53 protein-coding genes and 12 pseudogenes (1 of these 65 cut by a window edge) are annotated in these 56,432 nt (G+C 60.3%); 49 read left to right on the top strand and 16 right to left on the bottom strand.

Translation table 11 applies throughout. From position 1 onward, the window contains the following. The 5 genes from ACFQT0_RS04110 to ACFQT0_RS04085 form a co-directional block, all read right to left on the bottom strand. Positions 1 to 30 carry the beginning of a dipeptidase gene (locus ACFQT0_RS04110; RefSeq protein WP_380200603.1) on the bottom strand. The gene continues 1,410 nt to the left of window position 1, outside the view, so only the first 30 of its 1,440 coding nucleotides appear in the window; its start codon is at positions 28 to 30; its stop codon lies off the left edge, out of view. 29 nt (positions 31 to 59) lie between these two features. After that, on the bottom strand, positions 60 to 1,217 hold the full coding sequence (locus ACFQT0_RS31520; protein ID WP_449272038.1) for a M28 family peptidase: 1,158 nt from the start codon (positions 1,215 to 1,217) through the stop codon (positions 60 to 62). A gap of 117 nt (positions 1,218 to 1,334) precedes the next feature. Further along, positions 1,335 to 1,817, bottom strand: coding sequence for a PA domain-containing protein (locus tag ACFQT0_RS04095; RefSeq protein ID WP_380200601.1), 483 nt, complete (start codon positions 1,815 to 1,817; stop codon positions 1,335 to 1,337). 51 nt (positions 1,818 to 1,868) lie between these two features. Further along, complete coding sequence (locus ACFQT0_RS04090) at positions 1,869 to 2,357, bottom strand: hypothetical protein (RefSeq protein ID WP_380200599.1); 489 nt, start codon at positions 2,355 to 2,357, stop codon at positions 1,869 to 1,871. A 295-nt stretch (positions 2,358 to 2,652) separates the two neighbouring features. After that, positions 2,653 to 3,033: a dodecin family protein gene (locus ACFQT0_RS04085; RefSeq protein ID WP_071885820.1), complete on the bottom strand. Its 381-nt coding sequence runs from the start codon at positions 3,031 to 3,033 to the stop codon at positions 2,653 to 2,655. Between the two features lie 213 nt (positions 3,034 to 3,246). Between ACFQT0_RS04085 and fumC the strand changes: the two are divergent. The 7 genes and pseudogenes from fumC (at position 3,247) to ACFQT0_RS04050 (ending at position 7,696) form a co-directional block, all read left to right on the top strand. Beyond that, positions 3,247 to 4,642 (top strand): annotated as a pseudogene (fumC, locus tag ACFQT0_RS04080) (class II fumarate hydratase). A 194-nt stretch (positions 4,643 to 4,836) separates the two neighbouring features. Next, positions 4,837 to 5,166 (top strand): annotated as a pseudogene (locus tag ACFQT0_RS04075) (GNAT family N-acetyltransferase); the annotation flags it as partial. A 64-nt stretch (positions 5,167 to 5,230) separates the two neighbouring features. Continuing rightward, positions 5,231 to 5,431, top strand: a complete 201-nt coding sequence (locus ACFQT0_RS04070) for a GNAT family N-acetyltransferase (RefSeq protein ID WP_380206149.1) — start codon at positions 5,231 to 5,233, stop codon at positions 5,429 to 5,431. Continuing rightward, complete coding sequence (locus ACFQT0_RS04065) at positions 5,424 to 5,831, top strand: diacylglycerol kinase family protein (RefSeq protein WP_380205904.1); 408 nt, start codon at positions 5,424 to 5,426, stop codon at positions 5,829 to 5,831. Before ACFQT0_RS04070 ends, ACFQT0_RS04065 begins: the two co-directional genes overlap by 8 nt. A 95-nt stretch (positions 5,832 to 5,926) precedes the next feature. Continuing rightward, positions 5,927 to 6,385 (top strand): DUF6970 domain-containing protein, encoded by a 459-nt coding sequence (locus ACFQT0_RS04060; protein ID WP_380200596.1) that lies wholly within the window; start codon positions 5,927 to 5,929, stop codon positions 6,383 to 6,385. Positions 6,386 to 6,490: 105 nt separating this feature from the next. Beyond that, complete coding sequence (locus tag ACFQT0_RS04055; RefSeq protein ID WP_380200594.1) at positions 6,491 to 6,988, top strand: DinB family protein; 498 nt, start codon at positions 6,491 to 6,493, stop codon at positions 6,986 to 6,988. Positions 6,989 to 7,075: 87 nt separating this feature from the next. After that, positions 7,076 to 7,696: a thioredoxin family protein gene (locus tag ACFQT0_RS04050; RefSeq protein ID WP_380200592.1), complete on the top strand. Its 621-nt coding sequence runs from the start codon at positions 7,076 to 7,078 to the stop codon at positions 7,694 to 7,696. Positions 7,697 to 7,900: 204 nt separating this feature from the next. Here ACFQT0_RS04050 and ACFQT0_RS04045 read toward each other — a convergent pair whose 3' ends face one another. The 4 genes from ACFQT0_RS04045 to ACFQT0_RS04030 form a co-directional block, all read right to left on the bottom strand. Next, positions 7,901 to 8,620 carry a DUF4382 domain-containing protein gene (locus ACFQT0_RS04045; protein ID WP_380200590.1) on the bottom strand — a complete coding sequence of 240 codons (720 nt, stop codon included), beginning with the start codon at positions 8,618 to 8,620 and terminating at the stop codon, positions 7,901 to 7,903. Positions 8,621 to 8,739: 119 nt separating this feature from the next. Continuing rightward, positions 8,740 to 9,837 carry an AsmA-like C-terminal region-containing protein gene (locus ACFQT0_RS04040; protein WP_380200588.1) on the bottom strand — a complete coding sequence of 366 codons (1,098 nt, stop codon included), beginning with the start codon at positions 9,835 to 9,837 and terminating at the stop codon, positions 8,740 to 8,742. Then, complete coding sequence (locus tag ACFQT0_RS04035) at positions 9,780 to 11,138, bottom strand: hypothetical protein (RefSeq protein ID WP_380200586.1); 1,359 nt, start codon at positions 11,136 to 11,138, stop codon at positions 9,780 to 9,782. The genes ACFQT0_RS04040 and ACFQT0_RS04035 overlap by 58 nt, the downstream gene beginning before the upstream one ends. Positions 11,139 to 11,473: 335 nt before the next feature. Then, a complete protein-coding gene (locus ACFQT0_RS04030; RefSeq protein ID WP_380200584.1) occupies positions 11,474 to 11,806 on the bottom strand; it encodes a hypothetical protein in 333 nt (110 codons plus the stop codon). Between the two features lie 418 nt (positions 11,807 to 12,224). On the opposite strand from ACFQT0_RS04030, the gene ACFQT0_RS04025 reads away from it, so the two are divergent. Together ACFQT0_RS04025 and ACFQT0_RS04020 are read left to right on the top strand one after the other, a co-directional pair. Next, the gene (locus tag ACFQT0_RS04025) at positions 12,225 to 13,235 is read left to right on the top strand and encodes a PorP/SprF family type IX secretion system membrane protein (RefSeq protein WP_380200582.1); all 1,011 of its coding nucleotides are present in this window, start codon (positions 12,225 to 12,227) and stop codon (positions 13,233 to 13,235) included. Between the two features lie 69 nt (positions 13,236 to 13,304). Next, positions 13,305 to 14,574: pseudogene (locus tag ACFQT0_RS04020) on the top strand (SUMF1/EgtB/PvdO family nonheme iron enzyme). A gap of 76 nt (positions 14,575 to 14,650) precedes the next feature. Here the strand turns inward: ACFQT0_RS04020 and ACFQT0_RS04015 are convergent. Next, positions 14,651 to 14,764, bottom strand: coding sequence for a phosphoribosyltransferase family protein (locus tag ACFQT0_RS04015; protein WP_380200580.1), 114 nt, complete (start codon positions 14,762 to 14,764; stop codon positions 14,651 to 14,653). After that, the gene (locus ACFQT0_RS04010) at positions 14,757 to 15,353 is read right to left on the bottom strand and encodes a ComF family protein (protein WP_380200578.1); all 597 of its coding nucleotides are present in this window, start codon (positions 15,351 to 15,353) and stop codon (positions 14,757 to 14,759) included. The genes ACFQT0_RS04015 and ACFQT0_RS04010 overlap by 8 nt, the downstream gene beginning before the upstream one ends. Before the next feature lie 182 nt (positions 15,354 to 15,535). On the opposite strand from ACFQT0_RS04010, the gene ACFQT0_RS04005 reads away from it, so the two are divergent. From ACFQT0_RS04005 to ACFQT0_RS03930, 16 genes and pseudogenes are all read left to right on the top strand, one after another. Then, positions 15,536 to 15,916, top strand: coding sequence for a carboxymuconolactone decarboxylase family protein (locus ACFQT0_RS04005; protein ID WP_380200576.1), 381 nt, complete (start codon positions 15,536 to 15,538; stop codon positions 15,914 to 15,916). Further along, positions 15,913 to 16,221: a hypothetical protein gene (locus ACFQT0_RS04000; protein WP_380200574.1), complete on the top strand. Its 309-nt coding sequence runs from the start codon at positions 15,913 to 15,915 to the stop codon at positions 16,219 to 16,221. The genes ACFQT0_RS04005 and ACFQT0_RS04000 overlap by 4 nt, the downstream gene beginning before the upstream one ends. 111 nt (positions 16,222 to 16,332) lie before the next feature. Continuing rightward, positions 16,333 to 17,100 (top strand): exodeoxyribonuclease III, encoded by a 768-nt coding sequence (locus ACFQT0_RS03995; RefSeq protein ID WP_380200572.1) that lies wholly within the window; start codon positions 16,333 to 16,335, stop codon positions 17,098 to 17,100. A 128-nt stretch (positions 17,101 to 17,228) separates the two neighbouring features. Further along, complete coding sequence (locus ACFQT0_RS03990; RefSeq protein WP_380200570.1) at positions 17,229 to 18,119, top strand: hypothetical protein; 891 nt, start codon at positions 17,229 to 17,231, stop codon at positions 18,117 to 18,119. A 113-nt stretch (positions 18,120 to 18,232) separates the two neighbouring features. Further along, positions 18,233 to 20,695, top strand: a complete 2,463-nt coding sequence (locus ACFQT0_RS03985) for a DUF4175 family protein (RefSeq protein WP_380200568.1) — start codon at positions 18,233 to 18,235, stop codon at positions 20,693 to 20,695. Between the two features lie 184 nt (positions 20,696 to 20,879). Beyond that, positions 20,880 to 21,326, top strand: coding sequence for an ATP-binding protein (locus ACFQT0_RS03980; RefSeq protein ID WP_380200566.1), 447 nt, complete (start codon positions 20,880 to 20,882; stop codon positions 21,324 to 21,326). A gap of 92 nt (positions 21,327 to 21,418) precedes the next feature. Next, the gene (locus ACFQT0_RS03975) at positions 21,419 to 21,694 is read left to right on the top strand and encodes a hypothetical protein (protein WP_380200564.1); all 276 of its coding nucleotides are present in this window, start codon (positions 21,419 to 21,421) and stop codon (positions 21,692 to 21,694) included. Continuing rightward, positions 21,598 to 21,828, top strand: a complete 231-nt coding sequence (gene ybeY / locus ACFQT0_RS03970) for an rRNA maturation RNase YbeY (protein ID WP_380205903.1) — start codon at positions 21,598 to 21,600, stop codon at positions 21,826 to 21,828. The genes ACFQT0_RS03975 and ybeY overlap by 97 nt, the downstream gene beginning before the upstream one ends. 110 nt (positions 21,829 to 21,938) lie before the next feature. After that, positions 21,939 to 22,736: an arginine-tRNA-protein transferase gene (locus ACFQT0_RS03965; protein WP_380200562.1), complete on the top strand. Its 798-nt coding sequence runs from the start codon at positions 21,939 to 21,941 to the stop codon at positions 22,734 to 22,736. A 165-nt stretch (positions 22,737 to 22,901) separates the two neighbouring features. Continuing rightward, positions 22,902 to 24,770: pseudogene (gene mnmG / locus ACFQT0_RS03960) on the top strand (tRNA uridine-5-carboxymethylaminomethyl(34) synthesis enzyme MnmG). Between the two features lie 193 nt (positions 24,771 to 24,963). After that, positions 24,964 to 25,902 carry a class I SAM-dependent methyltransferase gene (locus ACFQT0_RS03955; RefSeq protein WP_380200560.1) on the top strand — a complete coding sequence of 313 codons (939 nt, stop codon included), beginning with the start codon at positions 24,964 to 24,966 and terminating at the stop codon, positions 25,900 to 25,902. A gap of 206 nt (positions 25,903 to 26,108) precedes the next feature. After that, a complete protein-coding gene (locus ACFQT0_RS03950) occupies positions 26,109 to 27,614 on the top strand; it encodes an Ig-like domain-containing protein (RefSeq protein WP_380200558.1) in 1,506 nt (501 codons plus the stop codon). Further along, positions 27,604 to 27,744: a hypothetical protein gene (locus tag ACFQT0_RS03945; RefSeq protein ID WP_380200556.1), complete on the top strand. Its 141-nt coding sequence runs from the start codon at positions 27,604 to 27,606 to the stop codon at positions 27,742 to 27,744. The genes ACFQT0_RS03950 and ACFQT0_RS03945 overlap by 11 nt, the downstream gene beginning before the upstream one ends. A gap of 701 nt (positions 27,745 to 28,445) precedes the next feature. Next, positions 28,446 to 28,637: a hypothetical protein gene (locus ACFQT0_RS03940; protein WP_380200554.1), complete on the top strand. Its 192-nt coding sequence runs from the start codon at positions 28,446 to 28,448 to the stop codon at positions 28,635 to 28,637. Positions 28,638 to 28,705: 68 nt separating this feature from the next. Further along, positions 28,706 to 29,200, top strand: coding sequence for a DUF4385 domain-containing protein (locus ACFQT0_RS03935; RefSeq protein WP_380200552.1), 495 nt, complete (start codon positions 28,706 to 28,708; stop codon positions 29,198 to 29,200). Between the two features lie 150 nt (positions 29,201 to 29,350). Further along, on the top strand, positions 29,351 to 29,836 hold the full coding sequence (locus tag ACFQT0_RS03930; RefSeq protein WP_380200550.1) for a hypothetical protein: 486 nt from the start codon (positions 29,351 to 29,353) through the stop codon (positions 29,834 to 29,836). Between the two features lie 185 nt (positions 29,837 to 30,021). On the opposite strand, the pseudogene ACFQT0_RS03925 reads toward ACFQT0_RS03930, so the two are convergent. Beyond that, a pseudogene (locus ACFQT0_RS03925) lies at positions 30,022 to 31,426 on the bottom strand (inorganic phosphate transporter). A gap of 212 nt (positions 31,427 to 31,638) precedes the next feature. On the opposite strand from ACFQT0_RS03925, the pseudogene ACFQT0_RS03920 reads away from it, so the two are divergent. The 16 genes and pseudogenes from ACFQT0_RS03920 to ACFQT0_RS03845 all read left to right on the top strand — a co-directional run bounded on the left by ACFQT0_RS03920 (position 31,639) and on the right by ACFQT0_RS03845 (position 47,526). Continuing rightward, positions 31,639 to 33,104: pseudogene (locus tag ACFQT0_RS03920) on the top strand (glycine--tRNA ligase). Between the two features lie 176 nt (positions 33,105 to 33,280). Beyond that, on the top strand, positions 33,281 to 33,568 hold the full coding sequence (locus tag ACFQT0_RS03915; protein ID WP_380200549.1) for a hypothetical protein: 288 nt from the start codon (positions 33,281 to 33,283) through the stop codon (positions 33,566 to 33,568). After that, complete coding sequence (locus ACFQT0_RS03910) at positions 33,484 to 33,966, top strand: hypothetical protein (protein ID WP_380200547.1); 483 nt, start codon at positions 33,484 to 33,486, stop codon at positions 33,964 to 33,966. The genes ACFQT0_RS03915 and ACFQT0_RS03910 overlap by 85 nt, the downstream gene beginning before the upstream one ends. Continuing rightward, positions 33,957 to 34,574 (top strand): MMPL family transporter, encoded by a 618-nt coding sequence (locus tag ACFQT0_RS03905; RefSeq protein ID WP_380200545.1) that lies wholly within the window; start codon positions 33,957 to 33,959, stop codon positions 34,572 to 34,574. Before ACFQT0_RS03910 ends, ACFQT0_RS03905 begins: the two co-directional genes overlap by 10 nt. Continuing rightward, on the top strand, positions 34,471 to 35,724 hold the full coding sequence (locus tag ACFQT0_RS03900; protein ID WP_380200543.1) for an efflux RND transporter permease subunit: 1,254 nt from the start codon (positions 34,471 to 34,473) through the stop codon (positions 35,722 to 35,724). Before ACFQT0_RS03905 ends, ACFQT0_RS03900 begins: the two co-directional genes overlap by 104 nt. 157 nt (positions 35,725 to 35,881) lie before the next feature. Then, positions 35,882 to 39,279, top strand: a pseudogene (gene ileS, locus ACFQT0_RS03895) (isoleucine--tRNA ligase). 167 nt (positions 39,280 to 39,446) lie between these two features. Further along, a complete protein-coding gene (locus tag ACFQT0_RS03890; RefSeq protein WP_380200541.1) occupies positions 39,447 to 40,133 on the top strand; it encodes a lipoprotein signal peptidase in 687 nt (228 codons plus the stop codon). A 290-nt stretch (positions 40,134 to 40,423) separates the two neighbouring features. After that, entirely contained in the window at positions 40,424 to 40,621 is a 198-nt protein-coding gene (locus ACFQT0_RS03885; protein WP_380205902.1) for a GDCCVxC domain-containing (seleno)protein, read from the top strand. A gap of 30 nt (positions 40,622 to 40,651) precedes the next feature. Continuing rightward, positions 40,652 to 42,552, top strand: a pseudogene (locus ACFQT0_RS03880) (ABC transporter ATP-binding protein). 617 nt (positions 42,553 to 43,169) lie between these two features. Next, entirely contained in the window at positions 43,170 to 43,490 is a 321-nt protein-coding gene (locus tag ACFQT0_RS03875) for a hypothetical protein (protein ID WP_380200539.1), read from the top strand. Continuing rightward, positions 43,406 to 44,541, top strand: a pseudogene (locus ACFQT0_RS03870) (ribonuclease R family protein). The gene ACFQT0_RS03875 and the pseudogene ACFQT0_RS03870 overlap by 85 nt, the downstream one beginning before the upstream one ends. Next, a complete protein-coding gene (locus tag ACFQT0_RS03865) occupies positions 44,538 to 45,272 on the top strand; it encodes an RNB domain-containing ribonuclease (protein ID WP_380200537.1) in 735 nt (244 codons plus the stop codon). Before ACFQT0_RS03870 ends, ACFQT0_RS03865 begins: the two are co-directional and overlap by 4 nt. A 252-nt stretch (positions 45,273 to 45,524) precedes the next feature. After that, positions 45,525 to 46,497: pseudogene (locus ACFQT0_RS03860) on the top strand (polyprenyl synthetase family protein). 97 nt (positions 46,498 to 46,594) lie between these two features. Then, positions 46,595 to 47,155: a rhomboid family intramembrane serine protease gene (locus ACFQT0_RS03855; RefSeq protein ID WP_380200535.1), complete on the top strand. Its 561-nt coding sequence runs from the start codon at positions 46,595 to 46,597 to the stop codon at positions 47,153 to 47,155. Between the two features lie 102 nt (positions 47,156 to 47,257). Beyond that, complete coding sequence (locus tag ACFQT0_RS03850; RefSeq protein ID WP_380200533.1) at positions 47,258 to 47,380, top strand: hypothetical protein; 123 nt, start codon at positions 47,258 to 47,260, stop codon at positions 47,378 to 47,380. Continuing rightward, a complete protein-coding gene (locus ACFQT0_RS03845; protein WP_380200531.1) occupies positions 47,377 to 47,526 on the top strand; it encodes a PLDc N-terminal domain-containing protein in 150 nt (49 codons plus the stop codon). The genes ACFQT0_RS03850 and ACFQT0_RS03845 overlap by 4 nt, the downstream gene beginning before the upstream one ends. 114 nt (positions 47,527 to 47,640) lie before the next feature. Here the strand turns inward: ACFQT0_RS03845 and ACFQT0_RS03840 are convergent, their stop codons facing one another. After that, the gene (locus ACFQT0_RS03840) at positions 47,641 to 48,150 is read right to left on the bottom strand and encodes a hypothetical protein (RefSeq protein ID WP_380200529.1); all 510 of its coding nucleotides are present in this window, start codon (positions 48,148 to 48,150) and stop codon (positions 47,641 to 47,643) included. 292 nt (positions 48,151 to 48,442) lie between these two features. Between ACFQT0_RS03840 and ACFQT0_RS03835 the strand changes: the two genes are divergently transcribed. The 3 genes from ACFQT0_RS03835 (at position 48,443) to ACFQT0_RS03825 (ending at position 49,968) form a co-directional block, all read left to right on the top strand. Next, positions 48,443 to 49,135, top strand: a complete 693-nt coding sequence (locus tag ACFQT0_RS03835) for a glycerophosphodiester phosphodiesterase family protein (RefSeq protein ID WP_380200527.1) — start codon at positions 48,443 to 48,445, stop codon at positions 49,133 to 49,135. A gap of 88 nt (positions 49,136 to 49,223) precedes the next feature. Then, on the top strand, positions 49,224 to 49,319 hold the full coding sequence (locus tag ACFQT0_RS03830) for a hypothetical protein (protein ID WP_380200525.1): 96 nt from the start codon (positions 49,224 to 49,226) through the stop codon (positions 49,317 to 49,319). 262 nt (positions 49,320 to 49,581) lie between these two features. After that, a complete protein-coding gene (locus tag ACFQT0_RS03825; RefSeq protein WP_380200523.1) occupies positions 49,582 to 49,968 on the top strand; it encodes a helix-turn-helix domain-containing protein in 387 nt (128 codons plus the stop codon). 344 nt (positions 49,969 to 50,312) lie between these two features. On the opposite strand, the gene ACFQT0_RS03820 is transcribed toward ACFQT0_RS03825, so the two are convergent. From ACFQT0_RS03820 to recF, 3 genes are all read right to left on the bottom strand, one after another. Beyond that, positions 50,313 to 50,621, bottom strand: coding sequence for a DUF721 domain-containing protein (locus ACFQT0_RS03820; protein ID WP_380200521.1), 309 nt, complete (start codon positions 50,619 to 50,621; stop codon positions 50,313 to 50,315). 74 nt (positions 50,622 to 50,695) lie between these two features. Then, on the bottom strand, positions 50,696 to 50,830 hold the full coding sequence (locus ACFQT0_RS03815; protein ID WP_380200519.1) for a hypothetical protein: 135 nt from the start codon (positions 50,828 to 50,830) through the stop codon (positions 50,696 to 50,698). Further along, complete coding sequence (recF, locus tag ACFQT0_RS03810) at positions 50,824 to 51,726, bottom strand: DNA replication/repair protein RecF (protein WP_380205901.1); 903 nt, start codon at positions 51,724 to 51,726, stop codon at positions 50,824 to 50,826. The genes ACFQT0_RS03815 and recF overlap by 7 nt, the downstream gene beginning before the upstream one ends. A 348-nt stretch (positions 51,727 to 52,074) precedes the next feature. Between recF and pdhA the strand changes: the two genes are divergently transcribed. The 5 genes and pseudogenes from pdhA (at position 52,075) to ACFQT0_RS03785 (ending at position 56,315) form a co-directional block, all read left to right on the top strand. Further along, positions 52,075 to 53,037: a pyruvate dehydrogenase (acetyl-transferring) E1 component subunit alpha gene (gene pdhA / locus ACFQT0_RS03805; RefSeq protein ID WP_380205900.1), complete on the top strand. Its 963-nt coding sequence runs from the start codon at positions 52,075 to 52,077 to the stop codon at positions 53,035 to 53,037. Between the two features lie 120 nt (positions 53,038 to 53,157). Beyond that, positions 53,158 to 53,931, top strand: coding sequence for a tetratricopeptide repeat protein (locus ACFQT0_RS03800; RefSeq protein ID WP_380200517.1), 774 nt, complete (start codon positions 53,158 to 53,160; stop codon positions 53,929 to 53,931). A gap of 73 nt (positions 53,932 to 54,004) precedes the next feature. Continuing rightward, a pseudogene (gene ribH / locus ACFQT0_RS03795) lies at positions 54,005 to 54,482 on the top strand (6,7-dimethyl-8-ribityllumazine synthase). Between the two features lie 182 nt (positions 54,483 to 54,664). Then, positions 54,665 to 55,049, top strand: a pseudogene (locus ACFQT0_RS03790) (TraR/DksA family transcriptional regulator). Positions 55,050 to 55,241: 192 nt separating this feature from the next. After that, positions 55,242 to 56,315, top strand: coding sequence for a hypothetical protein (locus ACFQT0_RS03785; protein WP_380200515.1), 1,074 nt, complete (start codon positions 55,242 to 55,244; stop codon positions 56,313 to 56,315). The last annotated feature ends 117 nt before the right edge of the window (positions 56,316 to 56,432 follow it).

Here is a 56,432-nt window from a genome sequence, read left to right as displayed (position 1 = left end):
GGCCCAGCGGACAGAAGCAAGCGTTTTCATCGACAGGAAGGGAGGGTTGAAGAAGGCAGTTAGCTCAATTTCCAGTTAGCCCAACTTATTGAGCTGGAGCCGGCGATGCCACGGCTGCCGCCCGGCTTACTTGAGCTGAAAAACGCTCTACGGCGGCTGCCGTGCGCTTTATCTGCTCGTCGGCTTCGGCCCACTTGCGCTCCTCCACGGCTTCGCGGATGCCGGGCAGCGTTTTCACGCCGTAGCCGGTGTAGAAGCCGGGGGCGTAAATCTGATGCTTGTACCAGGGGCGGCGGGGAGGCCCTCGGCGCTGAGCAGCTGCTGCTCGGCGTGGTAGAGCAGCTGGTCGAGCTCTTTTTGCGGTCGTTGGAGAGGGCGGTGTTGGCTTTGCGGGCCTGGGCGTAGGCCTGGGCGCTTTGTTCCAGCTTCACCAAAGCATTCTCCAGCGGCGCGAAGTTCAGGTAGGGCACTGCCTCGTGGGCTTTGGGTGGGAGCAGGGTTTCGGTGGGGTCGGCCACGGCTTCGTAGCGCTTCTCGGCCAGGAGCTTGGTTTGCTTTTCGGTGTCGGCGCGCATGTTGTCGGCCAGCTGCTTCACCTCGGTGCCGTACTTGGCCACGGTGTTGGAGAAGTTCTGGAACTCGAAGGGCAGCACGTCGGCGTTGGCCAGGCGCAGGGCGGCGCGGCCCATGGTCTGGGCCAGCACGATGCCGTAGGCAAAATTGGGGTCTTTGAAGCGGGTGAAGTGGTCGAAGGAATCGTAGATGGAGTGGTACTCGCCGCCCTCGCCTTCGCCGCCAAAGCCCACGTTCATCGACGGGATGCCCAGGTGCTGGATGTAGGGCGAGTAGTCGGAGCCGGCGCCGAGCGCGGCAATGCGCAGGTCGGCGCGGTCGCGGGCATCTTTCTGGGCTTCGGGGCTGCCATTCACCAAATCGAAGGCCCGGCGGCGCTCGTTGATGGACATGTTTTTCTCGGGGTCGATGACGTCCCGGCCCACCTGGTTGAAGAACTTCTCGAGCGTGTGCGAGCCGGCCGCATACAGGAAGCCCCGCTCGCTGTTGTCGGTGTTCAGGTAGGCCACCACGTTCTTTTGCAGCTGCTTGGCGTTGGTTTCGGCCCATTCGGTGGAGCCCAGCAGGCCGGGTTCTTCGCCGTCCCAGGCGCAGTACATGAGGGTGCGCTTGGGGCGCCAGCCGGTTTTGTACAGCTCGCTCACGGCCTGGGCTTCGGCCAGGCTCGGCCACCATGCCGCTGAGCGGGTCGCTGGCGCCGTTCACCCAGGCGTCGTGGTGGTTGCCGCGCATCACCCACTGGTCGGGGTACTGGCTGCCTTTCAGCGTGGCGATGACGTTGTAGACCGGCTCGGTTTTCCAGTTGAAGGCCAGCTGCAAGTGCACCTTGGCCGGACCCGGGCCCAGGTGGTAGGGGATGGGCAGCGCGCCACGCCAGGCATCGGGCGCCATGGGCCCGGCCAGGGCGGCGAGCAGGGGCTGGGCGTCGCCGTAGGAAATGGGCAAGACCGGAATTTGCGTGAGCGTGGGGGCTTTTTGTAGTCGAGGCGCTTGGCTTTTTTGGTCGAGCCGTAGCCGGGCGTGAGCGGGTCGCCGGGGTAGGTGGGCATGTCGAGCACCGAGCCGCGCTGGGCGCCGGTTTCGGGCTTGAAGGCGCCTTTGGGGTACACGTCGCCCTGGCCGTAGCCGTCGTCTTTGGGGTCGGAATAAATCAGGCAGCCGATGGCACCTTTTTCGGCGGCCACCTTGGGCTTGATGCCGCGCCAGGAGCCGCCGTACTTGGCGATGACAATTTTGCCCTTCACGCTGATGCCGCGGCGCTCCAGGCTCGTCGTAATCCTTGGGTACGCCGTAGTTCACAAACACCAGGCTCGGCCGTCACGTCGCCGTCTTTCGAGAAGGCGTTGTAGATGGGCAGGCTGCTCGCTGGCCTGGCCCGAGGTGGCGTCTTCGGTCAGCGGCTTTTCGGTGAGACTGGCCGTGTACTTGGTGGGCGCCACCAGCTCCAGCACGCGCAGCTTGGGCGTGGGAAACAGCACGTACGACACATCAATGCGCGTGTCGTAGCCCCAGGACTTGAACAGCCCGGCCATGAACTCGGCGTTGTCCTTGTCGTAGGGCGAGCCCACGTGGTGGGGGTGGGCGGCGAGGCGCTTCATCCAGTCGCGCAGGTTGTCGGCCTTGAGCCTGGGCGTCGAACTTAGTTTCGAGTGGTACTCGGCTGCCGCGGTGCCGGCATCAAACCCCAGCAGCGGCTTGGGCTCGGCGGGGGCGGTTTGGGCCGGGGCCGGGGAGCTGGCGAGCAGCCCGCCGGCCAGCAAAAGAGCGTAGCGTTTCAGCATCATGTTCTTTGCAGATTAATGGGGCCGGGCCATTCCGCCCAAGCGCCCGTGAAGTCCGCGAAAGGTAGCGCTAATCAGGTAGTTCCGGCAAACACAAAGCCACGCCCAGGCCGGAAACCTCACCCCGGCCCCTCTCCCTAGGAGAGGGGAGCCACGGCATACTTTTTAGCTCAATTCTTTAAAACCAAAAGTCCCACTCAATCTTGAACTGGGACTTTTGGTTTTGTTAACGTCAGGCTCCCCTCTCTTAGGGAGAGGGGCCGGGGGTGAGGTTCCCCAGGCGCGCATACTGGTTACTCTAGCCGCTGTAGCCGCCGCCGCTGGCGGGCTCGGTAGCGCTGCCGCCGGGCTCCACTTCACGGGGTAGTTCGGGCTCGGTTTTCAGGTGGACGTGGCTGTAGTCGGGGGCGCCGTTGCCGGCCGGGATGGGGGCTTCTTCCAGGGTGCGGTCGATGTCGGTGAGGTCCAGCGGCTCGGTGGGCGAGCCGAAGCTGACCTTGGCCGTGATGCGGTACTCCACAATGCGGTTGTCGCGCACTTTGCAGCTCTGGTCTTTGATGTAAATGGAAGAAATATTGGGCACCGTTGAGCTGAGCTGCTCGACGGCACGCTGCAGTGCATCCTCGAAGCTTTTCTCGGAAGACGCCAGGATTTCAATGACTTGTTTGATGGAACTCATGAGGCTAAAAGGGTAGGGGAGTGAGGATGGACGCAGGGAATGCAGCCGCAGCGGGCTGCGCTTCCTGCACAGTTTTTCTACTGTACGCAGCAAGCCAGGTGGCAGCTATTTTGGTTAGGGTAAAAGCTGCCGTGCGGCGCGGTGTACTTTTGCGCACGGCTTCGGCTATATCAGCTCATCCCTACGCTTCTACATCAACTTATCATCCCCCGCATGGATTTCCGCACCGAAAAGGACACCATGGGCACCGTGCAGGTGCCTGCCACCGCGTACTGGGGCGCCCAAACGCAGCGCTCCATCGAGAATTTCCCCATCGCTCAGGACATCAACAAGATGCCCAAGGAAATTATCGCCGCCTTCGCGTACCTGAAAAAAGCCGCGGCCTTCACCAACCGCGACGCCGGCGTACTGCCCGCCGACAAGGCCGAGCTCATTGGCAAGGTGTGCGACGAAATCCTGGCCGGCCAGCTCCCCGATTCGTTCCCGCTGGTGGTGTGGCAAACGGGCTCCGGCACGCAGAGCAACATGAACGTGAACGAGGTGATAGCCTACCGCGGCCACGTGCTGCAAGGCGGCAAGCTGAGCGACGAAAAGAAGGCCCTGGCGCCCAACGATGACGTGAACAAGAGCCAGAGTTCGAACGACACGTTCCCGACGGCCATGCACATCGCGGCCTACAAGATTCTGACGGAGACGACCATCCCCGGCATCGAGAAGCTGCGCGACGCGCTGAAAAAGAAGTCGGAAGACTTCATGCCCATCGTCAAAATCGGCCGCACCCACTTCATGGACGCCACGCCGCTCACCCTGGGCCAGGAGTTTTCGGGCTACGTTTCGCAGCTCGACCACGGCCTGCGCGCCATCAAGAACACGCTGGCCCACCTGAGCGAGCCTGGCCCTGGGCGGCACGGCCGTGGGCACGGGCATCAACACTCCGCCGAACTACTCGGTGAACGTGGCCAAGCACATTGCCGACCTCACCGGCCTGCCCTTTGTCACGGCCGAAAACAAGTTTGAGGCCCTGGCTGCGCACGACGCCATCGTGGAAGCCCACGGCGCCCTCAAAACGGTGGCCGTGAGCCTGATGAAAATTGCCAACGACATCCGCATGCTCAGCTCGGGCCCGCGTGCCGGCATCGGCGAAATCGACATCCCGGACAACGAGCCCGGCTCGAGCATCATGCCCGGCAAGGTGAACCCCACGCAGTGCGAAGCCATGACCATGGTGGCCGCCCAGGTAATGGGCAACGACGTGGCTATCACGGTAGGTGGCTCGATGGGCCATTTTGAGCTGAACGTGTTCAAGCCGATGATGATTTACAACTTCCTGCACTCGGCCCGCCTCATCGGCGACGTGTGTGTGAGCTTCACCGACAAGTGCGCCGTGGGCATCGAGCCCATCAAGGCCAACATCAAAAAGCACGTTGACAGCAGCCTGATGCTCGTGACGGCCCTCAACCCGCACATCGGCTACTACAAAGCCGCCGAAATTGCCCAGACCGCTCACAAAAATGGCTCAACTTTGAAGGAAACCGCCCTGAAACTGGGCTACGTGACCGAAGCCGAGTTCGACGAGTGGCTGAAGCCGGAGGAAATGGTGGGGCTGTAATGGCCTGCCCTTCGGCATAGTAAAAACAGGACGTCATGCTGAGCGTAGCCAAAGCATCTCGCGTGCAGTAGTAAACCATTCGAATGAGTTACTACCACACGCGAGATGCCTCGGCTACGCTCGGCATGACGTTTTTATTGGCTTGATGGTCTGCAACAGGCGGCTTTTCTTTTTCCCAGCATCTTTGCGCACCAATGGACTTCTCAGCTCACGTCGTTCTCGAAAACAACCGCGTCCGCCTGCGGCCGCTGGAAATCGGCGATTTCGAAGCCCTCAAAGCCGTGGCCTTCGACCCCGAACTCTGGCGCTACACCCTCACCCGCGCCGACGACGCGGTGAGTTTGGCAGCCTACGTGCGTCAGGCCCTCGAAGCCCGACAGCAGGGCCTGCGCTACCCCTTTGCCATCATCGACCGGCAAACCGGAGCCGTGGCCGGCAGCACCAGCTACTACAACGTAAGTGAGGCCGACCAGCGCCTGAGCATCGGCTACACCTGGGTGGGGCGCAAGTTCCAGCGCACGGGCCTGAACCGGGGTGCCAAGCACCTGCTGCTCAGCCACGCGTTCGGGCAGGCTGGGCTGCGAGCGGGTGGAGCTGGAAACCGACTCGCGCAACAGCAAGTCGCGCGAGGCCATGCGCCGCATGGGCGCTACCGAGGAAGGCGTCCTGCGCCACCACCGCCTCACGCAGGGCGGAATCCGGCGCGACACGGTCATTTTCAGCATCATCAAGCCGGAATGGTCGGAGCTGCGCCAGTCGGTTTTTCAGGAGTTTGAAGCCCGTGGTTGAGCCAGCCCAACCTGCTTCCGACCGGCTGCGGCCGCCCGACGGGCTCTGGCGCCGGCGCGTGGCCAGCTTCGGGCATGCCTTCCGGGGCGTGTGGGCCGCGCTGCGCTCCGAGGTGCACCTGCAGTTCCACGCCCTGGCCACGGTGGTGGTCATTGGGCTGGGCTTTTACTACGCCCTCACGCGGCTGGAATGGGCGCTGGTGGCGCTGGCCATCGCGGGCGTGTGGGCCACCGAGCTGGTAAATACCGCCATTGAAGCACTTACGGATTTGGCCTCGCCGGCTTATCACCCGCTGGCGGGCAAGGCCAAGGACGTGGCCGCCGGGGCCGTGCTTATTGCGGCGCTGGGCGCTGTAATAGTGGGGGCACTGGTGTTCGGGCCGAAGATTTTTAAGGCCTAATGCCGAGCTTAACCTGAACAATTGCCTGCGCAGGGCGTACCCATAGCCGGCCCGCCGGCTGTCGACGGGCCTTTCCCTTCCTTAATCTGATACCCATGCGTCTGCTCTCTTTTGCTATCCCTCTGCTGCTCGCCACGGCCTGCGCCCCCAAGCAGGTGAGCGTGACCAACCCCACCACGCCGCCCACCACCGGGCAGGTGAGCGGCCCGGCCACCCCCGCGCCCACCAGCGCCAACACCGTGGACCCCGTGCTGGCCCGCGTGCCCGAGTCCGACACCACGGCCCGCCCGCAGTGGCTCAAGCAGCGCATTGCGGCCGTGCTGGCCGAGCGCAAGCGCAACCCCATCACGCGCATCCTGCGCTACGACTACGGCGGGCACACGGTGTACTACATCTCGGCGCCGTGCTGCGACCAGTATTCCAACGTCTTCGATACCAAAGGCAAGCTGATTTGCCAGCCCGACGGCGGCATTACGGGCAAAGGCGACGGCAAATGCCCCGATTTCGAGAAAAATAAAACCAACGAAAAACTAGTGTGGCAAGACCCCCGATAACAAAATGAAGAATGAGGAATGAAGAGTGAGGAATTATGCCAGGAGGCTCCCCTCAGCACTCTTTGTTAATTCCTCATTCTTCATTCCTCATTCTTCATTACCATTATGAATACTCTAGAAAAACTCGGCGCTTTCAACGTGTGGGCCAATGCCACCGTACTCCAGCGCCTCGATGAAATAGCAGCCACCGGCCAGGAGATTCCCGCCGTGGCCCTGCGCCTGTTCAGCCACGTGCTCAACGCCCAGGCCATCTGGATTTCGCGCATCACCGGCACCACGAGCCCCGTGAAAGTGTGGCAGGAGCACGACCTGGCCGGCTGCCACGCCCTGCACGAGCGCACCTCCGAGCCCCTGCACCAGTTGATGGTGCACGCCGACGAAACCGAGCTACAGCGCCTGATTTCCTACACCAACTCGCTCGGCGACAGCTACGAGAGCCTGGTGCACGACATCCTGACCCACGCCGTGGTGCACGCCAGCTACCACCGCGCCCAGGTAGCCACCCGCCTGCGCGACCACGGCCTGGAGCCCGTCAACTCCGACTTCATTACCTACTGCCGGGAGCTGTCGGCGGCCGCGCGGCAAGCCGCGCCCAGCTTGTAGGTCAGCTCAATTTTTCAGCTCCAGAAAACCCTTTCGGTCCCGGAAGGGTTTTTTAATGCCTTTTCTCATGGAGGCCTTTATCCTTTTATGTCTGAAATAACTTCTTCGGCGCCGGTGCTGGACGCCGACCGCCTGCACAGCGCCTATACCTACGCCAGCTACCGCCACCACCTCGACCAGCTGATGGCGCACCACCGCACCACCGGCCCCAACCACACCGAGCAGATTATCCAGTACGCCCGGCTCAACATCCAGCGCATGCAGCGCCTGGACAAAACCATCCAATTGCTGCCCGAGCTGCAGGCGGCACTCCAGCAGCTCACCCAGCCCTATAAGTGGCTGGTCATCACGGAAGGCTGGTGCGGCGACGCGGCCCACCTGCTGCCCGTGATTGAAGCCATTGCCCAGGCCAGCCACGGCAAGCTCAGCACGCGCTACGTGCTGCGCGACGAAAACCTCGACCTGATGGACCGCTACCTTACCAACGGCGGGCGCTCCATACCCAAGCTCGTGGTGCTGCACGCCGATACGCTTACCGAAGCTGCCACCTGGGGCCCGCGCCCAGCGCCCGCCCAGGAGCTCTTCACACGCCTCAAGCAGGAAGCCGTGCCTTACGAGGACTTCGTGACCCAGCTCCACGGCTGGTACGCCATAGACCGCACCGTGAGTACCCAGCGCGAATTGCTGGCGCTGCTTCAGAGTCTGTAGTACGCTTCGATTCCATTTTTAACCACGAAAAAGCCCCAACCTCTCGCAAGGTTGGGGCTTTTTTAGGAGTGGAAAGGTTCGCTGCTTAGTTGAGCGAAGTCGTGCCCAGGTCCGTTACGTTGTCGTTGGTTACCACTACGCCGGTACGGGTCACGGCGCGGTAAGCGGTTTGGCCGGTAGGGGCAGTGGTGCTGGGGAAAAACTCTACGCGGTAAGTGCCCGCGGCGAGGCCGTTGAGTGGTACGCGCCCGACGCATCGGCCGAGGTGCTTACCGTGTCGGGGCCGAGGATGGTGGAACGGATGGCCAGAATCTGGGGCAGGGCCGCCGCCGGATTCACGGTGCCGCTGATGGCCGCGCGTAGGTCCTGGGCCACTACCCGAATCACGGGCTTAAGCAGGTAACGCTCTTTTTTGTCGTTGCCGGGCTTCCAGCTGCCGCGCTCCACAATGGACTTGGCCACGTCGAAGTCCAGCAGGAGCTGGAAGGTTTCGCGCTGGCGCAGGGTGGCTTTGTCGAGCTTCAGCTTCACGCCCGAAGTCTGGCCGCTGGGGGTTTTGAGGTCGTAGCGCTGGCCGTCGCGGCCGATGACGTAGCTGTCGGGACCCAGAATGAGGCGGATTTCCTTGAGGTCGCCGGGGGCAAAGTCCTCGCTCACGAGCAGCGCCGATTTGCCGTTCACGTACTCAAGCACGTTGAGGGTTTGCGGGGTGAAGGTCAGCATCTTCCAGCCGTCCGCGTCTTTTTCCTCTTTCAGGTGCACCTCAATTTGGCGCACGTCGAGCACCACGCTGCGGAAGTCGCCGGGGGCATCGGTCATGCGCACTTCTAGCTTGGACGTTTGGCCGCTGTCGGAATCTTTGGAGCAGCTGGCGAGGCCCAGCGCGGCGAGGCAGGCCAGGGGAAATAGACGGGTAAGCTTCATGAGGAAATGGATGGGAGAATAATTTGGGCGTGAAACGGCCCGGTCAACTGTTGAGTTGCCGGGCCGTTGCCTCATACCAAAAATACTGCCAGAAATATATATTCTAAACCCGACTGAGCCTACCGGCTTTTCTTGGCAGTGTCGGCCGGGGTGGTCTCGTCGGGCCTGGGCTCCACGGGCTTGGGCTTGGGCTTGGCCTTGGGCTTGCCAAACAGCGAGTTCAGGCCCTGGCCTACCTGGTCGCGCAGGCGCGCCTGGGCTTCCAATTTGGCTTTCTCAGTCGCAATGCGGGCTTTTTCCTCAGCAGTTTGGTCAGCGGCCGCATCGGTGCGCTTGGTGCTGTCCTGCTGGGCCTGCTTTTTCTGTGTGAGGCCGATGAGGGCGTCGGTGAGCTTGGTTTTCACCACGTTGGTCACAATGGCCTTGCCCTGGTCTTTCACGCTGCCGCTGGTAAGTTTCACCACGGGGCTGGTCACGGTGCCGCCAATGTTGAGGCCCAGCGTTACGCGCTCGGCGCCTTGAATGTCTTTCACGCCGGTGAGCTGCGTGAGCTTGCTGGTGAGGGCGCTGCCCAACTTGCCGGTGGGCACGTTCAGGGCCGTGACGTAGGCCAGCGCGCCGGCCAGGCTGTTGGAGCCGCCGATGGTCATCTTCACGTCGCCCACGGTCAGGTCGAAGGGCTGCACCACGAGGTTGCCGTTCACGATGTTGGCCTGAATCTCCTTGTTTACTACGAGCAGGGTTTTCAGCTCCGGCAGCGTGGTCAGGCTGGCAATCTTGCTCATCACTTCCGACTGGTTGATGGCGGCCTTTACCACGTCCACCACGCCCTTGCCCGTGAGGGTGGCCAGGTTGGGGAACATGTCGGGCCCCATCTCGCCGCTGAGCTTGAAGGAAGTGCCGAAGATGCCCTCCACTTGGCCGGCCAGCGGCACCAGCGTCTTGATGGTTTTGAAGGCCGAAAACGCGTTCTGGATGTCCAGGTTCTTGATGTTCAGCCCAAAGTCGAACTTGGGGTGCGCCAGGTTCTTGCTGCTGTAGCTGCCGGTGGTGCCAAAGCTGCCGCCCAGCGTGTTGAAGGTCATGCCGTTGAGCGTGGCCGTCTGGTCGCGCACGGTCACGGTGCCCTGGGCATTAATCAGCTTCAGGTTGTCGTAGGTCACGTTGTCGACGTGGCTGTTGAGCACCAGGTCAAAGTATTTGGGAATCTGCAGCACGCCGTCGGCCTTGGCAGGGCCCGGCCGCCGGTGGCCGTGGGCTTGGCCGATACCTCGTCCACCATCCACTCGTTCACGTTGAAATTGCGCGAGTTCACCGTCATGTTGCCCTTCAGCGACTGGCCCGGGGTGAAGAGGTAGCCCAGGTAGTTGCTGATGGTGCCAGTGGCGGCAAAGTCGGAGCTGCCAGCCGTGCCGTTGAGGCTCTGCACCGCAATCTGGTTGTTGTTGAAGGTGGCCGTGCCGCTGCTGATTTTTACGCCCTGCGGCAGGTCCTTGCTCTTGTAGGTCACGTTGCTGGCCTTCACCGTGCCGCTGGCCACCACGTTCTGGTAGCGGCCGGCTTCCACGTCGGCCATGTTGCCCTTGGCGGCGATGTTGCCGGCCACGCGGCCGGTCACGGTCATGCCCTCGAGCGGGAAAATCTTGGTGATTTTGGTCAGGTCCACCGTGCCGCGCACGTTGGTGTCGAACACCGGCTTGTCGATATTGTGGGCCGTGAGGCGGCCTTCCAGCGGCTCGCCCTCCAGCACCATCTTGAACTGGGGCAGGTTGATTTGGGTGTCGTTCACCTTGCCGGTGGTGTTCACCACGGTGCCGCTCAGGTTGATGTTTTCAATCGGGGCCGGAAACTTGGCCGACTTCACAAAGCCGTTGGTGAGGCGAATGGCGGCGTTCACCACCGGCATCTGGGTTTTGGAGTAGATGCCCCGGGCCGTGCCGTCGACGTACAGCTGCCCGCGCATGGCCAGGTCCTTCACCGGGTACACCTTCAGGGCCTCGGCCAAGTTCACGTTGGCTTTCACGCGGCCGTCTACCCGCATGGGCTCCAGGCCGTCGATGGTCACGTTGCCGTCCACGGGGTTGGGCCCCAGGTCGAGGTGAAACTGCGGGATGTTCACCTTCACGTTATTCGTATAGCCCGAGGGGTTATCCACCTGCATTTTCAGGTTGATGTTCTTGGCCGCCTGGGGCAGGTCGGGGTATTTGAACTGGCCGTTGGTCACGGCCAGGTTCACGCCGTAGCCGGGCATGTGCAAGTCGTTCTGCGTGCCCTTGTAGTAGCCATCGAAGGCCACCTTGCCGCTGGTTTCGATGTTCTTAAACTTATCGGTGTATGCACCCGGCACCAAGCTCAGCAAGGTTTTGAAATCGGTTTCCAGGGCTTTGAAAGTCAGGTCATAGGTAATATCCTGCTCGTTGGGCAAGCCAATGGCGCCGGCAAAGCTGAAAGGGAAATCGTTGAGCTTGATTTTGTTGTCCTTGAACGTGTAGAGGTTTTTGTTCAGGTCCATGTTCATGGTCACGTCGGCGTCGAGCCTGCTTGTCGGTCACGTAGGCCACGCCGTCGTAGGTCATGTCGAGGTCGGCAGCCGTGGTTTGCGACACCATGTCGAACACGTTGCTTTCAAAGTCGCCGCTGCCGCTGTGGTTTACGCCGGTAGCTTGCATGGCGAAGGGCAAACTCAGGTCTTCGTAGCGCAGGCGGCCGTCGGTCATCTTCCAGCCCTTGATGGCCAGGTGCACCTGGCTGGTATCCTGCCCCTTGGCCGCGGCAGCCGAGTCCGAAATCACCACGTCCCAGTTGGCCAGGCCGCTTTTCAGCCGGCGCAAACTCAGATTGGGCCGTTCCAGCTCAATCGACTTGATGTCGACCTCGCCGCCGCGCACCACGCTCATCACGTCGAGTCCCACCCGCAGGTTGGGCAGGTACGCCAGCGTGTCGCGGCTGAACGAGTCCAGCCCAATCACGCGCAGGCTCGCGGATGTTCACCGTCATGTCCGGGAAGGAGCCGAGCAAGCTCACGTCGATATTGGCGGGGTCGTACTGCACCTGGGCCCGCACCCGCTGCGCAATCTGCCTGTCGGCCAGGGCCCGCAGCTTGCCCTTAAACAGCACCGGCGCCAGGGCCAAAGCCGCTACCAGCACCACCAAAAACACGACAACACCCAACAGAATTTTCCGCATAACAAAAGGCAATTAGTTATTCCCAACGAAGCCAGAGCCGGCAAATCAGCGCTTTCTTGGGGTAGCACGTTCAAAATCAAGCCAAAAGCCACCGGCTCAAAGCCACTGCTGAACAAAGCTCCCACCGCCGGTTCGCGGGAGCTCTTACTGCAACGTTATAAATACAATATTAGCGCTATACCCCAGCGGCGCCCGCCGGCCCGGCACTGCCGGCTAGCGGCCCAACCGGCCAACTGCCTTACAGGAAGGCTGGTCCCTGAACCCCGCCTGGGCCGAAAGGTGCTCCACACGCGAGAACCCGATGCCCAAGCCGCGCTGTACCAGGCCGTACCTTCGCGCTGCCGGCCGCACTAAACCGCGTTTCGGCGGCGTTACGCCGGATACTATGCCAGTGCTTTCCTTCACGTTGCGCGTCAGAATGCGGCTCGGCCTTGCAGCGGGCCTGCTCCTGGGTGCAGTCCCCGTGGCGCGTGGCCAGGACGTTTTTTCGCAGCCGTTTGCGACCCGGCTGCACACCAATCCCGCCTTCACCGGCTTGGTCGACGACTACGGTGTCACGTTGAGCTACCGCAACCAGTTTCCCAGCCTGGCCGGCTCCTTCGTGAGCACCCAGGCAGCCGCCGACGTGCGCTTCGATAAGCCCGGCCAGCACCACGCCGTAGGCCTGCTGCTCAACCAGGACCGCGCCGGTTCGGTGGGCTACACCCGCCTGGAAGTGGGCGCACTTTACGCCTACCACACCCGCCTCACCGAGCGGCTGGCCTTGAGTGGCGGGCTGCGGGCGAGCTACGGCCGGCAACGCGTCGGATATGACAATTTCGTGTTTGGCGACCAGCTGACGGAAGATGGCAGCGTAGTGGGTCCTTCGGCTGAGTCTCTGAACTTTCCGCCCGCAAACTACCTTAGCCTCGGCACCGGCGCGGTGCTGTATTCGGAGCAGGGCTGGCTGAGTCTGGCCGGGCAACACCTGAATCAGCCCAACTTGGGTTTTCAGAAGCAGGGCCAACTTCCTATATTGTTATCGCTTTCGGGCGGCTATAAATTATTCATTATCAAACCATCGGCCGGAATCGCAACCCAGGAAGTCAGCTTCACGCCCGTGGCGGCCTACTCGCGGCAGGGCGGTTCGCAGCGCACCGAAACTGGCATGTATTTCGCAGCGTCGCCCGTTACGCTGGGCGCAGTGTACCGCAATATTTTTTCACCTAGTAACGTTGGGGCTCAGCACGTCCTGGCGATTGTGGCGGGCATCCAAGCGGGAGGCCTGCGCGTCGGCTACAGCTACGATGTGGGCCTGAGCCCGCTGAGTGCCGATTTGGGCGGTGCGCACGAGCTAACGGTGGGCTTGTACGCATTTGACCGAATAGAAAATGCCTATCGTCGCCTAAAAAGACGTGTTTACCCGACAGCCCCTTGTCCGGCATTCTAATTTTTTGTACTATTGTGTCCTAATTACCCTAGCTAACCCCTGCTCCCTCATACTCATTTTAACTTTGTTATGAATTTAACTAATTATCTACGCTTGGCCGTAGTGGGCCTCGTGACCTTAGCCAGCTGTGGCAAAGGCGGACCTCCCACTGCTTCGAAGCCGGGTAAGTATTCCTCTACTACGGGTATAGAATACAACACCGAGAAGGGAATGGCAGTCGCCAACTTCAAGAAAGTACCCGAAGGTCCGGGCCTGATTTTCATTGAAGGCGGCCGTACGGTATTGGGCTCGCAGTCGGAAGACGTGACCATGACGCACGACAACATCGAGCGCACGGTAACCATCGCCTCGTTCTACATGGACGAAGCCGAGGTGGCCAACATTCACTGGCTGGAATATCTGCACTTCATCCGCACCGACTCCGCGGAAGAATTTTATCAGTCTGCCCTGCCCGACACCACCGTGTGGGCCCGCGACCTGTCTTTCAACGACCCTTACGTAACGTACTACTTGCGTTACCCCGGCTTCCGCTACTTCCCCGTGGTGGGTGTGAGCTGGCTGCAGGCCGACGACTATTGCACCTGGCGTACGGCCCAGGTAAACCAGCGCCTCGCTGGCGAGGATAGCGGCGATAGCAAGTCCACCAAAAAGAAAGGCGGCATTTTTGGCCGCAAGAAAGACAAGGCTGCTGATGCCGGCGCCGAAGGTACTGCTACCGCTGCCAACGGCGGCAACCCCAACGTTTCCATCGAGAAAGGCAACGTACTGCCGAATTACCGCCTCCCCACCGAGGCCGAGTGGGAGTATGCTGCTCAGGCGCTCGTAGGCACCCAGGAAGTGGGCAACGAGAACCAGGAAGAGAAGCGCATTTACCCTTGGGATGGCAAAACCACCCGCAACGCCTACGGCAAGAAGATGGGCCAGTTCCTGGCTAACTTCAAGCGGGGCCGCGGCGACTACGCCGGCATCGCCGGTAGCCTGAACGACGGCGCTATGATTACCGAGTACATCTACTCGTACCCCCAACGACTACGGCCTCTACAACATGGCCGGCAACGTGAACGAGTGGGTGCAGGACGTGTACCGCCCCCTCTCGTACCAGGACGTGGAAGACCTGAACCCCTTCCGTCGCAACGGCGTGGCTGACCCCGCCGACAAATACGACAAGAAAGGCTACCAGTCGCTGATTGACGACCACGTACGTGTGTACAAAGGCGGTTCGTGGCGCGACGTGGCCTACTGGCTCTCGCCCGGCACCCGTCGCTTCATGGACGAGGATTCGGCCACGGCTACCATCGGTTTCCGCTGCGCAATGATTAACGCTGGCTCGAACAAGTAATCCTTACTTCGAGACTAACACAAAAAGGCCGCTTCCGGAGGGAAAGCGGCCTTTTTCGTTTTGAAGGGATGCGTTTCTAGCGGTCAGCGTAGGCAATGGTGGCGATGCTGATTTCGGCAGCGCCGGCAGCCAGCAGTGCGGCGCCACAGGCTTCGAGCGTGGCGCCCGTGGTCAGCACGTCGTCAACCACGAGAATGCGCAGACCTAGCAGGCTCGGTGGGGTTTTCAACTTCAAATACCGTGGCGACGTTTTCCCAGCGCTGGGCGCGGTTTTTCTGGGTTTGGGTGCTGGTGTGGGTGGTGCGGCGCAGAGCCGTGGCGTTGCTGGACAATTGCAGGCCTTCGGCGAGGCCGTTAGCAAAGGCAGCGGCTTGGTTGTAGCCGCGCTTGGCCTGCTTGCGCGGGTGCAGCGGCACGGGCACGATGAGGTCGAAGTCGGCGGCCAGGCCGGCGGTGCGCAGCTCGGCGCCGTAAAGTTGGCCCAATGCCGTGCCGACGTCGCGCTGCCCCTGGTACTTGAGCTCGTGCAGCAGGTTTTGCACCCGGCCGTGGCGCACGAAGCGCAGGTAGCTCAAGGTGTGGCGCACGGGCAGCTTGCCCCAGAAGCGCCGACCGATGGGGTTCTGCTCGGGCGGCAGCAGGTGGAAATCGGTGTAGGGCAATTCGGCCCGGCAGCCGGTGCACAGGTGGTTTTCGCCCGTCATCAGCGGCTCGCGGCAGGCCAGGCACAGGCGCGGGAAAATCAGGCCCACAAAATCACCCCAAAGGGAACGCAGCATGGTAGGAGGGAAGGGCGAGGTTTTGGGAAGTAATTTTGGAGGAGCAATGTAGTTGGAATTAGAACGTCATGCAGAGCGCAGCGAAACATCTTTACTGCGTAAGTAAATGATTTTAACTACTGCGGTAAAGATTCTTCGCTGCGCTCTGCATGACGTTCCCTTATCTCGTACACACCCTTATTATGTCTCAAGTAACCGAATTCAACGAGTATCGCCAGCGGATGAATGAAACCATCATGGCGGCCGACAACAAGGTCATCAAGCGGTTTTTCAACCTCGACACCAATACGTACGCGCCCGGCGCCATCGACGTAAAAACCAAGGAGATGCTCGGCCTGGCCTGCTCCATGGTGCTGCGCTGCGACGACTGCATCAAGTACCACCTCGGCAAGTGCTTCGAGGAGAAGCTCACCGACGAGGAGATTTACGAGGTGTTTGCCATTGCCAACATCATCGGCGGCAGCATCGTGATTCCGCACTTCCGCCGCGCGGTGGAGTACTGGGAAATCCTCAAGATGGAGGCCGTAGCACCCGCGCCACCCCACGCCGAGCACGCGGTATGAGCGAGGACCTGAACCCCGCCGAAAACCACGAATCGGAAGCCGACTTCGAGTCCCGTTGGGAAACCCTGATGCAGGAGATGGAGGCCCGCTTCGGCAAGCGGCCCGACCTGAACGCGCTGTTGCTGCTCATCGGCATCCAGGAGCTGAACCAGGGCATCACCACGTTCACCAAAGAGCAAAAGCAGGACCTGATGCACATCGCCACCTGCCGGCTCTTCAGCCTCAGCGGCCACTACGAGCCTCGAGCGCGTGGACGAGGACGGCTGGCCCCACTACAAGCTGCTACGCCCCGTGCCCTTCGCTAACCTGAAGGAGCAGGAACGGATGCTCAAATGGCACGTGCTGGAGTATTTCATGCTGGACCCGGGAGACGAATTATAAGTTACATAGAACGTCATGCTGAGCAAAGCCTTCGAATGAAAGTCATTTCTTACAACGTCAACGGCCTGCGCTCGGCCCTGAGCAAGGGCTTGCTGGAGTGGGTGGCTGCCGCGGCGCCCGACGTGCTGTGTTTGCAGGAAATCAAGGCCGGCCGCGAGGCCATGGACGTGTCCGGCTTTGAAGCGCTGGGCTACCGAGCCTACCTGCACCCCGCCCAGAAACCGGGCTACAGCGGCGTGGCCACGTTCACGAAAATTGAGCCAACCGCTGTGGTGCACGGCTGCGGCCAAAGCTGCTACGACGACGAAGGCCGCGTGCTGCGCCTGGATTTCGATAACGTGTCGGTGCTGAACACCTACATGCCTTCGGGCACCAGCGGGCCAGAGCGGCAGGCCTTCAAGGTGGAGTGGCTGCATTTCTTCCGAAAGTATGTAGAGGGGCTGAAGGCGGACAATGTGCCGCCGCTGCTCATTGGCGGCGATTTCAACTGCTGCCAGACGGCCATCGACCTGCACAACCCCAAGGCCAACCAGAACAGCCCGGGCTACACGCCCGAGGAGCGGCAGTGGTTCAAGGACTTCCTGGCCGATGGGTTCGTGGATACCTTCCGGCATCACCACGGCGAGGCCGTGGGGCACTATTCCTGGTGGAGCTACCGGGCCGGCTCGCGCCAGCGCAACGTGGGCTGGCGCCTCGACCACTGGCTGGCCGATGGTACCCTGCAACCACGCCTGACCGGCGCGGGTCTCTTGCCCGATGTGGTGCACTCCGACCACTGCCCAGCCTGGGTGGAGGTGGAGTAGCGTGGACGCTGCGAGTGCGCGCCGGAGCGAACGATGCGCGGACTCACAGCGTCCACGCTACCTCCTCGAACCAAGCACCCCGTCTTGATGTATCTTTCCTGAATAAGACCTCATTTATGGCGATGCTGATGGAGCGCGGCGCTGCGGCGGCCGAGTACCCCGCCCTGGCGCGGGTGCGAACGGAGCTAGAAGCCTTCAAGCGCAAGTTTTACCTGAACCTGCTGGTGCGCGGGGCGCTGGTGGCCGGTGGGCTGCTGCTCACGCTGTTTGTGGTGTTCAACGTGCTCGAGTACTTCCTCTACCTGCCCACGGTGGTGCGGGCGGGGCTGCTGTTCGGGTTTATTGGGCTAACGGTGTACAGCTTTGCGCGCTGGATTTGGCAGCCGCTGGCGGCCCTCACCAACCTGCGTCGGCTCTTGAGTGACGAGCAGGCCGCCCGCAGGGTAGGGGAGCTGTTTCCCGAAGTGCAGGACCGCCTCTTGAACGCCCTGCAGCTGCAGGGTCAGGCCCGCGATAACGCCCTGATTGCGGCCAGCCTGGAGCAGCGCGCGGCGCAGATGGGCAACATTTCGTTTGCCCAGGGCATCGACATCAAGCAGCAAAGCCGGCCCCTGTGGAAGTACGCGGCCGTACCGGTGGCCTTGCTGCTGGTGCTGCTGGCGTTTTATCCCAGCTTTCTGGTGCAGGGCACCAAGCGCATCTGGCACTACAAGCGGGCGTACTCGCCGCCGGCGCCGTTTCAGTTTGTCATCAAAAACCCCAAGCTGACGGCTTTCCGGGGAGAAGATTTTACGCTCAACGTGGGCGTGGCCGGTAACGCTTTGCCGGCTGAGGTAAGCATTGCCTACAACGACGGCGAGCGGCGCCTGAGCAAGGTGGCCGGCCGTGGCGGCGAGTTTCGCTACACGTTTGAGCAGCCGCAGGGCGACGTGACGTTTCAGCTCAAGGGCGCTGGGTTCAACTCGCCCGAGTACCACCACGGTACTGGAACGGCCCAACCTGCGCGATTTCAAGGTTAACATCACCTACCCGGCTTACACCGGCAAGGCGCCCGAAACCATCGAGAACGGCGGCAACCTGACGGTGCCTGAGGGCAGCACGGTGCAATGGCAGTTTGCCACGGCGGCCACCGATGAGCCTGGCCTTGGTGTTTCAAAACCCGGACGAGACCTTGGTCGCCAGCGGCGAAGACGGCAGCTTCGTGGCCACGCGCCGGGTGCTGCGCTCGCAGCCCTACTTACTCCGCCTGAAAAACCCGGCCAGCCTGAACCGCGACCCCATTTCCTATGAGCTTGCGGCCGTCCCCGACCAGGCACCCACGCTCACGCTGGAAGCCTTTCCGGACACGGTATCGCGGCGCTACCTGGCGCTGGGCGGCACCGTGCGCGACGACTACGGCCTGACCCGGCTGGAGCTGCACTACCGCCTGGTGCGGGGTGGCAATGCCCGGGCGGCGGGCAACTACGCCTCGCGGCCCCTGAACCTGCCCAGCGAAAGCGCCGGCACCTACGCCTACACCTGGAACCTGAACCCGCTGAACCTGCAGCCCGGCGACCGCCTCGAATACTACGTGGAGGCCTGGGACAACGACGGCGTGCACGGCCCCAAGGCCACGCGCACCCGGCCCGCGGAGTTCCGCCTGCCCGGCCGCCGCGAAATGAGCCGGGAGCTCGACGCCCAAGCCCAATCGGTGGCCGGCCAGATGAGCCAGGCCGCCAAGCAGAGCGAAAAGCTGGAGCGCGAGCTCGCCAAAGCCCAGGAGAAGCTCAAGACCAAGCGCGACCTGAGCTTCCAAGACCGCAAGCAGCTGGAAAACATGCTCGACCAGAAGCAGCAGATGAACCAGCAGATGGAGCAGATGCAGAAGATGTTTGAGCAGCTACAGCAGAAGCAAGACCAGCTCAACCCCAAGAGCGAGGAGATGGCCAAGAAGGCCGAGGAGCTGAAAAAGCTCATGAACGACCTGCTCGACCCCGAAACGAAGAAGCTCTACGACAAGCTGCAGAAGCTGCTGGAGCAGCAAAAGCAGCCCGACGCCGAGATGCAAAAGCTGCTGCAGCAGCTCGAAAACAAGGAAGACACCCTGCAGAAAGAGCTGGACCGCGCCCTCGAAATGTTCAAGCAAATGCAGCTGGAGCAGAAGGTCGAGGAAACCGCCAACAAGCTCGAGGAGCTGGCCAAGCAGGAAGAAAAGCTGGCCGACAAAACCCAGCAGAACGACAAGGACAACCCCGACAACAAGCTCAGCAACAAAGAACAAGAAACCAAAAACCAGCAACTCAAGCAGGAGCAGACCCAGAATCAGCTGGCCTTCGAAGACCTGAAAAAGGAGCTGCAGGACCTCAAGCAGATGGATAAGGAGCTCGGCGACCAGAACGGCATGGACGAGCAGAAGCCCGAGCAGGAGCAGACCGACCAGGACATGCAGGAAAGCCAGCAGGAACTCAGCAAAAACAAGAACTCCAAGGCCGCCGCCAAGCAGAAAAGCGCCGCTGACCGCATGAAAAAGATGGCCAAAAAGATGCGCGACCAGATGAGCGAGGAGGAAAGCGACCAGGCCCAGCAGAACATCGACGACCTGCGCGACATCCTCGAAAACCTGCTGACGCTGAGCTTCGACCAGGAAACCCTCATGAAGGACTTCCGCAAGGTGGACCAGTCCGACCCGCGCTTTGTGCAGCTCGGCCAGACCCAGCGCAAGCTGCGCGACGACGCCCGCATTGTGCAGGACTCGCTGTACGCCCTGGCCAAGAAGGAGCCCAAGATTCAGAGCTTCGTGACCCGCGAAGTGGGCGAGATGAACGGCCGCATGGACGAGTCGCTGACTCACATCCAGCAGCGCGACCCCGGCCGGGCCACCGCCACCCAGCAGCAGGCCATGACCAGCATGAACAACCTGGCCCTGATGCTGCAAAGCTCCCTCGACCAGATGCAGCAGGAAGCCCAGGCCGGCAAAGGCCAGCCTCAGGACGGCCAGGGTAAGCCCGGCAAGAAAAAGGGCAAGGGCAAAGGGCAGGGGCAAGGCAGCAAGCCCGGCCCCGGCAACATGGGCAAGATGCAGCAGCAGCTCAACGAGCAGATTCAGCAACTCTCGAAGAGTGGCAAATCGGGCCGCGAAATGTCGCAGGAGCTGGCCAAGCTAGCCGGCCAGCAGCAGATGCTGCGCAAGCCATGCAGCAGGCTCGACAAACTACAGCAGGGCAGCAAGCCCGGCGGCAAAGAAGGCCAGGGCAAGGAGGGTGGCAAAGAAGGCCAGGAAGGCGGCGCCAATGGCAAAGACGGCAAGGGGGAAAAGGGCGGCGATGGTACCGGCGAAATCAAAAAGATGATGGAGCAAACCGAGACCGACCTCGTGAACAAGCGCCTGACCGAAGAAACCATCATGCGCCAGCAGCAAATCCTCACCCGCCTGCTCGAAGTGGAAAAATCGGCCCGCGAACGCGACCAGGACACCAAGCGCGAAGCCCAAGCTGCTCAGTATAAATCCCCGGTTTTTCCGCCGGCTTTCGACAAATACAGGGCTAGCAAAGAACGCCAGACCGAATTGTTACGTAGTACTCCCCGAGCCTCACCCCGTACTACCAACGCGAGGTAGGCGAGTATTTTCAGAAAATCAAATAACGGTGGCTTCTGCCAAGCCGTTGGTCGTTTCGTTAACCAGTTAGTATTCTGCCGAAACCACGCTTCGGTGGGCGATATAATTTCTTGTGGCCCTTTGCCGTTAAAAGACTATTTTTGCCGCCCCTAATCCGCTGCCGCTCTTCCCATCAAACCGCCTTATGAAGCAGGTAAAAATTCAGATTCCGTCGCTCGTCGAAAACATCCGCGTGGTGGAGAGTTTTATCGATAATTCCAAGGATACCTTTCAGATTGAGGACGATATCTACGGCAACATCATGGTGGCCGTGACCGAGGCGGTGAACAACGCCATTCGCCACGGCAACAAATTCGATAAAGACAAAAACGTCTACTTGTCGCTGTTTGTGGAGCCGCAGGTGCTCAAGTTCGAAATCGAAGACGAGGGCGCGGGCTTTAATTACGACAACCTCGACGACCCCACGGCGCCCGAAAACCTGGAAAACCCCGGTGGCCGCGGCATCTTCCTCATCCGCCACCTGGCCGATGAGGTGGAGTTCAGCAAGGAAGGCCGCCGTGTGCAGCTCACGTTTCAGCTCACCGCCGCCCCCGTCGACGATACCCCCACTGCCGACCACATTGCCGCCTAACGTCGCATGATTAGCACCCCGCCGGTGGGGCCTCCCCACCACGAAAACTTCCCCCCGGCGAGCTACACCACGAGGCCCCGGGCATCGAATTCATGGTGGAAGACGTGCCCGAGTTTGAGCTCTCGGACGCCGAAAGCCTCGTGGAGTGGATTGAGCGCGTGGCGGCCGTGCACGAGCACCGCATTGTGCAGCTCACATACATTTTCTGCTCCGACGAATACCTACACCACTCAACGTCGAGTACCTCGACCACGACACCCTCACCGACGTCATCACGTTCGATAATTCCGACGACGCCGACATCATCGAGGGCGACATCTTCATCAGCGTGGAGCGGGTGCGCGAAAACGCCCAGGACCTGGGCGTGAGCTTCCGCGACGAGCTACACCGCGTCATGATTCACGGCGTGCTGCACCTGCTCGGCTACCACGACAAAGACCTGCTGAGCCAAACGGCCATGCGCGCCAAGGAAGACCACTGCTTGTCGCTGCGAACTTTCTAGGTCTTGTTCTGCTTATTCTAAGACCACCCGACGCCCGCTTTTAGTGGGCGTTGTCATGTCCAAGCCCGGCTGGCCGCGGTACCCGCATCCCCGTTTTTTGCTCCCGTTTTATGTCCGCCTCTTCTTCTGGTTTGCCCGTTATCCGGGGCGAAGCCTTGGATTTTTACCTGGGCCAGGGCTACTACCGCATGCAGCAGGACTTGTTCACCTGCCAGTTTGTGCCTTTTGATGGGCGCCTCTACACGGCCCACTGGCTGCGCGTGGTGCTGCCCCGCGTGGAATGGGGCCCCGAACAGCGCCGGTTGCTTCGCCGCAACGCCCGCTTTGCGGCCACCATCCAACCATTTCATCTCACCACGGAGCACGAAGAACTGTACGCCCGCTACCGCAGCGCCATCACCTTCGATGCCTCGCCCACCGTGGAGGCCGTGCTGCTGGGTGGGGCCGAGCACAACGTATTCAATACCTACATCGTCGAATTGCGCGACGGCCACCGGCTTGTGGCCGCCGGCATCTTCGACCGCGGCAACCGCAGCGTGGCCGGCATCCTGAACTTTTACGACCCCACGTACCGGCAGCATAGCCTGGGCAAGTACCTGCTTCTGCTGAAAACCGACTACGCCCGTCATCTGGGCCTGGATTATTACTACCCCGGCTACGTGGTGCACGACTACCCGAAGTTCGACTACAAGCTGTCGCTGAGCCCAGTGGCTACCGAAGTATTTGACAGCATCAGCGGCCGGTGGAAAAATTATTCCCGCGACGCCGTAGCTGCCAATTCAGCTGAGCTACTAGCCGACTGGCTCCCCGAGGCTTGCGCGAGCTTGCCGAAAAGCTTACGGGTTCTGCTGGGTAGCTACGGCTGTGCTTTAACCCGAATTTTGGAACCCGCAACTCGTTTCACGTGAAACTGGCTGCGGGTTTTTGATTTCGTAAATTTGTCACCCGCAACGCCGGCCGGGCTTTTTCGCGCCAAGCTTCGCAAAGTTGAAATCAAGTTTCGCAAAGCTTGGTTACAGCCTTTATCGCCCTGGCGAGACTTATTTTTAAACTCCGCGAGACCTCGCGCGCCTATGTTTCAGCAAGAAGATTACGACGTTATTGTAGTGGGCGCGGGCCATGCCGGCTGCGAAGCCGCGGCGGCGGCCGCCAACCTCGGCTCGAAAGTGCTGCTGGTGACGATGAACATGAACACCATCGCGCAGATGTCGTGCAACCCGGCCATGGGCGGCGTGGCCAAGGGCCAGATTGTGCGCGAAATCGACGCGCTGGGTGGCCAGTCGGGCATCATCACCGACCAGACCATGATTCAGTTCCGGATGCTGAACCGCTCCAAAGGTCCCGCCATGTGGAGCCCGCGCGCCCAGAGCGACCGGATGCGCTTTGCCGAAGCTTGGCGCCTGACGCTGGAAGGCATCAAAAATGTGGACTTCTGGCAGGAAGCCGTGACCGGCCTCGTGGTGGAAAACGACATTGTGGTGGGCGTGAAAACCCAGGCTCGGCATTGAGTTCCGGGGCAAGTCGGTGGTGCTCACCAACGGCACCTTCCTGAACGGCCTCATCCACATTGGCGAGAAGAACTTTGGGGGCGGCCGGGCCGCCGAGAAGGGCAGCCGCGGCATCACCGAGCAGGCTCGTGGAGCTGGGCTTTGAAGCCGGCCGCATGAAAACCGGCACCCCACCCCGCGTGGATGGCCGCAGCCTTGACTACTCCAAAATGGAAGTGCAGGGCGGCGACGACGTGCCCAGCAAATTCTCCTACCTCGACACGCCGCGCCTCACGCAGCAGCGGCCCTGCTACATCACCTACACCAACGAGCGGGTGCACAACATCCTGCGCGAGGGCTTCGAGAAGTCGCCCATGTTCCAAGGCCGCATCAAGGGCCTGGGGCCGCGCTACTGCCCGAGCGTGGAAGACAAAATCAACCGCTTTGCCGACAAAGACCGGCACCAGATTTTTGTGGAGCCCGAGGGCTGGAGCACCGTGGAGTGCTACATCAACGGTTTCAGGCTCGCTGCCCGAAGACGTGCAGTACCGCGCCCTGCGCGAAATCGCGGGCTTCGAAAACGCCAAGATGTTCCGCCCGGGCTACGCCATCGAGTACGACTTCTTCCCGCCCACCCAGCTTGGGCTGACGCTGGAGACCAAGCGCGTGCAGAACCTGTATTTCGCGGGCCAAATCAACGGCACCACGGGCTACGAGGAGGCAGCCTGCCAGGGCTTGATGGCCGGCATCAACGCCCACAACAAAGTGCACGGTAAGGCGCCCTTCGTGCTGAAAAGGAGCGAGGCCTACATCGGCGTGCTCATCGATGACCTGGTGAACAAAGGCACCGACGAGCCTTACCGCATGTTCACGAGCCGCGCCGAGCACCGCATTCTGCTGCGCCAGGACAACGCTGACCTGCGCCTCACCCCGCTGGGCCACGAGTTGGGCCTGGCTTCGGATGAGCGGCTTGAACGGGTACGGATGAAAGAAGCGCAAACGGCTGAAGTAGCCGAGCTGCTGCAGAAGTTTGGTATTGAAGCTGCTGAAGCGAACCCCATGCTGGTGGAGTTGGGCTCTGCCGAAATCCACGAAAAGACCCGCGCCGTGAACCTGCTGCGCCGGCCCAATGTGGAGCTGGCCGACCTGCGCCGGGCCCTGCCCGCGCTGGATGTGGCCCTGGCCGCGTTTGATGAAGAAGCCCTGGAGCAGGCCATCATCAACATCAAGTACGAAACCTACCTGCAGAAAGAGCACCAGCAGGCCGCCCGCCAGCAGGAGCTGGAAAACTTCGTGATTCAGGGCCGGCTCGATTACCGGGCCATGCCCGCGCTCAGCTACGAAGCCCGCGAAAAGCTGCTCAAGATTCAGCCCGAAACCATTGGGCAGGCTTCGCGCATCAGCGGCATTTCACCGGCCGATGTGTCGGTGCTGATGGTGTACCTGGGCCGATAGTTCTTGCCTGAACCTAACCGGAACGGTCCTGTCGAAACAGCCCAAGCGCTTTGGTTGGGCTGTTTCGACAGGACCGTTTTTGCAATTAAAGCTGGGCTATTCTGTTGCCGCTAAAATGTTGCGAACTTTGCCGGGCTATAAAAGTTGCTGCGCCGTACTATAAACGGCTGGCTTTTGCCCTTTAGAAGTATCCGTGTCCTACGAACGATTAGAAAGCTGCCCGGTGTGCGGCAAAACCGAGTTTCGCAACAAACTGGTGGTGGAAGACCGAACGGTGAGCCACGAAAGCTTTGCCATAGTGCAGTGCGCGGGCTGCAGTTTCCAGTTCACCAACCCCCGGCCCGACGAGGCCGACATTGGCCGGTACTACGAGTCGGATGACTACGTTTCGCACAACAGCGGCGCGGCCGGCCTGGTCAACCGCGCCTACAAGGTGGCCCGTTTTTTCACGATGCGCCGGAAGGTGGGCCTGCTCACCAAGTTTGCGCCCCGCCGCGGCAAGCTGCTGGATTACGGCTGCGGCACCGGCAACTTCCTGGCCGCGGCCAAATCGGCCGGCTGGGACGTAGCGGGCTTCGAGCCCAATGCCCGCGCCCGGGAAGAAGCCAGCCAGCGCCTCGGCCAGCCCATCGGGCAGGACGGCCTGGGGGCGCTTGAGCCCGGCACGTTCGATGCGATTACCCTCTGGCACGTGCTCGAACACGTGCACACCCTCAACGAAACCCTGGCCCAGCTCGCGGCGCTCCTCAAACCCGACGGCGTGATGCTGATTGCGGTGCCCAACGTGGAAAGCCTCGACGCCCAGCACTACCGCGAGCTGTGGGCCGCCTACGACGTGCCCCGCCACCTCTACCATTTCGCGCCCAAGACCATGGCCCAGCCTGCTCAAGAAGCACAAGCTGGCCATCCGCGAAACCTTGCCCATGCCGCTGGATGCCTATTACGTGAGCATGCTCAGCGAAAAGCACAAGGCCGAGCGGGCCGGCGGCCTGCTCACCGTTCTGAAGGCGGGCTACAAGTCCAACCAGTACGCCGAGCAGCACGAGGGACAGTACTCGAGCCTGCTATACGTGGCCGGACGACGCACTCCGGCGGCCTGAGGCGGCTTGCCAATGGGGAGAAGCCCGGCTGAAACCGACTGTTCGCGACTGCTCGTGCTCCCTGTAGCTTGGCTCGGGCTGGATTCGGTTTAAACTCCTTCGCCCACCTTTGCACCGGATACCGTGCGGCACGTTGCCGTCGTTACTGCCGAGTCTTGTACTGCCGCGCCAAGTGTTTTTGTGCGGCATGGCGGGGCGGCGGTTGTTGTGCTTACTCTCACCACGCTGTTGTTTTCTAATGTCCGTTCGCGCTGAACTGCTGGCTTTGCTGGCGCTGGTTGCCTTGCTCGAAAGCTGCGCTGCCGTGGCCCCGCCCCTCGGCGGTCCCCGCGACCGGACGCCACCGCGCCTCGTCAGCAGCTCGCCCGATAGCGCCGCCCGCAACGTGAAGCAGCAGTTCGTGCGGCTCAACTTCTCGGAAGCTGTGGTGACGAAGGACCTGAGCAAAAACCTGCTTATCACGCCCCAGCTCTCGGCTGACAACTCCTACAAGCTGCGCGAAGACCGCAACTCCATCACGCTGCTTTTCGACAAGCCGCTGGACGAGAACACCACCTACAGCTTCAATTTCCGGGAAGGCGTAGTGGACATTACTGAGGGGCTGCCGGCCCGCAATGCCGCGCTCAACTTCAGCACCGGCGCCGTCCTGGATTCCGGCAAAGTGAGCGGCACCGTCACCGATGTGCTCACGGCCAAACCCATTGCCGAAGCCAGCGTGGGCCTCTATCGCGATGCCGACACCGCCGGAGTGAAGCGCGGCCGCCCCTATTACACGGTGCTCACCGATAAAGAAGGCAAGTTCAGCCTGGGTTTTCTCAAGGCCGGGCCCTACAAAATCTATGCGCTGGCTGATAAGAACAACAACGGCCGCTACGACGAGGGCGAGAAAATTGCCTACCTGCCCGCCCCCATCACCATTGCCGGCAGCACGGCTGCGCCCGTTTCGCTGGTGCTCACCCAGCCCGACCGCCGACCGCCCCTGCTCACCACCCGGCAGCCCAGCCCCACGCAGCTGCGCCTGAGCTTCAACGAAGGCCTGCGCTCGGCGGCGTTGGCGCCCCTGGGCTCGGGCCAGGCGCCCGCCGCCGTGGCCGAGGCCCTGCTGCTCACCGACCGGGGCCGCACGGTAGTACTGTTCAAAACCCCGGAAGTAGGAGATGGCCGCTACCTGCTCACCACCGCCGACAGCACCGGCAACGTGGGCCGCGACACGCTGCAGGTGAAGTTTCCGGTGCCGCCGGCCACCGCCAGGAAAACCGTGAGCCCACCCCTGTATTCGGTGGAGGGGAGCCCGCGCACCGTCTACTCGGAGGGGCAGGTCAAGTTCAGCTTTGCTGTGCCCGTGCGCCTCGCCGCGGGCAAGCCCTTCGGCACGCTCATCGAGGATTCTACCCGGCGCCGCCCGTTGCGGGTGCCCGCCGATGGCACCCTCAGCCCCGACCGCACTGCACTTACCGTGCGCTTCAACACCAAAGCCCGGAAGCGCCTCGACATTGTGCTCGACAGCACGGCCCTCACGGCCATTACCGGGCAGCCGTTGCGGCTGCGGCCGCTGCGCCTGGGCATCAGCGAGCAGGACGTGTCTACCAGCCTAAGCGGCACGATTACCACCAAGGAAAAGAGCTTCGAGCCTGCAGCTGCTCGACGACAAGCTGCAAGTGGTAGCCAGCCTCGTTTCGCCCAAAGGCACCTACACATTCTCAGACATTGCCCCCGGCACCTACCGCCTCCGCGTGCTGATTGACGCCGACGGCGATGGCAAATGGCGCAACGGCGACCCCAACCTGCTGCTGGCCCCCGAGCCCGTGTTCCTCGACCCCCGGCCTCAGCAAATTCGCGCGGGCTTCGATATCGTGACGCCCCTCAAGTTTTAGAGCATCCTGGCGCACTTGAGCTAACTTTCGAGTAGGCTTGTCGGCGCTTTGCGAGTGTATATTGGTAGAGCAAAGTATAAATATCTTGAAAGCCTCCCCGAGGCATTTAGACCGGATTCTCCTTTCATGCAAAGGGCATTCCGGCCGTACCCCGCTTTGCCCGGGCTTCGCTGATTTCCCTTCTCTGAGGCCTCTCACCTGACACTGCCACTTGGGCTAACCCCACTTGCCAAAACAGGCTTGAAAGCCCTCTTTTATCCACATTCGTGGATAACTATTCGCTATTTCCAGTTACTGAGGGCCATTTTAGCGGCTAATCCACCGGTTTTCCACTGGCTTTTCCACATTCCTTTTGCGCTGTGAGTAATTTCGGGGATAACCTGGGGGATAGTGGAAAGCTGAACGGGGATAAGTGGGGTACAAGTTTTTTTGGTGGTTTGCCGCCCTGCACAGGGGGAAACCAGCGGGGATAACCGTGGATAACTTCTCCACGCCAAAAGGCCTTCCCACATCCCCATTTTCGTGGGGACAGGGAAAATGTGGAAAGGGGGTTTCGATGTTGAAAAACAAAACAAATCGTTGATAAACAGTGTCTTGTTTTCCACAATACCGGTGGATACCGCGTGGATAAGGCCGTGCTTTCCCCACGTTTTCCACGCTGGGGATAACCTCCCGAGCTTATCCACTTATCAACCGACCTAATGAGTGGAAACAAAGAAGGTTTTTTAGAAAAAAGATTTAACAAAAAATTAAGGTTGGGGAAAACCCGAATCAAGGGTTTGTTCCCGAATCAAAAGTTTGAGCATCGACCACTGGCTCGGGAGCTTGCTTCTGATTTAATCTTTCAACCCACCACTGATTTTGGTGCCGCATGCAAAAGCAGCTTTGGCTAGGCGTTTTCCACATGGCGGGCCAGGGAAGGTGGATATCCTCGCGCTGCCCGGTTTGCGTATAGCGCCCGATGCCGTTCGACTACACCCTCGATTTCCACACCGTCGACTTCCGCCAGCACCCCGAGCTGTACCGCGTGGGCCGGGGCGAGCAGGGGGTACTGCTGGTACAGCCCTACAAGGGCGAAATCCTGCCCCACTGGCGCTTCAAAGACGCTGCGGCAGCCACCGAGTCGTCGGAGGTGATATACGGGCTGTTTGAGGCTTATTTGAAGGCCCACGATTTTGTGGGGGCCGACATGGCCCGGAAGTTTATCCAGATGGGCTTTACGCGGGCCCGGCGCTATGCCAACCACCGCGGCGGCAAGAAATACGCCGGCCCCGTACCCGACGACAAGAAAGGCCAAAGCGGCGCCCACGGCCGCGCCGAGCTCCCGCGCACCGACCACCCCGACGAGGACAAGGTGGAAGCCGCGGCCATCTTCAAGCGCAAGTGGGACCAGGCCAAAGTCCACCCCGAGTACCTCCAGCAAAAAGAAGCCTTCATCCAGAAATACGGGAAATAAGCGTTGGTTGCTCGTTTCTGGTTGCTGGTTTCTCGTTGCCAGTCCCAGACAGACGCGGTATCTGAGAACAAGCAACGAGAAACCAGCAACCAGAAACGAGCAACCCGCAACCAACATCTACCTTTGCTACCTCCCCTTTAATCCAATCGCATGAGCACCACCCAACCCTCCAGCATCGAGGAAAACGAAATTATTCTGGGCACCGGCATGGGCCCGCTGCGCTTTGGCGCGACCATGGACGAGGTACGCACCCTCGTCGGCGAGCCCGAGGAGATTGAAGAGTCCGACGACGACGACGACTTCGAGCACCAGGCCTGGAACTACCACGAAGACGACTACCTGCTTTCGCTCTACTTCGACCGCGAAGACGACTTCCGCCTGAGCTGTATCGAAACCGACAACCCTAACATGCGCCTGTTCGGCGAGAACATCTACGGCCAGAGCGTCGACCAAATCAAGGCCCTGATGCAGCGCCACAACCAGCCCGTTCCCGAGATGGAAACCATGGAGGAAGGCGCGGTGCGGCTGTCGTACGAGAAGTCGATGATTGACTTATATTTTGAAGAAGGCGAGCTGCAATTCGTGAATTTCGGCGTCTTCATCAACGACGACATGGAAGTGCAGTGGCCCAAATAAGGCGGACTTATCCACATTTCCGGCCTTTTTCGCTGTGGATAAGTGGACAAGTCGGTGAAAACAGCTGGTTTACACCTGTATTTCTCAGTTTCGCTAGCAACGGCTGGGTTTGCTAAATATCCGAGCACAAAAAAAGGCTGCCCCGTGAGAGGCAGCCTTTTTTGTGTTTTAATCGGCCGAGCTTACTAGCCCAACAAAGCGCGGAACAGCAGAAACAACAAGCCCGAAAGCACCATCGTGACGGGCAGGGTGAGCACCCAGGCAAGGGCAATGTTGCGCACCATGCCGGGGTTGATGTTCTTCACGCCGCGGCTGGCCACCATGCTGCCCGCGATGGACGAAGTGAGCACGTGCGTGGTAGAAGCCGGCAGGCCAAACTGGGTGCTGATGCCAATCATGCCAGCGGCCACCGGCTCGGAGGAGGCGCCCTGCGCATAGCTCAGGTGCTCCTTGCCGATGCGCTCGCCGATGGTTTTCACGATGCGCTGCCAGCCTATCATGGTGCCCACCGCCAGCGAGATGCTGACCATGAACAGCACCCACCACGGGGCATAGTCGGTGAAGGTCTTCATTTCCTTAATGGCCGCATCGTAAATGTCCCTGTCCTGGGTGCTCAAACTCACTTTTTCGGAGCCGAGCAGCTTTTTGGCCCGGTTGGCGATGAGCAGAATGTCGCGACGAATTTCGAAGCGGGTCTTCTGTGGCAGGTCCTGGATGCGGGTGGTGTTAGCAAAAATGCGGTCGAGGTCGTTGGTCTGGGTCTCGATTTCGCTCAGCATTTTGCTGTCGGCCGGGCTCAGGCTCGTTGCGGTTCACGCGGTTCATCACGTACTCCACTTTGCCCAACGACTCGCGCAGGTCGAGCGGGTTCTTGCTTTGGTCGAGGGCAAAGAAGCTGGGCACGATGCCGATAAGAATCAGCATGATGAGGCCCACGCCTTTCTGTCCGTCGTTGGAACCGTGGAAAAAGCTCACCAGCGTGCAGGTCACAATCAGCGTCAGGCGAATCCACAGGGGCGGGGGCTTACGCTTGTGCGGCTCCTTGAAAATGGCCTTGCTGGGCACGAAGCGCTTGAAGAGGAACATCATGCCGATGGTGAGCGCAAAGCCCAGCAGCGGGCCCACGAGCAGGGCAATGCCCGTTTCGCCGGCTTTGGCCCAGTTCACGGCCGAGCCTTTGGACTCGGGCAGCAGCGAAAAGGCAATGCCTACGCCCAAAATTGAGCCAATAAGCGCATGCGAGCTCGAGGCGGGGATGCCGTAGTACCAGGTGCCCACGTTCCAGATGATGGCCCCCAGGATGAGGGCGCCCACCATGGCAATGCCGTGGTACACGTTGGCATCGACGAGGCTCTCGACCGGGAGCAGGTACACAATGCCCATGGCCACGCCGATGCCGCCGGCAAATACGCCGATGAAGTTCCAGAACGCCGACCACACCACCGCCACCCAGGGCCGCAGCGTGTTGGTGTAAATAACGGTGGCCACGGCGTTGGCCGTGTCGTGAAAGCCATTGACGAACTCGAACGCGCAGGCGGCCAGCAGGCACACGCCGAGAAGCAGCAGCACGTGAGGTTCTAAACCAAACATAAACAGGAAATTGGTGGGTAATTAAGGTGAATCATGGGTCAAAGGTAGGGAGGTAGCTTACAGACGCTATGTTACCGAATTGTGTCCTAACTGCTGCGCTCAGCCGGCGCCGCGCCAAACTTGGGCTTGTACGCAGAAGTTTTGGCTTGTGCCACATCGGCCTACTTTTGTAAGTATGAACCCAGCACTCGAAACCACCCAGGCTCAAGGATATTGTGGCCCACGCCAAGGAATACGGCTTCGTATTCCAGTCCTCCGAAATCTATGATGGCCTGGCCGCCGTGTACGACTACGGCCCCAACGGCGTGGAGCTGAAAAACAACCTCAAGCGGCTGTGGTGGGAGGCCATGACCCAGCTGCACCACGACGTGGTGGGCATCGACGCGGCCATTTTCATGGCGCCCCAGACCTGGAAAGCCTCAGGCCACATCGACGGCTTCAACGACCCCATGGTGGATAACCTGGACAGCAAGAAGCGCTACCGCGCCGACGTGCTGCTCGAGGAAAAAGCCGCCGAGTACGAAAACGCCGGCGACCCCGCTCGCGGCGCGTCCCTCACGGCCGAGATGGGCCGCCTGCTCACCGAGAACGACCTGGCCGGCGTGCGCCAGCTCATCATCGACGAAAAATTCTCTGCCCCGTGTCCAAAACCGGCAACTGGACCGAGGTGCGCCAGTTCAACCTGATGTTCTCGACCCAGGGCTCGGCCGTGGACTCGGATGCGCCGCCCGTGTACCTGCGCCCCGAAACCGCCCAGGGCATTTTCGTGAACTTCCTGAACGTGCAGAAGTCGGCCCGCATGAAGATTCCCTTCGGCATTGCCCAAATCGGCAAAGCCTTCCGGAACGAGATTGTGGCCCGGCAGTTCATTTTCCGGATGCGGGAGTTTGAGCAGATGGAGATGCAATTCTTCGTGCGCCCCGGCACCGAGGGCGAGTGGTACGACACCTGGAAAGCCGCCCGCCGCAAGTTTCACGAAGCCATCGGCCTGCCCGCCGAGAAGCTGCGCTTCCACGACCACGACAAGCTGGCTCACTACGCCAAAGCCGCCGTCGACATCGAGTACGAATTCCCCTTCGGCTTCAAGGAAATTGAAGGCATTCACTCGCGCTCCGACTTCGACCTGACCCAGCACCAGGCCCTGAGCCGCAAAAAGCAGCAGTATTTCGACGCCGACATCGACCCCGCCACCGGCAAGGCCTACGGCAACTACGTGCCTTTCGTGGTAGAAACCTCAGTGGGCGCCGACCGCCTGTTTCTGGCCACGATGTGCAATGCCTTCACGGAGGAAACCATCACCGAAGGGGAGGGCGAGGCCCAGCAAACCAAAACTCGCACGTTCCTGAAGCTGCATCCGGCCGTGGCCCCGGTGAAAGCCGCCATCTTCCCGCTCGTCCGCAAAGACGGCATGCCCGAAAAAGCCCAAGAAATTTTCGACGCCCTGCGCTACGACTTCCGCCTAGTGCTGGAAGAGCGCGACGCCATCGGCAAGCGCTACACCCGCCAGGACCTCATCGGTACGCCCTTCTGCATCGTGGTCGACGGCCAGACCCTGGAAGACGACACCGTGACGGTGCGCCACCGCGACTCCCGCGAGCAAACCCGCATGCCGATTTCGGAGCTGCGCAGCTACATCGGCGAGGCCGTGAGCTTCCGCCGCATCTTCGAGAAACTGTAGGAGCTGCTTGCTACCAAAATCAGCTCAACTCAACCAAAAAAAGCCCCGACTCAGCTCCGAGTCGGGGCTTTTTGCTTAGCTCAATTTAGCTCGGCCGGCTGCCCTGTCTTTGGGCCACGGCCAGGGGAGGTTACCCCGCGCTACGCTTACGTAACTTTGCCTTTTTGCAGGGTTTTATGTGGGAGCGTCTCGCCTATTTCATTATCCGGTTCCGGCTGTCGCTGATTGCGGTGCTGGCCGTCATCACCGTGTTCATGGCCTGGAAAGCCAAGGACGTGGAGATGACCTACGACTTTGCCCAGGTCGTGAGTCCGAACGACCCGGACATGATTTATTTCCAGGACTTTAAAAGACCTTCGGCGAAGACGGCAACGTGCTGGTGGTGGGCCTGCAAGACAGCTCGGTGTACAAGCTGGGCAATTTCAACGAGCTCCGCCAGCTCACCGACACCCTTGCCAAAGTAGAAGGCGTGAATGGCGTGCTCAGCGTGAGCAAGCTGCTCAATATCAGCAAGGACACCGCCAATAACAGCTTCAAGGCCACGCCCATTTTTAAAACTGCGCCCCGCAGCCAGGCCGAACTGGATAGCCTGATGCGGCTGGTCAACAGCATAGAGTTCTACAAGGGCCAGCTCATCAGCCCCGTCACCGGGGCCACGCTGCTGGCTCTCACCATGGACCCGAAGTACCTGAATTCGTCGCGCCGCCAGGCTGTGATGAACAACATTCTGGGCTTCACCAAGCAGTTTGAGCAGAAAACCAAAATCAAGCTCCACTACGCCGGCCTGCCCTACGTGCGCTCCACCATGACGAGCAAGGTGGCGTCGGAAATGAAGTTTTTACCCTGCTGGCCATGGTCGTGACCGGGCTCACGCTGCTGGTGTTCTTCCGCACGTGGTCGGCGGTGGTGTTTCCGCTCATTGTGGTGGGCGTTACGGTTATCTGGTGCATCGGCTCGATTGTGCTGCTGGGCTTTAAAATCAACCTGCTCACGGGCCTGATTCCGAGTATTATCGTCGTTATCGGCATTCCGAACTGCACTTACCTGCTCTCGCGCTACCACTACGACTACCGAAAATCGGGCAACCAGATGCTGGCCATGACGCGGGTAATCCGCAAAATTGGGCTGGTTACCCTGATGAACAACACGACCACGGCCGTGGGCTTCATCGTGTTTGCCTTCACGGATATTGCCATTCTGTACCAGTTCGGTTTGGTGGCCACCATCAACATTTTCGCGGCTTTTGTCATCAGCTTTATCCTGATTCCGGCCGTGTTCAGCATGCTGCCGCCGCCCACGCCCAAGCAGGCTCGAGCACCTCGATGCCAAGCCGCTCACCAAGCTGCTGGAGTTTTTCGATTACCTCGTGCTCGACCGCCGGCCCACCGTGTATGTGGCGGCCCTGGTGATGGTAGCCGGCGCGGCGTTCGGCATTTCGCGCATCGAATCCGTCTCCTACATGGTCGATGACTTGCCCAAGAAAAGCTCTGTCAATGCCGATTTGACCTTCTTCGAGAGCCATTTCAACGGTGTGATGCCGCTGGAATTCGAAGTCGATACCCACAAAAAGCGCGGCCTGCTCAAGCTCAAGAACCTGGAGAAAATCGACCAGTTCGAGAAGTTCCTGCGCACCCAGCCCGAGCTGTCGCCGCCCGTCAGTCTGGTTTCCTTCCTCAAAGCCAGCACCCAGGCCTTCTACAACGGCGACCCCAAGTTCTTCCGCCTGCCCGATAACTCGGAGCGCCCCTACATCCTCACGGCCCTGGCCAACTCCAAGGGCGCCGGCAACGAGGCGGGCATGAACAGCAAGCTGCTGCGCTCCTTCGCCGACAGCACCGGCCAGCGGGCCCGCATCAGCCTCAAAATCGCCGATATCGGCTCGCAGAACCTCGATTCGCTGATGAACCAGCGCATCCTGCCCGAGATGGACCGCATTTTCGCTGGCTCGGGCATGGATATTCGCCCCACTGGCACCACCATCATCTTCACCAAGGGCAACGAGTACATCATTCACACCCTGCGCGAAAGCCTGCTGCTGGCCTTTGGGCTGGTGGGGCTGGTGGTGCTCATTCTCTTCCGCTCGTTCAAAACGGTACTGTTTGCCCTTATTCCGAACGCCGTGACGCTGGTATTAACGGCCGGCATTATGGGCTTTTTCAACATTCCGCTCAAGCCCAGCACGGCCCTGATTTTCGTGATTGCGCTGGGCATTGACGGCGACAACTCCATTCACCTGCTGGCCAAATTCCGCCAGGAAATGGCCCTGAATGGCCAGCGCGTGCGCGAAGCCGTATCGGTTACGCTGAGCGAGGCCGGCACGAGCATGATTTACACCAGCATTGTGCTGTTCGTCGGTTTCAGCATTTTCGCCTTCAGCGAATTCGGCGGGACCAAAGCGTTGGGATTGTTAATGTCGGCTTCGTTGTTAATCACCAACTTTTCCAACCTGATTCTGCTGCCCGCCATGCTCATCACCTTCGACCATGGCAAAGGCAACTCGATTGATAACAACGCGTTGATTCGCCATTACGACGAGTCTTACCACGAAGAAGACGACGACGCAGATTTGGACCTGGCCCGCATGAAAAAGGAAGGCGACGTTGGTACTTATGAGATTTAAGACACTCGGATTACCTGAAGAAAAATAAAGAACGTCATGCTGTGCGCAGCCGAAGCATCTCGCGTGCAGCAGTAATCAAGATGATTGCAACGAAGCGAGCGAGATGCTTCGACTGCGCTCAGCATGACGTTCCAAAGGATTGAAAATAACCCAATTCATGAAATACCCCGAATACAAGCAGCCGCTCAATTACGGCCAGGTGGGCGAGGACATCCTCGCCTGGTGGAAGGAGCACGGCATCTTTGAAAAGAGCGTGAGCAGCCGCGAAGGCCAGCCCACGTTCGTGTTTTACGAAGGCCCGCCTTCCGCCAACGGCGCCCCCGGCATCCACCACGTGATGGCCCGCACGGTGAAGGACATCTTCTGCCGCTACCAGACGCTGCAGGGCAAGCAAGTGTCGCGTAAAGGCGGCTGGGATACCCACGGCCTGCCCATTGAGCTGCAGGTGGAGAAGGAGCTCGGCATCACCAAAGAAGATATCGGCAAGAAAATCAGCGTGGAGGAGTACAACCAGCGCTGCAAGGAAACCGTGATGCGCTTCAAGGCGCAGTGGGACGACCTGACCGAGAAAATGGGCTACTGGGTCGACCTCGACGACCCCTACGTGACCTTCGAGCCGGAGTACATTGAAAGCTGCTGGGCGCTGCTCAAGAAGCTTTACGACAAGGGCTTGCTGTACAAGGGCTACACCATTCAGCCGTACTCACCAGCGGCTGGTACCGGCCTCACCGCACGAGCTAAACCAGCCCGGGACCTACCGCGACGTGAAAGACACGACCGTGGTGGCGCAGTTCAAAGTGAAGCCGGGTCCGGTTTCGGAAAAGCTGTTTGCCCTGGCTGGAAATGACGCTAAGGTGTTCATCCTGGCCTGGACTACCACGCCCTGGACCCTGCCAGCTAACACTGGCCTGGCCGTGGGCAAGAACATCCCGTACCAGCTGATTCGCACCTTCAACCCCTACACCTACGAGCCCATCCACGTGGTGCTGGCCAAGGCGTTGGTGAGCCGTTATTTCAACGAAAAAGGCGTGGCGGCACCGCTAGAAGGCTATGCCGAAGGCGACCACAAGGTGCTGCCCTGGCGTGTACTAGGCGAGTTTACGGGGGCAGACCTCATCAACATCAAGTACGAGCGGCTGTTCGATTTCACGCCTTTTGAAGGCGAGGAGCGAGCTTTCCGCGTCATCAACGGCGACTTCGTAACCACCGAAGACGGTACCGGCATCGTGCACATCTCGCCCACGTTTGGCGCCGATGACTTCCGGGCCGCGCAACTGGCGGATATCCCGGCGCTGATGGTGCCGGACGCCGAAGGCACGCTCGGCCCCATTGTGGACCGGACGGGCCGCTACGTTCCCCAAATGGGCGAGTTTGGCGGCCGTTGGGTGAAGAACTACGACGGCCACGACGAGTCCGGTGCCGACTATAAGACGCTGGATGAGAGCATTGTCATCAAGATGAAAGGCGATGGCACGGCCTTCAAAGTAGAGAAGTACGAGCACACCTACCCGCACTGCTGGCGCACCGACAAGCCCGTGCTCTACTACCCGCTCGACTCCTGGTTTATCAAGACCACGGCGGTGAAAGACCGGCTCATCGAGCTCAACAAGACCATCAACTGGAAGCCCGAAAGCACCGGCAGCGGCCGCTTCGGCAACTGGCTGGAAAACCTGGTGGACTGGAACCTGAGCCGCTCGCGCTACTGGGGCACGCCGCTGCCCATCTGGCGCACCCAGGACGGCACCGAGGAACTGTGCATCGGCAGCATCGCGCAGCTAAAAACGGAGATTGACAAGGCCGTGGCGGCCGAAGTCATGACCCACAACCCCTACGCCAACGGCGAAAAAGTGGACCTGCACCGGCCCTACGTGGACGATATTTTCCTCGTGAGCCCCACCGGCCAGCCCATGTACCGCGAGCCCGACCTCATCGACGTGTGGTTCGACTCCGGCGCCATGCCCTATGCCCAGTGGCATTATCCCATCGAAAACGGTGAGAAGTTCCAGAAGAATTTCCCCGCCGATTTCATTGCCGAAGGCGTGGACCAAACCCGCGGCTGGTTCTTCACGCTGCACGCCCTGGCCGTGATGCTGGAAGACTCCGTGGCCTTCAAAAACGTCATCGCCAATGGCCTCGTGCTGGCCAAGGACGGCCAGAAGATGAGCAAGCGCCTCGGCAACGCCGTGGACCCGTTTGCCACCATCAAGCAGTTCGGCCCGGATGCCACCCGCTGGTACCTCATCGCCAACGCGCCACCGTGGGACAACCTCAAGTTTGACCCCGCCGGTGTGACCGAAGTGCAGCGCCGGTTCTTTGGCACGCTGTTCAATACGTACTCGTTTTATGCGCTTTATGCGAACCTGGACGAGTTCCAGACCAGCGAATTCAACCGCATTTCGCAGTCGGAATTGAGTGAGCTGGACCGCTGGATTCTGAGCAAGCTGCAGTCGCTGATTGTGGAAGTGCGCGGCCATCTGGACAGCTACGACCCCACGAAGGCCGCCCGCGCCATCCAGGATTTCGTGACCGACCAGCTCTCGAACTGGTACGTGCGCCTCTCGCGCCGCCGTTTCTGGAAAGGCGAACTGACCGCCGACAAGCGCGCTGCCTACGAAACCCTGCAGGAATGCCTGGTAGTAGTAGCGCAGGCGATGTCGCCCATCGCGCCGTTTTTCGGCGAGTGGCTTTACAAGAACATGACCGACGGCATGCGCGCTGAGGCAGTAGCCAAGAACACGCCCCTGGCCCCGGAATCGGTGCATTTGACGCTGTTGGTGGAAGCCGATACCGCCCGCATCGACCCGAAGCTGGAGGAACGCATGGAGCTGGCCCAACGCATCGCTCGCTGGCCCACTCGCTGCGCAAAAAGTCGGTGCTGAAGGTGCGCCAGCCCCTGCAGCGTATCCTGGTGCCGGTGCTCAACGACTCGACCAAGGAGCAAGTCGGCCTCGTGGAGGACCTGATTTGCGCCGAAATCAACGTGAAGCACATTGAATTCCTCGACGACGAAAGCGGCGTGCTGGTGAAGTCGGTGAAGCCCAATTTCAAGCGTCTCGGCCAGCAATACGGCCCGCGTCTGAAGGCCGTGGGCGCCCGCATTCAGCAGATGACGGCGGCTGAAATCAGCAAGCTGGAGAAGGAGGGAACCCTCGCGGTGGAAGTGGATGGCCAGCCCATCACGCTGGCGCCCGACGATGTGGAAATCCGCACCGACGACCTGCCCGGCTGGCTCGTGGCCACCGACGGCCCCCTCACCGTGGCCCTCGACGTGACCCTGACCGACGAGCCTGCGCCAGGAAGGCCTCGCCCGCGAGCCTGGTGAACCGCCTGCAGAACCTGCGCAAAGACTCGGGCCTGGAAGTGCAGGACAAAATCCGCGTCACTTTGGCAGACCAGCAGCCCGAGCTCACGGCCGCCGTGGCCGCGTTCGGCGACTACATCCGCACCGAAACTCAGGCCCTGGCGCTGACGTTTGCGGACGACGTGAACGGCGGTTCCGTGCTCGAATTTGATGACTACTCCGTGCCCGTGCATTTGGAGGTTGCAACTGCTTGATGCTGAACGACTCGCCGGGGCCGCAAAACCCCGGCGAGTCCTCGGTCGCACAAACACTCAATAAGCTCGTCTTTATCGGCTCAAAAGGCCAGACAGTCAGTTATAAAAGGTACAAAAAGACGGTAATAAAACAGTCCGTCGCTCTCGCCACTTTTGGCACCGTCTGAATGCACCCAACCCTCACCAATCGCCAGCAATCCGCCGCTAAATTCTTCCTGCTGGCCCTGCTCATCATTGCCATCGACCAGCTCTCGAAGTGGGCCGTGCACACCTACATGCAGCCCGGCATGGCGGGGGAAATTCCCTTGCTCGGCAACTGGTTTAAGCTCCATTACACGCTGAATCCGGGCATGGCTTTCGGGGCTGAGCTCCCGGCACCCTACGGCAAGCTAGCGCTCACTGCTTTTCGCTTGGTGGCCGTGTTTGGCCTGAGCTACTACATCATTCGCCTCTGCCGGCAGCGCGCTTCGGCGGGCTACATCGCCTGCATGGCCCTGATTTTGGGCGGCGCCGTCGGCAACCTCATCGACTCGGTTTTCTACGGCATCATCTACAACAATGCCCCCTTTGCCTCGCCCACGCGCTGGTTCTACGGCCAAGTGGTTGACATGCTGTACGTGGACATCTACGAAGGCTTTTTGCCCCAGAACTGGCCGCTGCTAGGAGGGAAGTACGTGTCGCTCTGGCCCATCTTCAACATTGCCGATTCCTCCATTTTCGTAGGCGTGGCCTTGATTCTGCTCAATCAGAGCCGCTTTTTCCATCAGCATGAGGAAAACCAGCGAGAGCAAAATGCTGTAGTGGCCACGGAGCGCGCCCCGCTGGTAGCTCCCGATTCTGAGAACCTGGCCTAAGCAGCAGACAAGCTAACCGAATTGAATGCCGACGTTAAACAGAACGTCATGCTGAGCGAAGTCGAAGCATCTCTACCCCAATGCTAATCCACCCGAAAAGGGGTAGTTATGCAGTAGAGATGCTTCGACTTCGCTCAGCATGACGTTCTTGCGTAACGAAAACCGGCAAGACATAAATTTTAGCCTGCTTTCCTATCTGAAATCGAGTTGTTTCCAAGCTCATGGCCCATTCCCAAGCTAGTGTCGCTTCAGCCTCTACTTGCTGTTCTAGCAACAGCGAGAGCCCCGCGCTGCTGCAATCGACGCTGACTTGCCCCAACTGCGGCCATGTCACCACGGAAACCATGCCCACTGATGCTTGCGTGTACTTTCACGAGTGCGCCAACTGCCACACCGTTCTCAAGCCGCTGGCTGGTGATTGCTGCGTGTTTTGCAGCTACGGCAGCGTGAAATGCCCGCCTATCCAAGCGGGGAAATCCTGCTGCTAGCCCTTCCTTTCTGCCCTCTTATCCCACACTGTGCCCAACCCGCTACTCACCGTTTCCAACCTCACCATTGACTTCTCCAGCCACCGCGGCGACGTGCGGGCCGTGGACAACGTGTCGTTTGAACTGAATAGGGGCGAGACGCTGGCCATTGTGGGGGAGTCGGGCTCGGGCAAATCGGTGACTTCGCTTGCCCTACTTGGGCTGATTCCGATGCCGCCCGGCCGCATTGCCAGCGGCAGCACCGTATTCCTTTCTGAAAAGCTCGGCAATACTGACCTGCTGAAACTCTCCGAAACCGACCTGCGCCAGGTGCGCGGCAACGACATCGGGATGATTTTTCAGGAGCCGATGACCTCGCTGAACCCCGTGTACACCTGCGGCAGCCAAGTGGTGGAAGCCCTGCTGCTGCACACCGACTGCACGCCCAAGGCCGCTAAGCAGCGCACTATTGAGCTGTTTGCCGAAGCGCCTGCCGCGCCCCGAGGCCATTTTCAACAGCTACCCGCACGAAATCTCGGGGGGCAGAAGCAGCGCGTGATGATTGCCATGGCCATGGCCTGCCGCCCGGCCCTGCTCATCGCCGACGAGCCCACCACCGCCCTCGACGTGACGGTGCAGGCCCGTATGCTGCGCCTGATTGACGACCTGCGCCGCCAGCACAATACCGCCGTGCTCTTCATCACCCACGACCTTGGCGTGGTGGCTGAAATTGCCGACCGCATTCTGGTGATGTACCGGGGCAAGGTCGTGGAACAGGGGAGGGTGCTGGATATTTTTTCAAATCCGCAACATCCGTACACAAAAGGCCTTTTGGCGTGCCGTCCGCGCCTCTCGGTGGGCAAAAAACGCCTGCCCGTAGTGGCCGATTTCATGCGGGAAGACGCCAGCGGGCAGCTTTTGGCCCAGCCCGCGCCCGTGCTTCCGCTGCCAGATGAGGCACTTGCGGAATCTTGGCCCGCCGTAGAAGCACAGCAGTTACGGGATAAAATTGAAACCGCCAAAACGTTCCCCGTGGAACATAGCCTAATTGGCGATGTTCCACGCCCCGTTGAGCTTACTTCGGCGCCGGTTAGCGAGTCTGTGGTAGACCCAAAACCCAGCCCAACTGAACCGCTTCTCCAGGTTCAAAACCTGCAGGTGTACTTCCCGCTTCGCAAGGGCTTCTTCCGGCGGGCCACCGACTACGTGCGGGCCGTGGACGATGTCAGCTTCACGCTCTACCCCGGTGAGACTATTGGGCTGGTAGGGGAGTCGGGCTGCGGCAAGACCACGCTGGGACGGGCCCTGCTCCGCCTCACGGAACCAACGGCCGGCAGCATCCTGTTTGAAGGAACCGATTTGGCCAAACTGTCGAGTGGTGACCTGCGCCGCCGTCGGCGCGATTTGCGCTGGTGTTTCAGGACCCTTACGCCGCCCTCAATCCCATGCTGACGGTGGGCGAGGCCATTTGGGAGCCGATGCGCGTGCACAACGTGGGCGGCACCCGCCAGCAGCAAAAGGCGAAAGTGATGGAGCTGCTGCGCACCGTGGGGCTGCGCGACGAGCATTTCCAGCGCTACCCGCACGAGTTCAGCGGCGGGCAGCGGCAGCGCATCTGCATAGCCCGGGCGCTGGCTTTGCAGCCCAAGCTGATTGTTTGCGACGAGTCGGTTTCGGCCCTCGACGTTTCGGTGCAGGCGCAGGTCCTCAACCTGCTCAACGACCTCAAACGCGAGTTCGGCATCACCTATTTGTTCATCACGCACGACCTGTCCGTGGCCCGGTTTATGAGCGACCGGCTGCTGGTCATGCACCAGGGCCGCATCGTGGAGAGCGGCCCGGCGGCGGCCATCTACGCCGCTCCCCAACACGAATACACCCAAGGCCTGCTGGCCGCCATCCCGAAGGATAGTTTGGCGGACATCGAAGCCGCCGTGGCCAGCCGGGCGTAACCCGCGCTGTAGCGTGGACTCTGCGAGTCCGCGCCCGCACCGATACCTTGCGCTACCCGCCACTTCCGTAGCTCCTGGTTCGAGTCTCTACGACGCCAACCGCTACAATGCGCGGACTCGCAGAGTCCACGCTACAACCTAGCGGCCCCGGCCGCGTTTTACTTACCGTGCCGATTACTTCGGCCAACCATTTTTTCCGCTCTCGCCGCCTGCGACCAATCAACTTTTCGGCGGCCATCTTTTCTACATGAACACCCCCGAGAACCCCGGGCTCCCCGCGCCAAGCGCGAAAAGCCCGAACCCGCGCCCATCAGCCAGGAACAAGTGCTGAGCGCCTTTACCGAAAACCCCACCAAAGTCCTTGCCTACCGGCAGCTCTCGCGCCGCCTCGGCGTCACGACCAAGGGCCAGCGGGAGGAGATATTTGCCCACATCAAGGTGCTGCGCAAAAACGGACTCATTACGCTGCTTCAGAACGACGAATACCGCCTGGCCGATACGGACGCCGTTGCTACTGCGCTGATGCCGTCTAATGCCCGCAAATCGACCAAAAAGCCCAGCCGCCGACGAACACGGACATCGAGCGTTTTGCCGCGGCCGAGTTTGGCCAGGACCCCATGGTCCACCGCCGTCGCGGTGCAGGCTTCGACTACGTGGGCGACGACTCCCGCCCGAAGCGCGACACCAACACGGTCATCGGTACCGTCGATTTGGCCACGCCTAACTTCGCTTTTGTAGTGCCCGAAGGCACGGGCAATGCCGACGACATCCGCGTCTTCACCGACCAGCTCAAGTTTGCGCTGCAGGGCGACGTGGTGCGCGTGCGCCTGCGCAGCTCCGCGACGGCCGCCCGGTGGGCGACGTGGTGGAAGTGCTCAAGCGCGTGCGTCCCGAAATCGTGGGGCGCCTGCAGGTGCAGGGCACGCTTGGTTTCGTAAAGGCCGACAACCGCAAGGTGTACTTCGATGTGTTTGTGCCGCCGCACCTGTTGCACGACGCCCGCAACGGCGACAAGGTGCTGGTGCGCATCAACGAGTTTCCGGAAGACAGCGGCCGCCAGCCGGTGGGCGAGGTCATCCGCAACTTCGGCGCGGCCGGCGGCAACGAAGCTGAGATTAACGCCATCATGGCCGAGTTCGGCCTGCCCTTTGAATTCCCTGAGGAAGTGGAGACCGAATCGGAAGGCATCAGCGAGGTTATCGGCGAAGACGAAATTGCCCGCCGCCGCGACTTCCGCAACATCACCACCTTCACCATCGACCCGGCCGACGCCAAGGACTTCGACGACGCCCTGAGCATCCAGAAGCTGGAGAACGGCCATTGGGAGGTAGGCGTGCACATTGCCGACGTGACCCACTACGTGCGTCCGGGCACCGAGCTGGAGCGCGAAGGCAAGCACCGCGCTACCTCGGTGTACCTGGTGGACCGCGTGATTCCGATGCTGCCCGAGCGCCTGAGCAACGGCCTCTGCTCGCTGCGCCCGCACGAGGACAAGCTGACGTTCTCGGCCGTGTTTGAGCTGGACGAAACCGGCAAGCTCTACGAGTCGTGGTTCGGCAAAACCATCATTCACTCCGACCGCCGCTTCTCCTACGAGGAGGCCCAGGAGCGCATCGAAAGCAAGGCCGGCGACCATGCTGAGGAGATAAATGTGCTCAACGACATGGCGCATAAAATCTGCGCCCAGCGCTTCAAGCAGGGCGCCATCACCTTCGAAACCCAGGAGGTGAAGTTCCGCCTGGATGAGAACGGCAAGCCCTCGGCGTGTACGTGAAGGAGCGCAAGGACGCGCACAAGATGATTGAGGAGTTCATGCTGCTGGCCAACCGCAAGGTGGCCGAGTTTGTGTTCAACCTCAAAAAGACCAAGCCGCGCTTCACCATGGTGTACCGCACCCACGATGCGCCCGAGCCCGAACGCCTGCAAACCTTCGCCCTCTTCGCCCAGAAGTTCGGCTACAAGCTGAAGCTTGACAACCCCAAAAGGTGAGCACCGAGCTCAACAACCTGAGCTCGGAAGTGGTGGGCAAGCCCGAGCAGAATGTGCTCCAGGGCCTGGCCATCCGGACCATGGCCAAAGCCATCTACAGCACCGAGCCATTGGGCCACTTCGGCCTGGCCTTCGACCACTATTCGCACTTCACATCGCCCATTCGCCGCTACCCGGACATGATGGCCCACCGCTTGCTCGAGCACTACCTGCTCGGCGGCAAGAACGTAGCCGTCGACCCCGTGGAAGAAGAGTGTAAGCACTCCTCGGCTCGCGAGAAACTGGCGGCCAACGCCGAACGCGCCAGCATCAAGTTCAAGCAGGTGGAGTTCATGGCCGACGAAATTGGCAACACGTTCAAGGGCGTGGTATCGGGCCTCACCGAGCGCGGCATGTACATCGAAATCGAAGAGAACAAGTGCGAAGGCATGGTCCGCATCAGCGACATTCCCGGCGACGAGTACGAGCTCGACAAGGACAACTACCGCATCGTGGGGCGCCGCAACAAGCGCATCATTCAGTTCGGCGACGAGATGATGGTGGTCGTAAAATCTGCCAACCTGCTCGACCGCACCATCGACTTCGAACTGGTTGATGACCGCCCCGACTCCGTGAAAAAGCGCGAAGCCGACGAGCGCAAGAACCGTGGCGGCGGAGCCCCCGCGGCTACCGTGAGCATTCGGGTTCGGGCATGGCCAAAGGTGCCCATAAGGGCAAGCGCCGGTAGGTAGCCAGTAGAACCTCACCCCCGGCCCCTCTCCAAAAGAGAGGGGAGCCAGATAATTTTAAGCCCCGACTCAACCCTGAGTTGGGGCTTTTTTGTTGAAGCCATTAGTGTCGAGTTTACCGGCCGAGCGCCTCTCGGCTCCCCTCTCTTTTGGAGAGGGGCCGGGGGTGAGGTTCCTCCCGCCGCGCATCGTCTCAACTTCTCATTTTCTGCACTCCTCTCGCAATGCCAGCCGCCCCCGTTCTTTGCACGCACTATGACCCCTGCTGACTTTCCCGCTCAAATCACCGCTGCCCTCGCTCAGCTCAACTACGGCGAGCAGCCTGATACCCTGTACGCCCCCATCCGTTACATCATGGGATTGGGCGGCAAACGCATCCGGCCGCTGCTCACGCTGCTCGGCGCCCACCTTTTCACCGATGAGCTAAGCGGTATTATTAAGCCCGCGCTGGCCACCGAGGTCTTCCACAACTTCACCCTGCTCCACGACGACCTGATGGACCAGGCGCCGCTACGCCGCGGCCAGGCCACGGTGCACGAAAAGTGGAACCCGAACGTAGCCATCCTCTCCGGCGACGTGATGCTGGTGCGGGCCTACGAGCTGTTTCTGGAGGTTGAGCCGGCGTTGCTCCCGCGTATCCTCGCCCGCTTCAGCCAGACGGCCTCCGAGGTTTGCGAAGGCCAGCAGTGGGACATGAACTTCGAAACCGAAGTCCAGGTAACCATCCCCCAATACCTGGACATGATTCGCCTGAAAACGGCCGTTCTCCTCGGCTTCTGCCTGGAGCTCGGCGCCCGCCTCGCCGGCGCCTCGGAGGAAGACGCCGACCACCTGCGCCAGTTCGGCACCGACATTGGGCTGGCCTTCCAGCCTGCGCGACGACCTGCTCGACGTGTACGGCGACGCCGCCACCTTCGGCAAGCGCGTGGGCGGTGATATCGTTTCCGACAAAAAGACCTTTCTGCTGCTCACCGCCCAAGCCCAGGCCAACGCCGAGCAACAGGCCATCCTGCGCCAGCTCATTGCCCAGCCTGTTACCGACGCCGATGCCAAGGTGACGGCCGTGCGCGCCATTTACGACGAGCTCGAAATTCGCCCTCAGACCGAGGCACTCATCAACGGCTACTTCCAGGATGCCCTCCAGCATTTGGAGCGCGTAGCCGCGCCCGCAGCCCGCAAGGAGCCCCTGCATCACCTCGCGCTCCAACTCATGGACCGCGAAAACTAACCCACCGTGTTCAATCCCATTCTGATTCTCATCGGCCTCACGGTCGCCATCTCCGTCTATGCCTGGTCGAAAGACGAGCCTGATGAACTCCTGGATTATGGAGCCCTACCGTATGGCCCGCTCCGATGGGCAGTGGTACCGCCTGCTCACCTCGGGCTTCCTGCATGCCGACTGGGCCCACCTTCTCTTCAACATGTTTGCGTTCTACTCCTTCGGCCCCGTGGTGCTCCGGGCGCTGGCAGAAGGGTACGGCGCGGGCCTGGGCATCGGCCTGTTTCTGCTGCTCTATCTGGGCGGCATCATCCTCTCCGATTTGCCCACTTACTTCCGCCACCGCGACGACCCTGGCTACCGCAGCCTGGGCGCGTCGGGCGGGGTTTCATCGGTGCTGTTTGCCAGCATCCTGCTTTTTCCGGTGAACACTAATGGGGGCGGCATCATCATCTTCCCCATTCCGTTTCCCATTCAGCCCTTCGTGTTTGGCATCCTCTACCTGGCCTATTCCTGGTACATGGGCCGGCGCCGGGGCGACAATATCAACCACGATGCCCACTTCTACGGGGCGCTTTACGGCGTGCTGCTGCTGCTGGCTCTCATGCCCTACGCTGGCCCGGTATTCATCAACCAGATTAGCCTGTTTATTCAATCAAAATTCTGATAATCAGGATTATAGCATACAATAATAAATTTCACTTAATCTATTTAGAGGGCGTTGCGTAAACGGAGCTGAATTTCATTCTTTCACTTTCCTTTCCTGCTCATGCACACCCTTCGCCAACTCGCTTCCCGCTTGCCTTTCACGGCTTTGTTGCTTCCCCTGATGCTGCTGGCCACTTCCTGCAGCCGCTACAACGACAGCGGGGGCTTTCCATCGCCGGCGTGATTTACCTCATCCTGGCCATTGCCGCCGTCATCAGCCTGCTCAAACAGGATTGGAGCTTGACGAAAAAGCTTGTCTGGGGCGCCATCATTTGGTTCTTCCCCATCGTGGGCTCCATCATCTACTTCCTGTTCTCGGGGCGCAAGTAGATTGCCTTTTAACTATTGTCAACAAAAAGCCCCGGCCGAATTCGGCCGGGGCTTTTTGTTGTCGTTAGAGGCCGGGAGTTGCAGCCCACAGCTGCTATCAGTTCCCTGGTTATGCTAGCGGTTCAGCAGCCGCTTCTTTTCCAGCAGGGCCACGCCCCGGAGCAGTTCGCCGCTGTTCGTGATTTGCGTCATCTGCCAGTGGTCGCCCTGGCGGCGCAGCTTCACTTCCACCACCATCGTGGTGTCGTACTTGGGCTGCGTAATCTCCAGCCCAACGAAGGCATGGTCGCCTTCCTCCCGCGTGTACTTAATGCCTTTGAACTCGCTCTCGGGGCTCACTACCCGGCTGGCCAGGCCAGTCAGGGATACGTTTACCAGGTGCTTGGGAGCAGCGGCCGCGGCGGCCTCCAACGACCCGGTTTCTACATAGCGCCGTACTTCCTCGTTCGCGGCCTTGGCCAGGGTGGGCTTAATCATGCGCATGGCACCGCCCAGTATCAGGCCGCCGCCGGGCACCAGCGAGGTTAGGGCCGAACCCTGCTGGGTGACTTCGTCGACGAGGTGGCTGGTCACGCTGGTCACGTCTACGTACTTCTCAAACGTGGCCATGTCGTGGGTCTGCACCGCCGCCGCTGCGGCAACCAGTGCACCTTTCGGTCCCTGCTTGAGGCTCCGGTAATAATAGTACCCCCGGTAGCCAGCGCCAGCAGCAATACGAATAACAGCAGTTTTTTCATGAAAGCGTAAACCAGAATGTTGAGCTGCAAAACTACCTCAAACCACGGGTTCTGGCTGGTTAGCGTAGGGGTGCTCACCAAAAGCTGCTTCGCCGCGGCCTGGGCCTGGGCCGGGCGGAAGCTCGGTTCCTCACTCAGGCCATTCTATTTCCACACCGCGTCTTCTAATCCTTCAGTCTATGGCTAAGCTCCACCTAGACCGCTCCTTCAACCCACACCCCGAAGTCCACGGTCACCGGGGTTGCCGCGGCCTGCGCCCCGAAAACACCTTGCCAGCCTTTTTGTATGCGCTCGAATTGGGCGTCGATGTTATTGAGCTGGACGTTGTCATCTCGGCCGATAAGCAAGTGGTGGTATCGCACGAGCCCTGGCTCAACCCTTCGATTTGCCTCGATTCGAACGGACAATTCATCCCGCCCAGCCAAGCCCGGCAGCTCAACTTATACCCTGCCCTACGCCGAAATCCGGCGGTGCGACTGCGGCCAACGGCGGCATCCCAGCTTTCCCGAACAACTTTCTCAGCCTGCCTACAAGCCTTTGCTGACGGAGGTAATTGCAGCCCTGGAGGCGGCCACCAGGCGCTGGGCCGCTCCCCGGTTGGCTATTCGATAGAGGTAAAAAGCAGCCCCGACGGCGACCTTATTTTCCATCCCGGGCCGGAGGAGTTCTTGGCTTTGGTATTGGCCGAGGTGGACGCCGCTCAAATTCGCAGCCGTACTACGCTGCTCTGTTTCGACCCGCGCATCCTACGTTTGGCGCACCACAACCAGCCCAACCTGGCGACCTGTCTTCTGCTGGAAGCCGACCAGCCCTGGCACTCCAGTATCGAGCAGGCTCGGCTTTCAGCCCACCACTTTAGGGCCGGACTTTAGCACCGTTACCACAGATTCTGTTCAACAGTTGCGAACAGTTTTCCCGGGGCTGCGACTAGTGCCATGGACTGTAAACGAACTGCCGGACATGCGTCGTCTCATGGCCTTGGGTGTTGATGGCATCACAACGGACTATCCCAACCGCCTGCTGTCCGTCCTCGCTTCGGTGGGGCGGGAGGCGTAGTACAAAAGGCTTCTCGGTAGTCAGGCGGGACTGTTCTCAATCCCATGGGGCCGGTATCAACGAAATCCAAGGGTGTAACGAGGCTGTTACAAAATGAATGTGTAAAGCATTATTGTTACGTATGTTGTCTATGCGCGTTACACACTGGTGAGTTGTAAATGTATTGTAACAGTCCTTGTGTTGTAATTTAATTGTACGAACAAGTTTGTTTAATCCGTACACTTGTGACATATTTGCATAAGCGTTACGCAACACTACGAATATGCCACACCAAGGGGAAATCCTGCAAGAAGCCATCAAAAACAGCGGTATTTCCATTACGCGTATCGTAGAGGAACTGGGTATTACACGTCCCACCATTTATCGTAAATTCAAAGAGGACACTATTGATTACAACTTTGTAAAAAGAATCGGTGATATCATTAATCACGATTTTTCTAACGACTTTACAGTTGTACAGCAATCATCTCTTCCGTTCGTAACACCAATACACAAACCTGTTGTTACAAATAGTGTTACACAACGTGTAACACAAGCTGTTAACAACGACTCTGACCCTTCAAAACAGCTTTTATTACTGCAGACGAAGTACATCGCCCTGCTGGAAGCCTACAATGAGCTTTTACTAAAGGTGTATGGCCCGAAGTGACAAAAATGTTCCACGTGAAACATTTTTGTACGTCGCGCAGTAGCTCACCATGCTGTAACAGAGAGCTGCCTGCCAAATTCAAAAGGAGGGAAGCAACGGCAGGAAACAGCAAGGATGTGTAGCCTGCCAGTTGAAAGTCCTGCATGAAAATTGAGCGTGCAAACCCATCCAGCCAAGCCACGTGTTTTAAGAGAGCCGAAAGAATTGGGCGGCGTCAGCTTCGGTAGCTGAGAGGGGGATGGTCCGAGAGAATAAGGTGGCATGGACGAACCCGCGGCCGACCGTCTTGGAACTTATGCGGGGCTCCAGCTAGCCTTTGTAAATAGCAACTCTAGAAAGGCAGCCTACAGGAAAATAACTTCGCTTACAACGGTCTCCCCAACCTCGGCATTGATGAGCTCGGCCACCCGGGTTTTGGCCATAAGCAGCTCGTGCTTGAGCGGCGCGGAACTGAGACGCACGAAGAGCCGGCCCTTGTTAACGTACACCTCCTGGGTTTTCAATGCCACTGCTTTTCCCATCACCCGCTCCCAGCTGGAAACCACCGTTACCTCGTTGAGCTTGCCTTGCAGCCGGTACGTCCGCACCAGCGCTTCGAGGCCTTCCTTAAGGGAGATGTCGCCGGAGCGGGAAGGGGAGGAGGGCTTTTTCACGGGGTAGAGTTGAGCATCAAAACGTGGCAAATCTGCCCTTGTTTTGGAGTCGCAAAGGTAGCGCTTAAGCCGATTTAAACCGGCGCTACGGTGCCATCCTGTACTCGGAATCGGAGGATGGGAATGCTCACGCGCGCCAGTGCCTGGTCGGTGCGTTCCAGGTTGGTATCGGTGAGAAAGACCTGGCCAAAGGTTTCGTCGGCTACCACTCAAGCAGGCGCGCGATGCGTTTGTCGTCGAGACGGTCGAAGATGTCGTCGAGGAGCAGCAAGGGCTTGTGGTGTTGCTTGGCAGCGAGCATCTCAAATTGAGCCAGCTTTAGCGCAATGGCGAAGGACTTCTGCTGGCCTTGGGAAGCGTGGCTCTTTACCGGCAGTTCATCCATTAGGAAGACGAAGTCGTCGCGGTGCGAGCCGGTGGTGCTGCGCTGCAGGGCAAAATCACGGCGCTCATTGCTCCGAAGCAGTTGAGCAAAGTTCGCCCCTAGTAATTGGCTTTTGTAGGTAAGTGTGACAACTTCCCGGCCATCGGCCAGCTGCTGGTAGTGCCGTTGGAAGATGGGGACGTACTCGGCCAGGAAGGCTTCCCGCAGGGTGGTGAGCTGTTGCCCAATCGGGGCCGCCTGCTCGTCGAGGGCGAGGAGGTAGTCGCGGTCGAAGCCGTGCGAAGGGCGGTCCCCGCCTTGCTTGAGCACGGCGTTGCGCTGGCGGAGCAGGGCGTTGTACGCAATGAGTAACTCCAGAAACTCGTGGTCGAGTTGAGCCATCAGGCTGTCGAAGTACTTGCGCCGGTCTTCGCTGCCCTGCCGGATGAGGTCGGTGTCGTAGGGCGAAATCAGCACGGCGGGGTAGCGCCCGATGTGGTCGGCCATCCGTTCGTAGGGCTGCTTGTTGTGGGTGAGGGTCTTTTTCTGGCCCAGGCGCAGGCTTACCTGAATAGTTTCGTGCTCTGGCGGCAAATCCGAGGAAAAATTACCCTTAACTACAAAGAAATCAGCGCCTTGCTTGATACAAAGGGCGTCCGAAGCCGTGATGGCGCTCTTGGTGAGCGACAAGTAGTGGATGGCGTCAAGCAAATTGGTTTTTCCGCTGCCATTATCGCCTATGAAGCAGTTGAGGCCGGGGGATAATCGCAGGGAAGCGTCGTCGTAATTTTTAAAAAAAGGAGCTGGAGGGAGTCAAGGGTCATAAGGTTCGGTATTGCCAGCACTTTTACGTAATTTCGCCCTCCCAACGCGAATTTTTCCTTAACGTGCTATGGCGGATACGAAAGTAAAAGCTGCTTCTAAAAAATCGACGGCAACCAATGGCTCACCGGCCAAAGGGAAAGCCGCATCTACCAGCGGCCAGCCCGACCCTGTGATGCCTGGCACCGATGCGCCCGCCATGGCCGCCTCCGGCACCGACCTCTCCAAACAAGCCGCTCAACGGCTTCCTTCCCGAAGGAAACGTACCTGCGCTGGTATGAGCAAATGCAGCTCATGCGTAAGTTTGAGGACAAGGCCGGCCAGCTATACGGCCAGCAAAAGATTAAAGGTTTCTGCCACCTCTACATCGGCCAGGAGGCCTGCGTAGCGGGGGCGGTATCAGCACTCGAAGTCGGCGACAAATACATCACCGCCTATCGCGACCACGCCCACCCGCTGGCCCTGGGCACGTCGCCCAATGCCATCATGGCCGAGTTGTTTGCCAAAGCCACCGGTTGCTCGAAAGGCAAAGGCGGCTCCATGCACATGTTCGACAAGTCGGTTGGGTTCATGGGCGGCCACGGCATCGTGGGCGGCCAGGTGCCCATGGGCGCCGGCATCGCCTTTGCCGAAAAGTACAACAAGACAGGCAAGCTCTGCATCTGTTACATGGGCGACGGCGCCGTGCGCCAGGGCGCGCTGCACGAGGCCTTCAACATGGCCATGCTGTGGAAGCTGCCCGTCATCTTCGTGATTGAGAACAACGGCTACGCCATGGGTACTTCGGTAGCCCGGACGTCGAACGTGACCGACCTCTACAAGATTGGCCTGAGCTACGACATGCCATCGGAGCCGGTGAACGGCATGCGCGTGGAAGATGTTCACGAGGCTGTGGCCCGCGCCGCCGAGCGTGCCCGCAGCGGCGACGGCCCCACGCTGCTCGAGTTCAAGACCTACCGCTACAAGGGCCACTCCATGAGCGACCCCGCCAAGTACCGCACCAAAGAAGAACTGGAAGACTACCGCCACCGCGACGCCATCGAAAGCGTGCGCCACACTTTGCTCACGAACAACATGGCAACCGAGGCGGACCTCGAAGCCATCGACGAACGCATCAAGGGCCAGGTGGCCGAATCGGTAGACTTTGCCGAAACCTCGCCTTATCCCACGCCCGACGAACTCTACAAGGACGTGTACGTGCAGGCCGACTACCCCTACATTCACGACTAACTTCGAAATAGCTGTTAGCTCATGGCCATTAGCTGTTAGCTTTTGCAGAGTAAAACCAAGCCTTTGTTTCCCAATTAAAAAGCTAACAGCTGGCAGCTAACAGCTAACAGCTTCTTAAGTATGTCGAAGATTCCTTACACTGGCAAAAGCCAGCAGGCCCGTCAGGGGCAACCCGCTCAGAACGTTTCGGCCGACCCGCTGGCGCCCGCCGAAAACCTCGCGTCTGAAAACCCGCTGCTGGAAGACCCGGACGCGCTGGCGGCCCGGTTGGTGGAGTCCGAAAATTTCGTGCGCAACCACCGCAACGCGCTGCTGACTCTGCTGGCCGTAGTGGTGCTGGCCGTGGTGGGTGCATTTGCATTCTACACCTGGCGCAACACCCAAAACGAGAAAGCTCAGGCCAGCATGTTCCGCGCCGTGAACCACTGGGAAGCCGATTCGCTGAACAAGGCCGTGAAGGGCGACGGCAAAGCGCCAGGCCTGACCACGGTGGCCAACGAGTACGGCAACACCAAAGCCGGCAACCTGGCCAACTTCTACGCCGGCGTGGCTGCTCTCAAGCAGGGCAAGTTCAAGGAAGCGCTGGACTACCTCGAGGACTTCAGCTCGGACGACTATCTGGTGCAGAGCCGCGCCTACGCGCTGATGGGCGACGCTCAGCTTGAGCTCAACAAGCCCAAGGAAGCCGCCGACCTGTACGCCAAAGCCGCCGACCACAATGCCAACGAATACTTCTCGCCCGGCTATCTGCTCAAGGAAGGCACGGCTCGCGAGTTGGCCAAGGACAATGAAGGCGCCCTGAAGGCCTACGACCGCATCATCAACGAATTCCCCACGGCCCAGGAAGTAGCGGAAGCCCGCCAGTTCAAGGCCAAGCTGGAAGGCACCAAATAAGCAGAACCAACTTTTCCTCGTCATCCCCATCCCGCACGGAAGCAGGATGGGGATGATTGTTTTCAGACCAACGATGGCTACTTCCCTGCAAAACCTGAGCGACTACGACGCCACCAATTTTATCGACATCAGCGAGAAACGCTTCGGGCTGGTGGTGGCCGACTGGAACCGCGAGATAACCGACGTGCTGAGCGCCGGGGCTTACGACACCTTGATAAAGCATGGCGCCAACGCCGAGAACATCTACCGAAACACCGTGCCCGGCAGCTTCGAGCCTGACGCTGGGCGCCCAGTTTTTAGCCCAACACGACGAGATGGACGCCGTGATTTGCCTGGGCGTGGTGATTCAGGGCGAAACCAAGCATGACGACTACATCTGCCATGCCGTGGCGCAGGGCATTACCCAGGTCGGCCTGAAGTTCAACAAGCCGGTCATTTTTGGGCTGGTGACGACGAATACCCTGGAGCAGGCCTGGGACCGGGCGGGCGGAAAGCACGGCAATAAAGGCGTGGAAGCCGCTGTGGCTGCTATCCAAATGTTAGGTTTTTAGCAAGCGGAAGGAAAGCGCGCCGGAGTACGTAACTTTGAACCCGCAAAATCAAGCATTCAACGGCTTAGCTTGAAACGACAGGTACACTGACTCCCAAACCATTTAGCAGATGGACATGTTGCCGGTTCGTTGCCTGGCGATAGCCAGACAATCTTTTCCCATATTTCTTTTTACCACCTTCGATGAACGACGACAACATTCGCTATTCCCGGGAGGACTTGAATGAGTTCGACCAGATTATTCAGGAAAAACTGACGGCGGCCCGCAAGGAGTTGGCATTCATCAAGGAAACCCTGAACCGGAGCAACGACTCGGGCACCGACACCACTGCTTCTTCGGCCAAAGTGCTGGAAGATGGTGCCGAAACGGCCGAGAAGGAAAGCATGAACCAGCCTGGCTTCGCGCCAGATGAAGTTCATCCAACAGCTCGAAAACGCCCAGGTTCGCATCAAGAACGGTACCTACGGCGTGTGCATCGGCACGGGCAAACTCATTCCCAAGGAGCGCCTGCGGGCCGTACCCCACACCCAGCACTCCATCGAAGCCAAAATGGCTCGCCGCGACTAGTTCGCATCTTGGCCCGAGGCCCGAACCTGTGGGCCGGCGCTACGGCGGCCGGCTGGCAGGTTCGGGCTTTTGCTTTTACCTTAAGTGAATCATTTCGGCAGCCGGACGCTTTAGCAGGTCGGCAGCCAGGAATGGAGCGCTGACCAACACGTTTTTTCATACCGTAGCGATACGGCAAGCAACTTTTACCCCATGGGCAAGAAACATTTTTCAGAAGATAAAGCGGACCGTCGCGGCGGCCGCAACGCAGGCGGCCCGGGTGGCTTCGGCAGTGGCAAGAGCGAGCGTTCGAACGCCGGTGGTCCGGCAGGACGCGGCGGCGACCGTGACCGTGGCGGCGACCGCGGTGGCTACTCCTCGGCCCGGCCCGGGAACGGCCGCCCGGCTACGAATGGCGCTTTCGGGCGTCCGGCTACCAACGGCGCCTTTGGCCGTCCTTCCAACGGCGCCTTTGGCGGCGGCCGGAGCTTTGGCGATGGCGAGAAGCGCACCTACGGCGGTGGTGGCAGCAAGAGTGAAGGCGGCTTTAACAAAAGCTTTGGCGGCAAGAGCTTCGGCAACAAAGAATACGGCCAGCGCGAACAAGGCGGATTCCGCCCCGGCGGCGACCGGCCCGAACGCAGCGAGCGTCCGCGCTTAGGCAAAGAGCAGCGCACCGGCACCAGCTACGGCCGCACCGCCGAGCCGCGCCCCGAGCGCAGTGAGCGCGGCAGCTTCGGCAGTGACCGCGGCGAGCAGCGTGATTCAGCCCCAGCGCGTCCCATTCGCGAGTATCAGCCCAAGGAGAACTGGAACGGCCAGCCCTACCGCCGCGAAGGCGAGAAGGCCGTGCCCCGTGGCTTGCCCGGTGAGCGTAACCGCAAGTTCCAGAAGCAAAACCCCAACGAGCCGGGCGAAACCAGCGCCCCCGCAGCGGCGGCAGCTTTGGCCGCAGCACGCCCCGCGAGCCGGAAGATTTCCAGCGCAGCGAGGAGCGCGGGCCCAACCGCCCCATCCGTTCGGCGCGTCCGTTCGAAGCCAACCCGCCGCAGGCCCGCGAGGAGCGTGGCCCGCGGGGTGACTTTGCCGGCGGCAGCGATGCCGACCGCCGAGGCGATGAGGCTGCATTCGGCCGGAAGTTCACGCCCGGTGCCTTTGGCAAGCGGGAGAATGCCACCTACGGCGCCAGCCGCAGCACGGGCGAACGCCCCGGCGGCTACGAGAAGCGCAGCACCGAGAAGTGGACGCCCGCACCCGGCAGCTTTGCCGAGCGCCGCGAGGCCCTGAAAGCGCAGGAGCGCAGCGTGCGTCGCTCGGGTACCGGCTACGGCGCCAGTGTGGACAAGCCCCGCGCCGCGCGCCCGGTGGTGCAGGACAACCGTGCCGACAAGCCCCGCTACGGCG

The sequence above is a fragment of the Hymenobacter humi genome (assembly GCF_042665855.1).
Classification (GTDB): Bacteria; Bacteroidota; Bacteroidia; order Cytophagales; family Hymenobacteraceae; genus Hymenobacter; species Hymenobacter humi.
This window is presented reverse-complemented; position numbering and strand designations above follow the sequence as displayed.

Coding starts and splice junctions, on each gene's coding strand:
- ACFQT0_RS04090 (WP_380200599.1), bottom strand. CDS start 2,357: ATGATGCTGAAACGCTACGCTCTTTTGCTGGCCGGCGGGCTGCTCGCC.
- ACFQT0_RS04085 (WP_071885820.1), bottom strand. CDS start 3,033: ATGAGTTCCATCAAACAAGTCATTGAAATCCTGGCGTCTTCCGAGAAA.
- ACFQT0_RS04060 (WP_380200596.1), top strand. CDS start 5,927: ATGCGTCTGCTCTCTTTTGCTATCCCTCTGCTGCTCGCCACGGCCTGC.
- ACFQT0_RS04055 (WP_380200594.1), top strand. CDS start 6,491: ATGAATACTCTAGAAAAACTCGGCGCTTTCAACGTGTGGGCCAATGCC.
- ACFQT0_RS04050 (WP_380200592.1), top strand. CDS start 7,076: ATGTCTGAAATAACTTCTTCGGCGCCGGTGCTGGACGCCGACCGCCTG.
- ACFQT0_RS04045 (WP_380200590.1), bottom strand. CDS start 8,620: ATGAAGCTTACCCGTCTATTTCCCCTGGCCTGCCTCGCCGCGCTGGGC.
- ACFQT0_RS04035 (WP_380200586.1), bottom strand. CDS start 11,138: ATGAACATGGACCTGAACAAAAACCTCTACACGTTCAAGGACAACAAA.
- ACFQT0_RS04030 (WP_380200584.1), bottom strand. CDS start 11,806: ATGCGGAAAATTCTGTTGGGTGTTGTCGTGTTTTTGGTGGTGCTGGTA.
- ACFQT0_RS04025 (WP_380200582.1), top strand. CDS start 12,225: ATGCGGCTCGGCCTTGCAGCGGGCCTGCTCCTGGGTGCAGTCCCCGTG.
- ACFQT0_RS04010 (WP_380200578.1), bottom strand. CDS start 15,353: ATGCTGCGTTCCCTTTGGGGTGATTTTGTGGGCCTGATTTTCCCGCGC.
- ACFQT0_RS04005 (WP_380200576.1), top strand. CDS start 15,536: ATGTCTCAAGTAACCGAATTCAACGAGTATCGCCAGCGGATGAATGAA.
- ACFQT0_RS04000 (WP_380200574.1), top strand. CDS start 15,913: ATGAGCGAGGACCTGAACCCCGCCGAAAACCACGAATCGGAAGCCGAC.
- ACFQT0_RS03995 (WP_380200572.1), top strand. CDS start 16,333: ATGAAAGTCATTTCTTACAACGTCAACGGCCTGCGCTCGGCCCTGAGC.
- ACFQT0_RS03990 (WP_380200570.1), top strand. CDS start 17,229: ATGGAGCGCGGCGCTGCGGCGGCCGAGTACCCCGCCCTGGCGCGGGTG.
- ACFQT0_RS03985 (WP_380200568.1), top strand. CDS start 18,233: ATGAGCCTGGCCTTGGTGTTTCAAAACCCGGACGAGACCTTGGTCGCC.
- ACFQT0_RS03980 (WP_380200566.1), top strand. CDS start 20,880: ATGAAGCAGGTAAAAATTCAGATTCCGTCGCTCGTCGAAAACATCCGC.
- ACFQT0_RS03975 (WP_380200564.1), top strand. CDS start 21,419: ATGGTGGAAGACGTGCCCGAGTTTGAGCTCTCGGACGCCGAAAGCCTC.
- ACFQT0_RS03965 (WP_380200562.1), top strand. CDS start 21,939: ATGTCCGCCTCTTCTTCTGGTTTGCCCGTTATCCGGGGCGAAGCCTTG.
- ACFQT0_RS03950 (WP_380200558.1), top strand. CDS start 26,109: ATGTCCGTTCGCGCTGAACTGCTGGCTTTGCTGGCGCTGGTTGCCTTG.
- ACFQT0_RS03940 (WP_380200554.1), top strand. CDS start 28,446: ATGAGTGGAAACAAAGAAGGTTTTTTAGAAAAAAGATTTAACAAAAAA.
- ACFQT0_RS03935 (WP_380200552.1), top strand. CDS start 28,706: ATGCCGTTCGACTACACCCTCGATTTCCACACCGTCGACTTCCGCCAG.
- ACFQT0_RS03930 (WP_380200550.1), top strand. CDS start 29,351: ATGAGCACCACCCAACCCTCCAGCATCGAGGAAAACGAAATTATTCTG.
- ACFQT0_RS03915 (WP_380200549.1), top strand. CDS start 33,281: ATGTGGGAGCGTCTCGCCTATTTCATTATCCGGTTCCGGCTGTCGCTG.
- ACFQT0_RS03905 (WP_380200545.1), top strand. CDS start 33,957: ATGGTCGTGACCGGGCTCACGCTGCTGGTGTTCTTCCGCACGTGGTCG.
- ACFQT0_RS03890 (WP_380200541.1), top strand. CDS start 39,447: ATGCACCCAACCCTCACCAATCGCCAGCAATCCGCCGCTAAATTCTTC.
- ACFQT0_RS03875 (WP_380200539.1), top strand. CDS start 43,170: ATGGTCCACCGCCGTCGCGGTGCAGGCTTCGACTACGTGGGCGACGAC.
- ACFQT0_RS03855 (WP_380200535.1), top strand. CDS start 46,595: ATGGAGCCCTACCGTATGGCCCGCTCCGATGGGCAGTGGTACCGCCTG.
- ACFQT0_RS03850 (WP_380200533.1), top strand. CDS start 47,258: ATGCACACCCTTCGCCAACTCGCTTCCCGCTTGCCTTTCACGGCTTTG.
- ACFQT0_RS03835 (WP_380200527.1), top strand. CDS start 48,443: ATGGCTAAGCTCCACCTAGACCGCTCCTTCAACCCACACCCCGAAGTC.
- ACFQT0_RS03830 (WP_380200525.1), top strand. CDS start 49,224: ATGCGTCGTCTCATGGCCTTGGGTGTTGATGGCATCACAACGGACTAT.
- ACFQT0_RS03825 (WP_380200523.1), top strand. CDS start 49,582: ATGCCACACCAAGGGGAAATCCTGCAAGAAGCCATCAAAAACAGCGGT.
- ACFQT0_RS03800 (WP_380200517.1), top strand. CDS start 53,158: ATGTCGAAGATTCCTTACACTGGCAAAAGCCAGCAGGCCCGTCAGGGG.
- ACFQT0_RS03785 (WP_380200515.1), top strand. CDS start 55,242: ATGGGCAAGAAACATTTTTCAGAAGATAAAGCGGACCGTCGCGGCGGC.